This window comes from Providencia sp. Marseille-Q8014 (assembly GCF_965112055.1).
This window is the reverse complement of sequence record NZ_CBCOPT010000001.1, coordinates 2,018,501-2,076,171: the sequence shown is the minus strand read 5'-3', so window position 1 is coordinate 2,076,171 and position 57,671 is coordinate 2,018,501. Positions and strand designations below refer to the sequence as shown.

General features: G+C 40.1%; 53 protein-coding genes and 1 riboswitch. Of the genes, 24 read left to right on the top strand and 29 right to left on the bottom strand.

The window, feature by feature from the left end; genetic code table 11:
• Window positions 1-457: 457 nt before the first annotated feature.
• Window positions 458-1,174: a fatty acid metabolism transcriptional regulator FadR gene (gene fadR / locus ACWPW6_RS09100; RefSeq protein ID WP_154621783.1), complete on the bottom strand. Its 717-nt coding sequence runs from the start codon at window positions 1,172-1,174 to the stop codon at window positions 458-460.
• Window positions 1,175-1,396: 222 nt separating this feature from the next.
• On the opposite strand from fadR, the gene nhaB reads away from it, so the two are divergent.
• Together nhaB and dsbB are read left to right on the top strand one after the other, a co-directional pair.
• A complete protein-coding gene (nhaB, locus tag ACWPW6_RS09095; protein ID WP_154623641.1) occupies window positions 1,397-2,944 on the top strand; it encodes a sodium/proton antiporter NhaB in 1,548 nt (515 codons plus the stop codon).
• A gap of 232 nt (window positions 2,945-3,176) precedes the next feature.
• Complete coding sequence (gene dsbB, locus ACWPW6_RS09090; RefSeq protein WP_154623640.1) at window positions 3,177-3,698, top strand: disulfide bond formation protein DsbB; 522 nt, start codon at window positions 3,177-3,179, stop codon at window positions 3,696-3,698.
• Window positions 3,699-4,008: 310 nt separating this feature from the next.
• On the opposite strand, the gene ACWPW6_RS09085 is transcribed toward dsbB, so the two are convergent.
• The 4 genes from ACWPW6_RS09085 to ACWPW6_RS09070 all read right to left on the bottom strand — a co-directional run bounded on the left by ACWPW6_RS09085 (window position 4,009) and on the right by ACWPW6_RS09070 (window position 7,073).
• A complete protein-coding gene (locus tag ACWPW6_RS09085) occupies window positions 4,009-4,314 on the bottom strand; it encodes a DUF333 domain-containing protein (RefSeq protein WP_163861509.1) in 306 nt (101 codons plus the stop codon).
• A 36-nt stretch (window positions 4,315-4,350) separates the two neighbouring features.
• Window positions 4,351-4,683 (bottom strand): SMR family transporter, encoded by a 333-nt coding sequence (locus tag ACWPW6_RS09080; RefSeq protein WP_154623638.1) that lies wholly within the window; start codon window positions 4,681-4,683, stop codon window positions 4,351-4,353.
• Between the two features lie 139 nt (window positions 4,684-4,822).
• Window positions 4,823-6,025: a sugar transporter gene (locus ACWPW6_RS09075; protein ID WP_154623637.1), complete on the bottom strand. Its 1,203-nt coding sequence runs from the start codon at window positions 6,023-6,025 to the stop codon at window positions 4,823-4,825.
• Window positions 6,026-6,215: 190 nt separating this feature from the next.
• Complete coding sequence (locus tag ACWPW6_RS09070; RefSeq protein ID WP_154623636.1) at window positions 6,216-7,073, bottom strand: NAD(P)H-hydrate dehydratase; 858 nt, start codon at window positions 7,071-7,073, stop codon at window positions 6,216-6,218.
• A 156-nt stretch (window positions 7,074-7,229) separates the two neighbouring features.
• On the opposite strand from ACWPW6_RS09070, the gene ACWPW6_RS09065 reads away from it, so the two are divergent.
• Window positions 7,230-7,451 (top strand): DUF2594 family protein, encoded by a 222-nt coding sequence (locus ACWPW6_RS09065; RefSeq protein ID WP_154623635.1) that lies wholly within the window; start codon window positions 7,230-7,232, stop codon window positions 7,449-7,451.
• A 178-nt stretch (window positions 7,452-7,629) separates the two neighbouring features.
• On the opposite strand, the gene ACWPW6_RS09060 is transcribed toward ACWPW6_RS09065, so the two are convergent.
• The 5 genes from ACWPW6_RS09060 to ACWPW6_RS09040 form a co-directional block, all read right to left on the bottom strand.
• Window positions 7,630-7,911: a hypothetical protein gene (locus ACWPW6_RS09060; RefSeq protein WP_154623634.1), complete on the bottom strand. Its 282-nt coding sequence runs from the start codon at window positions 7,909-7,911 to the stop codon at window positions 7,630-7,632.
• 249 nt (window positions 7,912-8,160) lie between these two features.
• Window positions 8,161-9,042, bottom strand: a complete 882-nt coding sequence (htpX, locus tag ACWPW6_RS09055; protein ID WP_154623633.1) for a protease HtpX — start codon at window positions 9,040-9,042, stop codon at window positions 8,161-8,163.
• A gap of 178 nt (window positions 9,043-9,220) precedes the next feature.
• Window positions 9,221-11,263 carry a carboxy terminal-processing peptidase gene (gene prc / locus ACWPW6_RS09050; protein ID WP_250000434.1) on the bottom strand — a complete coding sequence of 681 codons (2,043 nt, stop codon included), beginning with the start codon at window positions 11,261-11,263 and terminating at the stop codon, window positions 9,221-9,223.
• A 19-nt stretch (window positions 11,264-11,282) separates the two neighbouring features.
• Complete coding sequence (gene proQ, locus ACWPW6_RS09045) at window positions 11,283-11,975, bottom strand: RNA chaperone ProQ (RefSeq protein WP_154623815.1); 693 nt, start codon at window positions 11,973-11,975, stop codon at window positions 11,283-11,285.
• Window positions 11,976-12,086: 111 nt separating this feature from the next.
• Window positions 12,087-12,569 (bottom strand): GAF domain-containing protein, encoded by a 483-nt coding sequence (locus ACWPW6_RS09040; RefSeq protein ID WP_154623814.1) that lies wholly within the window; start codon window positions 12,567-12,569, stop codon window positions 12,087-12,089.
• A 134-nt stretch (window positions 12,570-12,703) separates the two neighbouring features.
• Here ACWPW6_RS09040 and yebS point away from each other — a divergent pair, with 134 nt between their 5' ends.
• The 3 genes from yebS (at window position 12,704) to ACWPW6_RS09025 (ending at window position 16,619) form a co-directional block, all read left to right on the top strand.
• Entirely contained in the window at window positions 12,704-13,930 is a 1,227-nt protein-coding gene (yebS, locus tag ACWPW6_RS09035) for a membrane integrity lipid transport subunit YebS (protein ID WP_154623813.1), read from the top strand.
• Window positions 13,905-16,238, top strand: a complete 2,334-nt coding sequence (locus ACWPW6_RS09030) for a PqiB family protein (protein WP_196713141.1) — start codon at window positions 13,905-13,907, stop codon at window positions 16,236-16,238. Before yebS ends, ACWPW6_RS09030 begins: the two co-directional genes overlap by 26 nt.
• 147 nt (window positions 16,239-16,385) lie before the next feature.
• Window positions 16,386-16,619 carry a DUF1480 family protein gene (locus ACWPW6_RS09025; RefSeq protein ID WP_154623811.1) on the top strand — a complete coding sequence of 78 codons (234 nt, stop codon included), beginning with the start codon at window positions 16,386-16,388 and terminating at the stop codon, window positions 16,617-16,619.
• A 388-nt stretch (window positions 16,620-17,007) separates the two neighbouring features.
• Here the strand turns inward: ACWPW6_RS09025 and ACWPW6_RS09020 are convergent, their stop codons facing one another.
• The 4 genes from ACWPW6_RS09020 to ftnA form a co-directional block, all read right to left on the bottom strand.
• Complete coding sequence (locus tag ACWPW6_RS09020) at window positions 17,008-17,355, bottom strand: YebY family protein (protein WP_154622387.1); 348 nt, start codon at window positions 17,353-17,355, stop codon at window positions 17,008-17,010.
• Window positions 17,356-17,396: 41 nt separating this feature from the next.
• Window positions 17,397-18,293 carry a copper homeostasis membrane protein CopD gene (gene copD / locus ACWPW6_RS09015; protein ID WP_154622386.1) on the bottom strand — a complete coding sequence of 299 codons (897 nt, stop codon included), beginning with the start codon at window positions 18,291-18,293 and terminating at the stop codon, window positions 17,397-17,399.
• A gap of 2 nt (window positions 18,294-18,295) precedes the next feature.
• On the bottom strand, window positions 18,296-18,682 hold the full coding sequence (gene copC, locus ACWPW6_RS09010; RefSeq protein WP_154622385.1) for a copper homeostasis periplasmic binding protein CopC: 387 nt from the start codon (window positions 18,680-18,682) through the stop codon (window positions 18,296-18,298).
• 186 nt (window positions 18,683-18,868) lie between these two features.
• Window positions 18,869-19,372 carry a non-heme ferritin gene (gene ftnA, locus ACWPW6_RS09005; protein ID WP_154622384.1) on the bottom strand — a complete coding sequence of 168 codons (504 nt, stop codon included), beginning with the start codon at window positions 19,370-19,372 and terminating at the stop codon, window positions 18,869-18,871.
• Between the two features lie 378 nt (window positions 19,373-19,750).
• On the opposite strand from ftnA, the gene ACWPW6_RS09000 reads away from it, so the two are divergent.
• On the top strand, window positions 19,751-19,981 hold the full coding sequence (locus ACWPW6_RS09000; RefSeq protein WP_154622918.1) for a DNA polymerase III subunit theta: 231 nt from the start codon (window positions 19,751-19,753) through the stop codon (window positions 19,979-19,981).
• A gap of 75 nt (window positions 19,982-20,056) precedes the next feature.
• On the opposite strand, the gene yebF is transcribed toward ACWPW6_RS09000, so the two are convergent.
• Both yebF and ACWPW6_RS08990 read right to left on the bottom strand, forming a co-directional pair.
• Window positions 20,057-20,422 carry a protein YebF gene (yebF, locus tag ACWPW6_RS08995; protein ID WP_154622919.1) on the bottom strand — a complete coding sequence of 122 codons (366 nt, stop codon included), beginning with the start codon at window positions 20,420-20,422 and terminating at the stop codon, window positions 20,057-20,059.
• Window positions 20,423-20,611: 189 nt separating this feature from the next.
• On the bottom strand, window positions 20,612-20,785 hold the full coding sequence (locus tag ACWPW6_RS08990; RefSeq protein ID WP_154622920.1) for a YoaH family protein: 174 nt from the start codon (window positions 20,783-20,785) through the stop codon (window positions 20,612-20,614).
• Between the two features lie 153 nt (window positions 20,786-20,938).
• Here ACWPW6_RS08990 and pabB point away from each other — a divergent pair, with 153 nt between their 5' ends.
• The 8 genes from pabB to mntP all read left to right on the top strand — a co-directional run bounded on the left by pabB (window position 20,939) and on the right by mntP (window position 29,242).
• Entirely contained in the window at window positions 20,939-22,306 is a 1,368-nt protein-coding gene (gene pabB, locus ACWPW6_RS08985; RefSeq protein ID WP_196713142.1) for an aminodeoxychorismate synthase component 1, read from the top strand.
• Window positions 22,299-22,859 (top strand): CoA pyrophosphatase, encoded by a 561-nt coding sequence (locus tag ACWPW6_RS08980; protein ID WP_154622922.1) that lies wholly within the window; start codon window positions 22,299-22,301, stop codon window positions 22,857-22,859. The genes pabB and ACWPW6_RS08980 overlap by 8 nt, the downstream gene beginning before the upstream one ends.
• Window positions 22,860-23,032: 173 nt before the next feature.
• A complete protein-coding gene (locus ACWPW6_RS08975; protein WP_163861497.1) occupies window positions 23,033-24,397 on the top strand; it encodes an L-serine ammonia-lyase in 1,365 nt (454 codons plus the stop codon).
• Window positions 24,398-25,049: 652 nt separating this feature from the next.
• Window positions 25,050-26,015, top strand: a complete 966-nt coding sequence (manX, locus tag ACWPW6_RS08970) for a PTS mannose transporter subunit IIAB (RefSeq protein WP_208852747.1) — start codon at window positions 25,050-25,052, stop codon at window positions 26,013-26,015.
• Window positions 26,016-26,102: 87 nt separating this feature from the next.
• Entirely contained in the window at window positions 26,103-26,909 is an 807-nt protein-coding gene (locus tag ACWPW6_RS08965; RefSeq protein ID WP_154622923.1) for a PTS mannose/fructose/sorbose transporter subunit IIC, read from the top strand.
• A 12-nt stretch (window positions 26,910-26,921) separates the two neighbouring features.
• On the top strand, window positions 26,922-27,773 hold the full coding sequence (locus tag ACWPW6_RS08960; protein WP_154622924.1) for a PTS mannose transporter subunit IID: 852 nt from the start codon (window positions 26,922-26,924) through the stop codon (window positions 27,771-27,773).
• A 90-nt stretch (window positions 27,774-27,863) separates the two neighbouring features.
• Window positions 27,864-28,322: a DUF986 family protein gene (locus ACWPW6_RS08955; RefSeq protein WP_154635697.1), complete on the top strand. Its 459-nt coding sequence runs from the start codon at window positions 27,864-27,866 to the stop codon at window positions 28,320-28,322.
• Between the two features lie 151 nt (window positions 28,323-28,473).
• Window positions 28,474-28,651: riboswitch (yybP-ykoY riboswitch) on the top strand.
• Window positions 28,652-28,657: 6 nt separating this feature from the next.
• Complete coding sequence (mntP, locus tag ACWPW6_RS08950) at window positions 28,658-29,242, top strand: manganese efflux pump MntP (RefSeq protein ID WP_154623324.1); 585 nt, start codon at window positions 28,658-28,660, stop codon at window positions 29,240-29,242.
• A gap of 47 nt (window positions 29,243-29,289) precedes the next feature.
• Here the strand turns inward: mntP and rlmA are convergent, their stop codons facing one another.
• The 3 genes from rlmA to ACWPW6_RS08935 all read right to left on the bottom strand — a co-directional run bounded on the left by rlmA (window position 29,290) and on the right by ACWPW6_RS08935 (window position 32,389).
• Window positions 29,290-30,111, bottom strand: a complete 822-nt coding sequence (rlmA, locus tag ACWPW6_RS08945) for a 23S rRNA (guanine(745)-N(1))-methyltransferase (RefSeq protein WP_250000498.1) — start codon at window positions 30,109-30,111, stop codon at window positions 29,290-29,292.
• A gap of 109 nt (window positions 30,112-30,220) precedes the next feature.
• Complete coding sequence (locus ACWPW6_RS08940; RefSeq protein ID WP_154623323.1) at window positions 30,221-30,421, bottom strand: hypothetical protein; 201 nt, start codon at window positions 30,419-30,421, stop codon at window positions 30,221-30,223.
• 645 nt (window positions 30,422-31,066) lie between these two features.
• Window positions 31,067-32,389 carry a serine hydrolase domain-containing protein gene (locus tag ACWPW6_RS08935; RefSeq protein WP_250000432.1) on the bottom strand — a complete coding sequence of 441 codons (1,323 nt, stop codon included), beginning with the start codon at window positions 32,387-32,389 and terminating at the stop codon, window positions 31,067-31,069.
• Between the two features lie 1,459 nt (window positions 32,390-33,848).
• On the opposite strand from ACWPW6_RS08935, the gene ACWPW6_RS08930 reads away from it, so the two are divergent.
• The 3 genes from ACWPW6_RS08930 to ACWPW6_RS08920 all read left to right on the top strand — a co-directional run bounded on the left by ACWPW6_RS08930 (window position 33,849) and on the right by ACWPW6_RS08920 (window position 36,732).
• On the top strand, window positions 33,849-34,820 hold the full coding sequence (locus tag ACWPW6_RS08930) for an SDR family NAD(P)-dependent oxidoreductase (protein ID WP_154624334.1): 972 nt from the start codon (window positions 33,849-33,851) through the stop codon (window positions 34,818-34,820).
• 275 nt (window positions 34,821-35,095) lie between these two features.
• Window positions 35,096-35,422 (top strand): helix-turn-helix transcriptional regulator, encoded by a 327-nt coding sequence (locus ACWPW6_RS08925; protein WP_154624335.1) that lies wholly within the window; start codon window positions 35,096-35,098, stop codon window positions 35,420-35,422.
• Window positions 35,416-36,732 (top strand): type II toxin-antitoxin system HipA family toxin, encoded by a 1,317-nt coding sequence (locus tag ACWPW6_RS08920; protein ID WP_154624336.1) that lies wholly within the window; start codon window positions 35,416-35,418, stop codon window positions 36,730-36,732. Before ACWPW6_RS08925 ends, ACWPW6_RS08920 begins: the two co-directional genes overlap by 7 nt.
• A gap of 217 nt (window positions 36,733-36,949) precedes the next feature.
• On the opposite strand, the gene guaA is transcribed toward ACWPW6_RS08920, so the two are convergent.
• Window positions 36,950-38,527, bottom strand: coding sequence for a glutamine-hydrolyzing GMP synthase (guaA, locus tag ACWPW6_RS08915; RefSeq protein ID WP_154624338.1), 1,578 nt, complete (start codon window positions 38,525-38,527; stop codon window positions 36,950-36,952).
• An 86-nt stretch (window positions 38,528-38,613) separates the two neighbouring features.
• On the bottom strand, window positions 38,614-40,080 hold the full coding sequence (gene guaB / locus ACWPW6_RS08910; protein WP_154624339.1) for an IMP dehydrogenase: 1,467 nt from the start codon (window positions 40,078-40,080) through the stop codon (window positions 38,614-38,616).
• Window positions 40,081-40,251: 171 nt separating this feature from the next.
• On the opposite strand from guaB, the gene xseA reads away from it, so the two are divergent.
• On the top strand, window positions 40,252-41,631 hold the full coding sequence (xseA, locus tag ACWPW6_RS08905) for an exodeoxyribonuclease VII large subunit (protein WP_250000431.1): 1,380 nt from the start codon (window positions 40,252-40,254) through the stop codon (window positions 41,629-41,631).
• A 254-nt stretch (window positions 41,632-41,885) separates the two neighbouring features.
• Here xseA and ACWPW6_RS08900 read toward each other — a convergent pair whose 3' ends face one another.
• The 5 genes from ACWPW6_RS08900 to maeB form a co-directional block, all read right to left on the bottom strand.
• Entirely contained in the window at window positions 41,886-44,141 is a 2,256-nt protein-coding gene (locus tag ACWPW6_RS08900; RefSeq protein WP_250000429.1) for a TonB-dependent receptor domain-containing protein, read from the bottom strand.
• Between the two features lie 158 nt (window positions 44,142-44,299).
• Window positions 44,300-46,462, bottom strand: coding sequence for a S9 family peptidase (locus tag ACWPW6_RS08895; RefSeq protein WP_250000427.1), 2,163 nt, complete (start codon window positions 46,460-46,462; stop codon window positions 44,300-44,302).
• A 20-nt stretch (window positions 46,463-46,482) separates the two neighbouring features.
• Window positions 46,483-47,280 carry an energy transducer TonB gene (locus ACWPW6_RS08890; RefSeq protein ID WP_154623918.1) on the bottom strand — a complete coding sequence of 266 codons (798 nt, stop codon included), beginning with the start codon at window positions 47,278-47,280 and terminating at the stop codon, window positions 46,483-46,485.
• A gap of 126 nt (window positions 47,281-47,406) precedes the next feature.
• Entirely contained in the window at window positions 47,407-48,294 is an 888-nt protein-coding gene (locus ACWPW6_RS08885) for a ChaN family lipoprotein (RefSeq protein ID WP_231131764.1), read from the bottom strand.
• 123 nt (window positions 48,295-48,417) lie between these two features.
• Window positions 48,418-50,697, bottom strand: coding sequence for an NADP-dependent oxaloacetate-decarboxylating malate dehydrogenase (gene maeB, locus ACWPW6_RS08880; protein ID WP_154622254.1), 2,280 nt, complete (start codon window positions 50,695-50,697; stop codon window positions 48,418-48,420).
• A 417-nt stretch (window positions 50,698-51,114) separates the two neighbouring features.
• Here maeB and ACWPW6_RS08875 point away from each other — a divergent pair, with 417 nt between their 5' ends.
• The 4 genes from ACWPW6_RS08875 to ACWPW6_RS08860 all read left to right on the top strand — a co-directional run bounded on the left by ACWPW6_RS08875 (window position 51,115) and on the right by ACWPW6_RS08860 (window position 54,078).
• The gene (locus ACWPW6_RS08875) at window positions 51,115-51,735 is read left to right on the top strand and encodes a LuxR C-terminal-related transcriptional regulator (RefSeq protein WP_250000425.1); all 621 of its coding nucleotides are present in this window, start codon (window positions 51,115-51,117) and stop codon (window positions 51,733-51,735) included.
• Between the two features lie 167 nt (window positions 51,736-51,902).
• A complete protein-coding gene (locus tag ACWPW6_RS08870) occupies window positions 51,903-52,268 on the top strand; it encodes an ArsC family reductase (RefSeq protein WP_154624975.1) in 366 nt (121 codons plus the stop codon).
• Window positions 52,269-52,282: 14 nt separating this feature from the next.
• Complete coding sequence (dapE, locus tag ACWPW6_RS08865) at window positions 52,283-53,413, top strand: succinyl-diaminopimelate desuccinylase (RefSeq protein WP_250000423.1); 1,131 nt, start codon at window positions 52,283-52,285, stop codon at window positions 53,411-53,413.
• Complete coding sequence (locus ACWPW6_RS08860) at window positions 53,410-54,078, top strand: M15 family metallopeptidase (RefSeq protein ID WP_154624977.1); 669 nt, start codon at window positions 53,410-53,412, stop codon at window positions 54,076-54,078. Before dapE ends, ACWPW6_RS08860 begins: the two co-directional genes overlap by 4 nt.
• A 43-nt stretch (window positions 54,079-54,121) precedes the next feature.
• Here ACWPW6_RS08860 and ACWPW6_RS08855 read toward each other — a convergent pair whose 3' ends face one another.
• Window positions 54,122-54,511, bottom strand: a complete 390-nt coding sequence (locus ACWPW6_RS08855) for a DUF454 family protein (protein WP_163863576.1) — start codon at window positions 54,509-54,511, stop codon at window positions 54,122-54,124.
• A gap of 179 nt (window positions 54,512-54,690) precedes the next feature.
• Between ACWPW6_RS08855 and ACWPW6_RS08850 the strand changes: the two genes are divergently transcribed.
• Entirely contained in the window at window positions 54,691-54,882 is a 192-nt protein-coding gene (locus ACWPW6_RS08850) for a YpfN family protein (protein ID WP_154624979.1), read from the top strand.
• On the opposite strand, the gene ACWPW6_RS08845 is transcribed toward ACWPW6_RS08850, so the two are convergent.
• Complete coding sequence (locus tag ACWPW6_RS08845; protein WP_250000421.1) at window positions 54,863-56,875, bottom strand: tRNA(Met) cytidine acetyltransferase TmcA; 2,013 nt, start codon at window positions 56,873-56,875, stop codon at window positions 54,863-54,865. The two genes, ACWPW6_RS08850 and ACWPW6_RS08845, sit on opposite strands and share 20 nt — an antisense overlap.
• Window positions 56,876-56,882: 7 nt before the next feature.
• Window positions 56,883-57,335: a DUF441 domain-containing protein gene (locus ACWPW6_RS08840; RefSeq protein ID WP_154624981.1), complete on the bottom strand. Its 453-nt coding sequence runs from the start codon at window positions 57,333-57,335 to the stop codon at window positions 56,883-56,885.
• Window positions 57,336-57,671 lie beyond the last annotated feature (336 nt).

Genomic DNA, 57,671 nt, shown 5'->3' with positions numbered 1-57,671 from the left:
TTATTTCCCAATATGGTTGATTAACATTTTTAACAATTCAGATAATTAATTCAAATTTCATTACAAATACTTTACACTTTGGTTTTAAATTCTATTGGCAAAATTTTACAAAATTAAATATAACCAATAAAAACAATAAAATATGTATTATTTGCGGTCTGGACAGTTGCTCGATCGTGGTTTAATTTAGAGTTTTACACTGTCTTATTGGGATTTTATTTTGGAAGGACAACTTTTAATATATTTTAATTTACCACAGCATGACAGATTATTACTCTAATCATATTACTTAGTGTGAATAACACCTTTGTTATTGCGCAGTTTTTAGAATTGACGAAAATTTAGTGACTTAGGACACAAAATAAAAAAGCCAGTAGGTTAAATAAACCAAACTGGCCTTAGTGATGACAAACAGATGTTAGATTAAAGAAGGCAATTGAGGTGCGCTCCGTTAAAATTATCGGCTATTGGCGAGATCATTAGGCATATTGCCTTGCATACTGTGCCAAATCATCCCACTCTCTTTACCATAATTCCTAACACATTCCATGATACGTTCATACGCTTGCTCGCGGCATAAATTGGCTAGCTGCTGATAAAAATTAAGCGCAAGACGTCTCGCTTCTGGATTCGAGAAATAATAACGCCCAACGCGGGTATAAAGCCCTTTCAACCCATTGATAATTAAACCATAAATAGGGTTTCCAGACGCAAACGCCAATCCTCGGAAAATATTGTAGTCCAAGGCGCTAAAGGCATCTGAGTTGTCTTCGACTTTTTCACGTTCAGACAAGACTTCCAGAGACTTTTCAGGATTTTGACGAAATGCAGTGCGGATAAAAATAGCCGCAATATTCGTTCTTACCGCCAATAAATTATCGATAAGCTGCGGCACACGGTCATGATCGAGTCGAGCCAAGGTTTCTAAAATATTTAGACCCGATGTCTCCCAGTAATTGTTTACTTTTGTTGGCTTACCATGCTGAATAGTCAACCAACCATCACGAGCTAAACGCTGTAACACTTCTCGGAGCGTTGTACGAGTCACACCAATCAGCTCCGATAGTTCACGTTCTGCAGGCAAAATCGACCCTGGTGGAAAGCGATTATTCCAGATACTTTCAATAATATACTCTTCCGCAAAACCTGCAGGACTTTGAGCTTTTATGACCATATTTTTATTATTCCAAACATTTTCAGACGGATTATTGTAGAAATCATACCAGATTGTCGTAAATTGAGATAGTTAGACCACACATAAACAATGAAACCAATCATAAGACCCTCATATAATTAATATATTATCTATTACTGATTAGACTTAATTTATGTGAAAGATAAGAGTAGTATGTGAATTTACTGTACAATACACCCAGTAAGAGGAAAACTGCACATAATGGATTTTAGTTTAAAAAGAGCTTTTTTGAAAAATTTTCTAGGGAACTCACCTGATTGGTATAAGCTCGCAATAATAATATTTCTGGTTATCAATCCACTGGTATTTTATTTCGTTAACCCGTTCATCGCTGGGTGGCTACTCGTCATCGAGTTTATCTTCACCTTGGCAATGGCACTCAAATGTTATCCGCTACAGCCTGGGGGCCTTCTGGCTATCGAAGCGGTCCTTATTGGCATGACAACGCCTAAACAGATCTCTCATGAGATCAGTAACAATTTGGAAGTCATACTGCTGCTGATCTTTATGGTCGCTGGTATCTATTTTATGAAGCAGCTATTGCTGTTTGTCTTCACCAAACTGTTACTGAATGTGCGCTCTAAACGCACATTGTCCTTGGCCTTTTGCTTAGCTAGCGCATTCTTATCTGCTTTTTTAGATGCGCTGACGGTGATTGCGGTTGTCATTAGTGTTTCGGTTGGCTTTTACTCTATTTATCATCAATATGCATCTAGTCAGCATAGTCATACTGATATACAAAACGATAGCTTCATTGATACCGCAGAGAAAAAGCAAACCCTTGAACAATTTAGGGCTTTCTTACGCAGCCTAATGATGCATGCCGGTATCGGTACTGCTTTAGGTGGCGTGATGACGATGGTTGGGGAGCCACAAAACCTTATCATCGCTAAACATGCAGATTGGGATTTCGTGACCTTCTTCTTACGAATGGCACCGGTTACCCTACCAGTCTTTGCCTGTGGACTCATGGTTTGCTTTTTAGTCGAAAAATTTAAATTATTTGGCTATGGTGCTGAGTTACCGGAGCCGGTTCGCCAAGTGCTGACTAATAATGACAAAAAGAATAGTGCTAAACGCACCCAAAAAGAAAAAGCGCAGCTCATAGTCCAAGGTTTGATTGGTATTTGGCTGATCGTCGCCCTTGCTTTCCACCTCGCGGAGGTCGGGCTTATAGGCTTATCTGTCATCGTTTTGGCAACTGCATTTTGTGGTATTACAGAAGAGCACGCGTTAGGTAAAGCCTTTGAGGAAGCATTACCCTTTACTGCCTTACTGACAGTCTTTTTCTCTATTGTTGCTGTCATCATTGACCAACAACTGTTTACCCCCTTTATTCAGTTTGTTTTACAGTCATCTGAATCATCGCAACTATCACTGTTTTATCTGTTCAATGGTTTACTTTCTGCTGTTTCAGATAACGTGTTCGTCGGTACGGTATACATTACGGAAGCATTAAAAGCTGCCAATGAAGGCTTAATCTCCCATCATCAATACGAGTTATTGGCCGTCGCTATCAATACAGGTACTAACCTCCCTTCTGTTGCGACACCGAATGGGCAAGCAGCTTTTCTGTTTCTACTCACTTCGGCACTATCGCCACTGATCCGTCTTTCCTATGGGCGCATGGTATGGATGGCTTTACCTTACACCATTGTAATGACAGTCGTTGGTTTATTAGGCGTCGAGTTTTGGCTGATACCAATGACACATTGGCTAGAAAGCTTAGGCTGGATTAGCCTACCTTAGTTTCGTCATCACCGAAACGCATAAAGGCCACGCATATGACACATTATGGGTGGCCTTTATCATTCTTCTCATTGATATCCCGTCACCATTGCTCTGAAATACCTGCTAGAGTGGTTTGATTTGTAATATTAGGTAAATCCTTATCTAAAATCACATAAATAGTCTCTAACATCTTTTTTTGTTGTGTCGATAGGGGCAAAATGTGCGCATCATTAATTTAGGGAAGTAAAGTATGTTCAGATTCTTTAACTACTGCTCGCAAGGACGAGGCGCTTGGCTGTTAATGGCCTTTATTGCGTTTATGTTGGAATGCGCAGCGCTCTATTTTCAACACATTATGAAGCTACAACCCTGTGTTATGTGTATCTATGAGCGCGTTGCATTGTTTGGGATTATGATTGCGGGCTTAGTCGGGGCTATTGCGCCACGTAATGTGATTTTACGTTGGGTCGCTATCATTATTTGGATTTACGCGGCATGGCGTGGCTTAGAGCTTGCATGGGAACACACTATGCTACAACTCTATCCATCCCCGTTCGCATCATGTGACTTTTTTGTCAATTTCCCTGAATGGTTACCATTGAATGAATGGGCGCCAGCTATTTTCGAAGCAACTGGTGACTGTGCTGTTAAACAGTGGGATTTCTTAGGGCTAGATATGCCACAATGGCTAATTGGTGTTTATGGCGCTTACCTGCTAGTTGCTATTATCGTCACAATCAGCCAATTTTTCCCTTCACACAAAAAAGCATAATATCGAAACCGTCATCAATTAAGGATATTGATTATTTTACGGTTAAGGCTCCCGATAAACACTATCGGGAGTCATTTTATCTCCTGACAAGCTACGTTTTTGAATCGCTTCTTCACTTTTTTATCTGTATCGCCAACGTTTGAATAAACATCGGCCCCAGTTTAAAACCCAAAAGTATGATGGAAATCTGTTGAATACTGGGTTTGATATCAGGCGGGTTATGCAACATAAAAAGAAGCCAATATTTATTGAAACTGCAATACAAACCATAAACCCACCTGTTAATGATGGGTTCTACTGAATAATTCTATTAAATACAGCTACCCGTCAATATGACATCGGCAGCACAACGCTTCCCATTGGCAAATTGACACACTGCCGTCTGAGCACCATCCAGTTCTAAGTTAAGTGAAGGTAGTCCACCCGCTGAAACACAGGCCTCTTGGGCTTTAGGTCCTAAATTAACCACTTGTTGTGCATATTGGGATGCCGAGCGATCGACTTGCACTGTATTCATCGAATCTGAGCTAGAACACCCCGCTAAAATAAGTATTGTGCTACCTAGTAAACCTTTAACAAAAGTAGAATTAAGCAGGTTACTGATTTTTCTATTCATTCTATACTCCGCTTATGATGATTTCTGCTCCCTGAATCAGTGAACACTGCTTTTAGAAAACAGATTAATGACCAACACACCAACGATAATTAATAGCATACCAATAATTGCTGGTAAATCGAGCTTCTGCTGATAAATAAATATCGCCGCGATAGACACCAATACGATACCTAAACCCGACCAAATGGCATATGCGATCCCTAAAGGTATTAACTTAACAACCTGTGATAGCCCCCAAAAAGAAACGGCATAGCCAATCACCACAATCAAGGACGGCCAAAAACGACTAAAACCATCGGATGCTTTTAATGTCGTTGTTGCTATCACCTCTGCGATAATAGACATCAATAAAAAACCTAGCCCTTTCATCCGCTCATCCTTACTCTTTGAACTTATTAAAATAGTAGCGAATTTAGCATAGTTCGCGATCCCTGTAACGCACCCTCACATAAAAAAAGCCACAATAGAAATAATTCTATTATGGCTTTTTCACTTTTTCGTCGGAAATTTAGTGTAACGCAGTGGATGCTTGCAGCTGTTCGTTAAATGAGCCTTTATAACGCCTAAAAATAAAAATGCACCACACTAATGAAATCAATCCAAATATGGCCCCTACATAACCAATATTCGTCATTCCCATATGAACAATAATTTGATTGCCTAATAAGGCGCCACCACCGATGCCAATGTTAAAGATCCCAGAGTAAATTGCCATCGCTAAATCTGTTGCATCAGGCGCTAAATCAATCACTTTGACCTGCATACCTAGGCCTACACACATGATTGCAATTCCCCAGAATAGGCTTAATAGAACCAGCCAGCTAACGTGGCCACTCACTGGCATCAATAATAATAAGCTAATTGTTAATACCGCTATCGCAATTGGTAAAAAGGATAATGTATATTTATGACTGTAACGACTAAATATCACACTGCCGACAATGCCTGCTGCACCAAAAATAAGAAGCAATAACGTTGCAAAATTCTGACTTTGTTGTGCTATTTCACGAACAAATGGCTCAATATAGCTGTAAGCGGCAAAGTGTGCCGTCACAACGATAACGGTTAATGCAAATAACCCCACTAATGCAGGACGTTTAAAAATCACAGGTAAACTTTTTAATGAGCCTGAATGTTCGCTTGGTAACCTAGGTAAGAAGCGAATTAGCGCAATCATCGTCAACAATGCGATAGCACCGATACATAAGAAAGTGACTCGCCAACCTAATAATTGTCCAATCACACGGCCAATTGGCAGTCCTAAAACTGTCGCTAATGCCGTACCAGTTGCGAGTAAGCCTAATGCTTGCGCTTTTTTACCTGCTGGTGCGACACGGATTGCCAAAGACGCGGTAATTGACCAAAACACCGCATGTGATAGAGCGATACCAACCCGAGCAATGATTAATACATCGAAATTCCAAGCAAAACCGGAAAGAATATGGCTAAGCACAAACACAATAAACAGTAATGCTAATAACTTGCGACGTTCTATCTTACTGGTTAGTAGCATCAAGGGTAATGACATTATTGCGACTACCCAAGCATAAATAGTGATCATTAGCCCTGTATGCGCAACTGTCATATCAAAACTTGCAGCAATGTCACTCAATAATGCGACGGGAACAAATTCTGTAGTATTGAAAACAAATGCGGCGACTGCTAGTGCCACAACTCGGATCCAAGCTGTTTTTCTAGAAACCTGTGTCATTGTCTTGCTTACGCCTTTGTTGGTATCAGCAAATACTCATCCCCCAATCACAAAGTGATTGGTTAAAAACCAGAAGTCATGAGTTAGCTGAAATTTGATATTGCTTCGCTGACATAATAAGAAGCAATCGATTTTGTGTGAATTGTATCACATTTTTTCACCGCAGTTAAAGCCGCTCAATATCAAACCATCAATAAATAATGGCTCTATTTCTTATCGTTCTAGCCTCATCAATAATTTCGTGAGCGGTTAGGCCAATAGGACCGATACCTTTTTGTACCAATACATCTGCGGCTTTACCATGTAACCAAACGCCTGCCCGTACGGCTTGTTCTATTGGCAGCTTTTGTGCCAGTAAGCTACCAATAATTCCTGATAATACATCGCCGCTACCTGCTGTCGCTAAACCACTGTTCCCCGTTTCATTACACCATGTTTGATTATCCGGAGCTGCAATGATCGTATGGTGTCCTTTCAACACCACCCAACAACCGAATCGTTGACTGAGCTGTTGCGCAGAAAAATGCCTATCTAATTGGATTTGTGCGACCGTTGTTTGTAGTAGTTTAGACGCTTCTTTAGGGTGTGGTGTGATGACTGTTTCTGACGAGAGTTTTACAGCTTCAGGGCGTTGTGCCAATAGATTGAGACCGTCAGCATCGATTAAAACGCGCTGATTTTGCGCTATAAGACGTAAAGAACCGTCTAGCAACATTTTCGCCTCGTGAGCAGTCCCTAAGCCACACCCTATGACCCAAGCCGTTGGGGTTTCACCATCCATAACATGACTCGCTTGGCGTAACATTAACTCAGGAGCCTGTTCCACTAAGTGTAATGCCTGTGGCTGCTGATTCAACCCAATGATGACTTTACCACAACCGCTTTTAAGCGCAGCGACCCCTGCCAATACACAAGCTCCCGTCATACCAACACAGCCACCTATAATATTTAGCGTTCCAAAAGTGCCTTTATGACTTTGTTCTGGTCTTGGTTGTACGAATATTGGAAACTGTTCTGCTAGCCACTGTTTTTCTTCTATCGTTAACATAATTGGCACTCCTTAAATTTTCGTACAGCGCGATGACGTAAATTATCTCTTCTTAATTTGAATAATTCATATTAAGCCATTCATTGATGGCACATTGGATAAACTTTCTATGATAGAATATTAGCAAATTTATCTTTCTTAAAAGGACGCTTTTTGATGAAAACACATTTTCCTACTCAGCCTGATGTTAATGAACTCGCGGCAGAAGTGACTTGTATTAAAAATCTGCTGGCTCATATGTTAAAAGCAATTGGTCAAGCAGATGCAGGTAAAATTTTAATTAAAATGGAGCGTGAAATTGCATCAATGGAAGATGAAAAACAAGCTGAAATTTATCGAAATACATTAGATCAAATAAAAGCAGGGTATCGCCAATAGATTATTTTAACGATTAGTGCTATTTAAGGGCGTTAATTTTTCAATTACACTTAAAACTGCACAAATAACTAAATATCATTTATTGAAATCGCTTATCTTTGATCTCGAATTAAACCATTCTTTATTCATTTAGCTCCCCCTTCAGATCCCTATGAAGGGGGCTTTTTTTTGCTTAAAATTAGGCTTTTACTTTCCCATCATAAATATCTTGGCAATGCTGAATATAGCTCTCTAATGTCATGTCGGCAGTTTTATTATCCTGTGCCCTTTGTTCTTCAAAGGCCCATACTTTAAAATTTTGCCCTAAATTGGCACCAGACATACCAACTTCTTTATACATACGATGATAAAAACCATTTGGAGATTGATAGATTTCAAATTTAAATGGCACTAAACGAGCTGGGTTTTCAACTGTCGCAAATTCATTACCAAATACCAGCGTTTTCACAAGTATATCCATTTTCTATCCTTATAACTCATTCACTATTAAAGCCTATTGGCCTATTACCCGTATCCATCATAGACTATTCATCGATTTACAGCCTAAGAAAAACTACGCTATTTCACTTAGAGAATACACTATTTTGATTTATATTAAATTAATGCCTGTAACTAATTTTTTATTTTCAAATAAAAAGCCCGCGGTGATTAATTCAACGCGGGCTTCTGTCTAATTTAGAGCATCAATTATATCATTGCGACTCTTCGACTATTTTAAGTATTCACCTGAACGTAGTGCTTCAATACGTTTATCCAATGGAGGGTGCGACAAGAACAGTTCATTGAATGCTTTACCACGGCCATTAATACAGAATGCCATTAAACGCCCTTCTTCTTGTGGCTCATAGCTCGTTTTCAAACGCTGTAATGCTGCAATCATTTTTTCTTTACCAACGAGTTTTGCAGAGCCTGCATCCGCATGGAATTCACGATAGCGCGAGAACCACATGGTGATAATACTCGCTAAAATACCGAATACGATTTCTAATACCATCGAGACAGCAAAGTAAACCATTGGGTTACCATTACTGCTTTCACTTTCTTCATCGTTGCTCGACATAAAACCAGAAACAAACTGAGCAATAATACGTGAAATAAAGATAACAAACGTGTTTACAACACCTTGTAACAACGTCATTGTGACCATGTCACCATTAGCAATATGGCTGATCTCATGCGCAATAACAGCCTCTGCTTCATCACGGCTCATATTTTCTAACAACCCAGTGCTTACCGCTACCAGCGATGCGTCACGGCGAGCACCTGTTGCAAATGCATTAATATCAGGAGCATGATAAATAGCAACTTGTGGCATTTGAATACCGACTTGCTGTGCCTGACGGCTCACCGTATTCATCAACCATTGTTCAGTTTCATTACGTGGTGATTCAATAACTTCGCCACCAACGGACTTAAGCGCCATCCATTTTGACATTAATAACGAAATAAACGCACCACCGAAACCAAACAGGCCCGCCATGATCATCAGACCTTGAACACTGCTTCCTTTAACACCCGTCAAGGTTAAGATTATCCCAAACACAAACATAACTGCTAAGTTTGTGAGTAAGAATAAGGCTATTCGCATCATATTTTTTTGTTTCCTTGGTAAAAATAAATATCACGAAGAATTTACTGTATAAATAAGGTTTTTTCATACTTTTTCAAGTGGCTTAACAAGAAAAAACCAAAAATTAACATAACTTTACACACATCATAAAAAAGGCCAGCTTTTGCTGGCCCTGACTATAATCTATTGTATAACCAATTTATTTTTTATTGGTTAATAGACTGGTCTCAGGATGAGCAAGATCAATCGCAATTTTAACTGTTTCGTCTAAATATGGGTCTGGCCCTTCGTAATCTTTAGGTAAATCATCTATAGACTTCAACAATGGTTTACCCTCTTTTGCATAACGTTCATTTATACGTTTCAGTTTAGTGGCTTCAAGCTCATTATCTTCCTTCAAACGCTGGGCATAATTCAGCGAGATAAGATTTTTACTCTCTTTATTCGCTTTATAATGCGCAATGTCTTCATCGATATACTTGAACTCCGTATCTTTGCTAATACGCGCTAAGTGTTTCGTTTTGAGTTCAGACACATCCTCAGTAATATCCCCTACCTTGCTGTAATTAGCAGGCGGAATACTATCCCATGGTAGCGCATTGTCTTCAAAGCTCTCACCTGTTTCAGCAGGATCTTGCCCTGTTGGCATAACAATATCAGGTGTTACCCCTTTACGTTGCGTACTCCCACCATTCACACGGTAGAATTTCTGGATAGTATATTGGACAGAACCCAGTGCTGGCCATTCAGGTTTTAGCATTTGATCATAAACACGGCTTAAACTACGGTGTTGTTGTACTGTACCTTTACCAAAAGTCGGTTCACCGACAATCAAAGCACGTCCATAATCTTGCATTGCCGCCGCAAAAATTTCTGATGCTGAAGCACTAAAACGGTCGACGAGCACGACCAACGGCCCTTTGTAATAAATGACATCATCATCATCGATATCTTGACGAACCTGACCATTATTATCACGAACCTGAACAATAGGCCCTTTAGGAATAAATAAACCGGATAACGCTACGGCTTCGGTTAATGCGCCGCCACCATTACCACGCAAATCAATAATCAGTGCAGACACATTATCCTTGGCCATTTTTTGCAGTTGAGTCTTCACATCATTGGTCAAACCAACATAGAAGCCAGGAATATCTAAAACGGCAACTTTCTCTTTACCCACATTTTTAATTGTTAGCTTAACCGCTCTATCTTCCAAGCGGATTTGTTCGCGAACAATAGTCACGATATGCGGTTTAGCCCCTTTCGTGTCGGATAACACTTCTAAGCGAACTTTGCTGCCTTTCGGCCCTTTAATCAAAGCCACCACATCATCAAGACGCCAGCCAACAACATCCACCATGGGTTTACCCGTCTGACCGACACCAATAATCTTATCGCCGACTTTTAACTCTTTGCTTTTCGCGGCTGGGCCACCGGCAACTAAAGAATTAATCACTGTATTCTCATCGTCTTGCTGTAATACAGCCCCAATACCTTCAAGCGACAAACTCATTTCAGAGTTAAATTGCTCAGTATTACGAGGAGAAAGGTAACTGGTATGAGGATCGATTTCTCGAGCAAATGCATTCACGATCAACTGAAAAACATCCTCACTTTGCCCTTGTGTTAAACGTCTTAGCGCAAAATTATAGCGTTTAGTCAGTTTTTCTTTGATCTCTTTATCGTCTTTGCCCGATAGCTTCAGGTTCAGCCAGTCATACCTAACTTTTTGATCCCAAAGTTTATCTAATTCTTGTTTGTCTTTTGGCCAAGGCATCTTGCTACGGTCGACTTCAATTGAGTCTGTGGCATCAAAATTCATTGGCTGATCAAGACGCGCTAGCGCATATTCAAAACGTTCAAAACGTCTTTTTTGCGAAAGGTTGTACAGGTCATAGAACTTATCCAGTTTTCCATCTTCAAGCCATTCACCGACTTTCGCTTTGTCTTTTGCATACTCATCAATATCAGACTGAAGCAGAACATTATGACCGTAATCCAACATATTCAGATAACGATCATATATTTTACCGGAGAATGCTTCATCCAAATCAAACTGGCGATAATGTGAACGAGTAAATCGAGACGTTACCCTTTCACTGACGGTGCCATGCTGAGTGTCCTGTTTTAAAACAGGTAACTGAGCAGCAGTGACCGGAGTCACTGCTTGAGGATTAGCAATTGCACTACCAAAAGTGGCAACACTAACAACTAATGCAATTTTTAAAAGTTTGTTCATGCCCTGATTGACCTCCGTATCAGAACTTTAAATGTTCCGCGCGCACAATCATTGCCATTCCTGTTGGCAACTGAACTCTGACACCGTCTTTTGCAATTTCCAGCACAGACGCTTCCATCAGACTAGTACCAACTTTCACTTTCAAAGTCTGACCGACTTGAAGTGCGTTAATATCAGTCACTGATTTCAGTTTTTGTTCTGGAGATGCTGCACCGCTACGGCGCTGAGGTTTAGTCGAGGAGTTTTGTGGGCGTTCTTTATTTTCTGACTGACGATGGCGCGGTGCATTTTCTTTTGCAGTTACCGGCTTACGGGTGTTTTTATCACCTGATTTTTTGGCAGCGGGTCGTTTTTGCGCTTTTTGCTCTGCACGTTGCGCTTGAACTCGAGCTTTTGCCTCAGTCAATTGTTGACGTGCATGAGTAATATGCTCCGCCTCTAATTCACCACAATCATTACCATCTAAGTCAACGCGTTTAGCGCCTTCTTTAACACCGTAGAGATAACGCCAGCTAGAGGTATACATACGCAATGCTGAACGCAATTGCGTTTTACTAATACCATCTTCTTCAGTTAAACGACCTACGATATCCTGAAAAATTCCGACTTTTAACGGACGTGCTTCGCCTTCAGCGATAAAACAGCGTGGAAAACGCTCAGCTAAAAATGCGATAACTTCTTTACTACTATTCAACTTAGGTTGATTTTCCATGAAATTTCCTGATAACAACGATTTTGCCAACCAGCACGGGCATGAACAAGCCGACATTATAATAGCGTTGCAGACAATTGCCACGTTCCTATTAAGTTAACACACGAATATTTAGTGATAATTAGGCATTGAACACATTGCCAGATGTTGGCACAACTGACTTACAAGGTGTTTTAAACCATTTTCATCATCTTGGTCAAATTGGTTGAAATTCGGACTATCAATATCCAACACGCCTAAAACTTGACCATTAACTTCCAAAGGAAGCACAATTTCAGCGTTACTTGCTGCATCACAGGCAATATGACCTGGAAAAGAATGCACATCATCGACACGCTGTATTTTATTTTGGCTATATGCCGTACCACAAACACCTTTGCCAAACGGTATTCTGACACAAGCTATTTTTCCTTGAAAAGGACCTAGAACTAATTCTTGCCCATTTTTGAGGTAAAAACCAACCCAATTAATCCCCTCTAATCGCTCATACAACAGTGCACATGTATTCGCTAAACTAGCAATTAGATCATATTCTCCTGCTAAAAGAGCAGACAAATTATCTGAAAGTTCGTGATAATACTTGTTTTTATCCATAAAATTTTCTTGTAATAATAAAATGATGCAATAAATTTAACATTTCGTGCAACCTGTAGGTTAGCAAGTTGTCACTAAATCGTAAATTTTTTTACACTAGATTACACGCGCAGCTAAAACCAACGAGCAATATAATGAACCACATTAATCATAGTGATATAATTTCGCAACATTGCTGCTATTGCAATCTTAAATTATCTATTCCACCGCATAATGCGCGCCAAGTTGTCGTATGCCCACGGTGCCATAGTCAGTTAGATGATGGGCGCTCTTGGTCATTAAAGCGCTTGTTTATTCTTTCGATTACATTATTGATGTTAGCCCCTATTGCATTTTGGCAACCCCTTATTTCGATTCATTTGCTCGGTACGCAAATTTACGCCAATGTCATTGAAGGGATTAGCCTGATTAACCATCAAGGGGATCCCCTATCAGCGAGTATTATTGCTTTTTGTGCGATTGTGGCCCCCTTGTTTTTGCCAATAGCGCTTATCTATCTCTATATCGGAAAATACTTTTCCTTAAATTTACGCCCCGTTTTGCTGGTCTTGAGCCGTTTAAAAGAGTGGGTAATGCTAGATGTCTATCTCATTGGCGTCGGTATCGCGGCGATTAAACTGCAAGATTACGCAAGTGTATTTATCGGTAATGGGCTAATTGCTTTTATCACAATGACCCTTATTAGCCTATTGATATTAATTCATCTCAATATCGAACAACTTTGGCGGACATTTTATCCTAAACGTGAGCAAGCTGATGATCCTCATGCCTTAACTTGCCAAGCCTGTCATTTTACGGCACCTGCAAACCAACGCGGAGTGTGCCAACGCTGCCATCGCCCGTTACATCATCGAGAACCTTATAGTTTGCAAAAAACATGGGCCGCACTGATTGCTGCGATGATACTACTGTTTCCTGCTAACTTAATGCCGATTTCCGTTGTCTACATTAATGGGCAACGAATGGAGGACACCATATACTCTGGCGTTGTTTCACTCATTGATTCAGGAAATTGGCCCATTGCAGCCATTGTTTTCATCGCGAGCATATTGGTACCATTTATTAAAATACTGATCATGATTCTACTGCTATTTTCAATCCAATATAGAAGTGGTACTGACCCTGTGCTGAGAATGAAGTTACTGAAATTCGTATCATGGATTGGTCGTTGGTCAATGTTGGATTTATTTGTTATTGCACTCATGATGACACTCATCAATCGCGATCAATTGATGTCTTTTACTATGGGCCCTGCCGCATTGTTTTTCGGTGTTGCTGTTATTTTAACTATACTCGCTGTCGAGTGGCTTGATAGTCGTTTAATTTGGGACTCTTATGCAAAATCACAATCAACAAAATGAACCTGCTGAGCAAGAAGCCATTTTACGCAAACGAGCGCGTATCTCACCATTTTGGCTTTTACCGCTTGTGGCGGTCTTCATCGCAGGTTGGTTGCTCTTCCAACACTGGTTAGAGCAAGGTACAGAGGTGACCATTGAATTTTCTTCAGCGCCGGGAGTGGTTGCTGGGAGAACCCCCATTCGCTATCAGGGGGTTGAGGTTGGATTAGTTCAATCCGTCACGGTTAGCCAAGACATGAAAAAAATCATTGTTAAATCAAGTATAAATAAAGATATGAAACCTGCACTTACCGCAGGTACCAAATTTTGGCTGGTCACACCCAAAGCTTCTTTAGCTGGCGTTTCTGGGTTAGATGCCTTGGTTGGGGGGAACTATATTGGAATGCAGCCCGGTACCGGTGAAGAGCAACACAATTTTATCGCTCAAGACTCTCCCCCTCAGTTGCAAACGGAAGAAGGGCAATTGCTGATCTATTTAACGGCAAAAGATTTAGGCTCTTTGCATGAAAACTCCCCCATTTACTATCGAAAAGTACCTGTGGGCTATATCTCTGATTATTCTATTTTACCTGATGATAAAGGTGTTTCCATTGCGGCGGTCATTGAAAAACGTTATACCAAATTGGTAAAAGAAAATAGCCAATTTTGGAATGTCTCCGGTTTCCAAGGCGGCTTTGACCTGAACTCGGGCGTCAATGTCAAAATGGAAAGTCTTTCTGCTGTCATCAATGGTGCTATCGCGTTTGACTCTCCCTCTCACAGTGCGCCTGCACAAGAAGGACAGCAGTTTGTTTTACATCCGAACAAAGATGAACTTAAACAGGATGAGCAGCAACACAAACAAAGTTTAGTTGTCTCTTTATGGTCGCCTGAGACATATGGCGTCAATGAAGGGCAACCTATTGTTTATCGTGGCGTTAAAGTAGGTAAGGTGTTACAGCGTAACTTACTTGACGACAAAGTGATGTTTCAAGTTGCCATCTTAGATAAATATCGCCACCTCATCCTTGCTGATACTAAATTTGTTGCGAACAGCCGCCTTGATGTTCAATTAGGATTAACTGGAATTCAGTTTCAAGGGGCCACGCCTCAAGAGTGGTTAGACGGCGGCATTCACTTATTAGTTGGTAAAGGGAAAGAGACCTTGCCTGAAACTTTCCCATTATATCGTAGCGACGATAATGCAAAAGCGGGGATAACCGGCTCATCACCCACAACCACTATCACATTAAACGCAACGACCCTTCCCGACATTCAAGCAGGCTCTGTCGTGCTTTACCGTCAATTTACGGTCGGTGAAATTGTCTCAATCCAGCCGACTAATGAAGGCTTTGCGATTAATATTCATATCTCTAGCCAATATCGCCATTTATTAACCAAAAAGAGTGTCTTTTGGGCGGAAGGTGGCGCAAAAGTCAAATTAAACAGTAACGGATTAACCGTACAAGCGGCTCCATTGACACGGGCAATTCGAGGCGCAATTAGCTTTGATAATATTCAAAGTGCTGCTCTTGATAGCACAAGACAACACACTCTTTACCCAACAGAGACCGCAGCAAAAGCTATCGGTAGCGTAGTGACTTTAACCACTTTTGATGCATCTAAATTGTCAGAAGGAATGCCTATTCGCTACTTAGGGATTGATATTGGGCAAATAGACACATTGAAATTGTCAGCGAACAATCGCGAGGTGAATGCGCGCGCGATCCTCTACCCTGAATATGTTCAGGCCTTTACCAAAAGCGGTAGCCGCTTTGCTATTGTCACTCCCGAGCTTTCTCCTGCGGGTTTCAATAACCTTGATACCCTTCTACAACCTTATATCAGCGCTGAACCCGGTAGAGGAAATAGAAATCGTTACCAATTTGAACTACAAACTGCCAATATCACCGACTCCCGCTATTTGGATGGGTTAACTATTGTACTTGATGCAAGTGAAGTAGGCTCAATCCAAGTGGGAACGCCATTACTATTTAGAGGAATGGAAATAGGAACTGTTACTGGTTTATATTTGGGAGAGCTTTCCGATCGCGTCTATGTTGCGTCACGTATCGGAAAAGAATACCAATACCTGATCCGCGATAATACCCAATTTTGGATCTCATCTGGCTATAACATGTCATTTGGCCTTACTGGCGGCATGATTAAGAGTGGTACTTTCAAACAGTTCGTTCGTGGTGGCATTTCTTTAGCTACCCCACCGACAGTGCCTCTTGCCCCTAAAGCCAAGCCCGATCAGCATTTCATTCTAAAATTAGAACCACCAAAAGATTGGTTAGACTGGGGGACATCTATCCCTAAACAATAATCACTAGAAAGGTGCATATTTTAACAATATTGCACCTTTTCTTTAACGTCACCAAAAAAAATATTTTGGAAATAGGTTTCATTTATACTATGCTTAGTTTTGTTAAGTCGATAATCTATTGTCACAGACCCTATGAGAGGTAATCTAATGAGCATAGTTAATTTGAAAATATCTTCCTATGAAATCAACGATGCTGTTATGCATGATCATAAAAGTGATATTCTCAGTATCCCTTGTGATTCGGATACCGAATTTTGCATGCAGCTAGACGGTTGGGATGAAAATACCAGTATTCCAGCGCTTATTAATGAAAAACCCGTATTGTTATATCGTCATCGCTATGACAAAGATAACCATCATTGGGTGATGAGAGTGGCTTAATTGATGAAGTCGCTATCATATCAACAGCAAGTTACAGGCAAAAAAAGAGGCCTGGTAGATTCCGATTACCGGGCCTTGGGAAATGGCTCTGGCAGAGCCGTGCGCTAAAAATTGCCATTGAGACGTAACAAAGTACAATTTAATACTAGCTTGCTAAGCGCACTCTTACCACATAAATTATCAATTTTTTTACATATTATTAACACAATTTATTTCTTAATATTCGAATATCGAGCTATTTGATTGATAGGTAAATTCTATATCAAAAATAAGTGTAACCTTTCAAGTTTAGCTGGGGTTAAATGCATAAATGGTAAAAAAAATGCCATAAATGATAAGTAATATGCTTACGATTTACGGCACTTATTATTTTACTATAAATATAATATCAGGCTTTCTTGCACAGCTTCTCTGCTGCTAACTTAAGCGGTTGAATACGCTCTTCGGTGGTTTTCTGTGTATCAATGGGCTTTAATAGCACATCAATTGGTTGAGCTTTTATCTCTTTATTCTTCATCTGGCTATCCGCGACATCATTAAGTGGGTATTGCATTAGTGTCGCTGGATTGATCACAATAAGTGCCCCATTGCCTCGGCACTCTAGCATCACCTCTTCACGGGTAAATGGCCAATCATCACCAAATTGCTTTTTACTCACGGTCTCGATAGGGGCAGCTGCCACACTAAAAGTGGTACTTACCAACAACATAGAATAAAGCGCTAATTTCAGTTTCATGAAAATTACCTTGTTAGAACATCAAATTCACTATCGTATTATTATACCGGCTGATAAGTTGCAAAAATAGCGACAGCCAAAATGGCCACACTTCCTAACAACAATTCAATCCAGCTATTAACAATCAAATATTGTAATCGCCCTTTTCTTTTGATCGTCGGCACCAGTATATAACGATTAATCAAGGCGAGTAGGACCATTAACGCGACTAAACCAATTTTTAACCAAAGCCAAGATTGATATTCTGAGCCAGAATAGCTTAACGGCCAATTTGGCAATAATGTTATCGAACTCATGATCCCTGTCATTAATACCAATACTACAGCAACATGTCCTGCACGTGAGAAACGAATCAAACTAACAAATATTTGCTTATCTAAGCCTGTAGCTAATTCATTTTTATCACGTAAAAATTGAATGCAAATCAGGAATGGCCACAAACCACCAAACCAATAGGCTGAGCTGATAAGATGAATGAATTGATTCAAACGATGTAGGCCCCCTATTAAACCATCATGCATCGCTGCATGACCAATAAGAGCATGTAATCCGAGTAGAATAATCGAAAGTATTAACAGCAGGTATAAACGAAGATTTTGTGAACGAATAAAAACAACGACAAGCGTCATTAAGGAAAAGAGTAATTCCCAACGCCACACTTGACCGAATGTTGTACTAAAAACGCTCTTCCAAATATCAATATCAAGTGTATCTTCCCAGCCATCTCCCATTAACCCAGCTTGAGCAGACATCCACGCAAAAGCAGTAAGTGCCGTGATGACTGCACTAAAGATAATCGCACGATTAAGGAGTTGACGAAGAACCTGACGAAAAGCGCCAACACTGAGAACAGCCGCGAATATTGACATACCACACATCAACATCGCAGCGACAAAATGGGAAAAGCGTATGACTGTATAAAATGCCTCTAGAGACATGATTATTTCACAGTAAAGCTATATTCACCCTTTGTTTTATGTCCATCGACAGAAACAACACTCCAATTAACATCATACTTACCGGTCGCAAGGTTGCTTTCGATAGGTACGATAACCTTGGTATCATTACTTGGGTCTAATGCCGGTTTACCTGTTTTCACTACACTATTATCAGGCCCCGTCACTTTTACCTTAGTAAAGTTGATCTCAATACCTTCAGAGAAGTTTAGGGTAATTGACTCTGGAGCTTGTTCTACTGAAGCACCCTCTGCTGGAAGTTGATCTTTTAAATGCGCATGCGCAAATGCCTGTTGAAATGACATGCCTAAAAACAATACAGCAACCGCACTTAATTTGCGCCACGATGATTTGAGTTGATAGATTGGCATAGTAACCCCTTAATTTGCAGGTGAATTTAGATTTATTGCCAACCATTATACGGAAGAAATACGCTTTATCGCCAAAAAAATCGATTTAGCTGTTTAAGGTGTGATTATTGACACAAAATGAAAAGAAAAAGGCTCATGAATGTTGAAATTAATCACTACGATTCATAAGCCTATTGATGTTTTATATTAAACGTGTGCAGCGGCAGACATATTTTTTAGATCTTTATCCAATAAGAATAGCGCTTTGCCACTTTCACCCACCATATCCAGTTTATCCAGAATGGATTTGAATAATTTCTCTTCTTCATGCTGCTCTGCAACATACCACTGTAAGAAATTAAACGTAGAATAATCTTGCGTAGTCATCGCTAAATGCGCCAACTTATTAATTTCTGCTGTAATCTGCTGTTCGTGCTGATAAGTTTGTGTAAATACATCAGCAATAGATTTGAAATCAACCGGTGGAGCTGCAATTTGACCTAACTTCGGTAATGCACCTGTATCACTTAAGTAGTCAAATAAACGCTGCATATGTTCCATTTCTTCTTGAGAATGCGCTTTTAAAAACGCCGCAGCACCTTCAAAGCCTTTATCGCTACACCATGCACTCATTTGTAAATATAAATTAGCAGAATAAAACTCAAGATTTAACTGCTCATTCAATTTATTGATCATATCATTTGTTAACATATTCTTTCCTTAGCTGTTAAGATTAATTCCATTATTATGCATATAATAAAAATAATTAAAACCCTAAAACAATAATAAAACATAAAAATATAATCTACTGATAATTAATAACTTTACGTAAGATTAACAATAATCAATCTCATTATCTTTATTCATGTCATTTCATTATTTTTCATGAGGAACAAGAATTATTCTTATTTAAAAATACATTATATCATTATGGTTATTGATTAATTTATTACGTGTTTTATATGCAAAATTCTCTTTTTTATAAAAAGTATTAAATTATTTATATCTCTTCAAACATCATGAATCTAGTGATTTTTATCCATAAATTGCTACACTATCCTCTCTACAATGAAGTGATTGAGAGTGGATATGAGCTATAATCTTGCATTATTACCTAAAGACGAAATGGATAAAATCAACGTAGATCTTCAAGCTTCCGGAGTTGCCTTTAAAGAGCGTTATAATATCGCCGTCATTGCAGAAGCCGTTGAACAAGAACAACCTGAACATCTTCGAAACTATTTTAGGGAAAGGTTGATCCACTATCGTCAACTCTCACAACATTTTTCTCGTCTTCCATACGAGCCTAAAAATCGTTAGACGTTATCAAGCGTCATAAAAAAGGGAAGCTAAATGCCTCCCTTTCCTATCAATACTTAAATAATATATTGAGGATTATTTTGTAGAGTTATAAGTGATCGTGGATTTTTCACAATCAACTACCACGTTATAATGTAAATCCTGTTTAGATCCTCTTACCGTTAACGGCACTTGATAACCTGTCGCCGTTTTAGTCACTTCTTGATTATTCACCCAAGCAACTGCTTTTTTACCCACCAATGCCTTTTCATCTCCCCAACGAGGTAGACGATTGTTCATAAAATCATTTTTAACTTGTGCAGCGATTTGAGGCTCTGCTAATTTTTCACAGCTAATAAAGGGGGCTGCTTTGCCTTCTTCTTGATTAGCGCTGAATGCAATTGAACTGAACAACAATGCACAGCTACCTAAAGCAAAACCGATTTTTTTTCCAGCCTTCATGCTTCCTCCGATCCCTATAAAATGTTAGGTAACAAATTAGTTCAGTGACCATAGTTAATTTTTTACGACATTTATCTCATCTAACTAAAATAGTCGAAATATTTATAAACTGCCAGAAATGGTATGACTTAACTAATATGTATCAGATTTTAGCATAAATGTTAATAGTTTGTTTTACTCATATTTATTTTATTCTTCAAACCGAGCATGAATCTGCTCTTTATCTTTATGCTTCTCACGAATTTCTTGTGCGACCAGTGCGATCGCTTCCCCACTGCTCATTCCATCTGCCATTAATTGATGAATGCGTTCAACAGCTTCCTGTTGTTCTTGATGATTGAGTGCAGGCATGCCTGAAAACATCTTTACCTCTCTTCTTACTGGTTAATCATTAAGTGATTTAGGTGAAAATAAAAAATTTTAGCCTAATTTTAACAGCTGTTAGCTGTTTAAGATAAGATATATGCTAATCTGGACAGTAATTCTTTTTGTGGATTTTTAGATTAGTATAGACAAATGGTTATCAATAAAATACAACTTCCTTATCATCCTGATGCAGCTATTGATTACTTTGCTCCACTAGCTCATCAACCTTGGTCCATGCTCCTGCATTCAGGCAATGCGGATCATCCACATAATCGATACGATATTATCGTTGCTGATCCTATTGCGACGCTCATCACCGAGGGGGATAAAACGACCAAAACCCACTTACAAACTGTCGAAGTTTCGAGTGACGACCCGTTTAAATTACTCCAACAATCCATTGAACAATTCACACCTAAACACGCTCGTGACGACTCGCTCCCTTTTACGGGGGGGGCTTTAGGTATTTGGAGCTACGATCTCGGTCGACGTATTGAAAAAATGCCACAAATAGCCCATGTTGACCTGCACTTTCCCGATATGGCCGTCGGTATATATGAATGGGCTTTGATTGTCGATAATCAAGAAAAAACGGTCACATTATTGAGTTACTCCGATGTACATGAACGTCTTAATTGGCTAAAAAAGCAAAAAGCACCACGCAAAACGCAATTTACGCTCACTAGCGCATGGCATTCAAACATGTCACAAGAGCAATATCAGCAAAAAATACAACAAATACATGAATACCTGCGCAATGGTGATTGTTATCAAATCAACCTAGCACAGCGTTTTGATGCCACCTATAAAGGCAATGAATGGGATGCTTTTTTATCACTCACTCAATCAAACCGAGCGCCTTTTTCTTCCTTTATACGCCTACCTGATAATGCAGTGATAAGCATTTCACCTGAACGTTTTATTCTTTTGCAGGATGGGGAAATTCAAACTCGACCAATTAAAGGTACACTTCCACGATTAGAAGATAAACAAGAGGATCTCATTCAAGCTGAAAAGTTAGCTAATTCGCCTAAAGATCGCGCTGAGAATCTGATGATTGTCGATTTACTTAGAAATGATATTGGTCGCGTTGCTGTGCCGGGCTCCGTGAAAGTGCCGGAATTATTCGTTGTTGAAGCTTTTCCAGCCGTTCATCACCTCGTTAGCACCATCACTGCAACTCTTGCTGCACCTTATACTGCAACAGATTTGCTTCGTGCCAGTTTTCCTGGTGGTTCAATAACTGGCGCACCTAAAATTCGTGCCATGCAAATTATAGAAGAGCTTGAACCTCATCGTCGGCATGGATATTGTGGTGCAATTGGCTATATTAGCTTTTGTGGTAAAATGGATACTAATATAACGATTCGTACTTTGTTAACTGATAAGAAACGTATTTACTGCTGGGCCGGTGGCGGAATCGTTGCTGACAGCCAAGCAGATAAAGAATATCAGGAAACGTTTGATAAATTACGGCTTATATTACCCTTGTTAGGAGAATTGCAGCATAATGACTAAACTGAATGACTTTATTAGCCGTTTTCAGTTTACACTTCCTGTTACTCGCCAAACACAACGTACGGCGAGTAAATCTGCTGCTGTACTTCTTCCGATCATTAATAAAAAAACACCAACCTTGCTGTTAACACAGCGCTCACCTTTCTTGCGCTCTCACGCAGGTCAAGTCGCTTTTCCGGGTGGCGCTAGCGATCCTGAAGATGGTTCTCTGATCACCACTGCTTTACGGGAAGCGTATGAAGAGGTAGCCATTCCTCCAGAAAAAGTACAAATACTCGGGCAGCTTACCCCTCAACAAAGCCTTGGTGGCTATGAGGTCACCCCCGTTGTCGGATTATTGCCTCCAGGTATTGACTATCACCCTAACCCTAGTGAAGTTGCTTCTGTCTTTGAAGTGCCTCTATTTGATGCATTATCATTGAGCCAACATAAGTATGTTGATGTAAAACGGGCAGGAAGCAGTAACCGCATCTTTTTCTATTGGCATAATAACCATTTAGTATGGGGACTGACTGCCGCCATTATTCATCAGTTAGCTCTTCAACTAAAATAGCGCCTTCATCACGAAATCGCTGACATTTTGTGCTATTTTTAATCAATAGGCCTTTTGTTGCTACCTTATTTTAAAAAATAATTTAAACTTACTGGTTAACACTACTAAATAACAGTAAAGTAGCGCCCTTTAAAATAAATCACTAAATATCTACTTTTTTTAAGGAGTCCTGCGTGATAAGCGTATTCGACATGTTTAAAGTGGGCATAGGTCCTTCAAGCTCTCATACCGTCGGCCCAATGAAGGCGGGAAAAGAATTTGTCGATGATTTGGTAAATAAACAATTATTACCAAGCGTCACACGCATTGCGGTTGACGTTTATGGCTCTCTTTCGCTCACTGGAAAAGGTCACCATACCGATATTGCAATCATTATGGGCCTTGCTGGCAACTTACCTGCAACCGTTGATATTGAATCTATTCCAAGCTTTATCGATAACGTTGAAAAAACGGAAAAATTACTGCTAGCCAATGGTACTCACACCGTCGATTTTCCTCGTGAAGGTGGTATGAATTTCCGTTCAGATAACCTCCCTTTACACGAAAACGGCATGACCATCCATGCGTTTTCAGGTGAAGATGAAATTTACACCAAAACTTACTATTCCATCGGCGGTGGTTTTATTGTTGATGAAGAACACTTTGGTCAATCCACTCTCGATAGCAAACCTGTATCCTATCCATTTAAATCAGCAGAAGAACTGTTACTTCATTGCAAAAAGACAGGCTTATCCATTTCTAGCTTGATGATGAAGAATGAACTAGACCTTCATACTAAAGAAGAAATTGAGGCATATTTTGCCGATGTCTGGAAAACCATGCAGGCTTGTATAGAAAGAGGACTCAATACTGAAGGTGTTCTTCCTGGGCCACTACGCGTGCCTCGTCGTGCTCCAGCACTGAATCGCCTCGTAACTTCATCAAGCAAACTGTCTAATGACCCAATGAACGTTGTGGATCTCATTAACATGTATGCTTTAGCTGTTAATGAGGAAAATGCGGCTGGCGGGCGTGTCGTAACTGCACCAACGAACGGTGCATGTGGTATCGTCCCCGCTGTACTTGCTTATTATAATCACTGTATTGAACCCGTCACTCCTGAGCTTTATACCCGTTATTTCCTTGCATCTGGTGCTATTGGTATTCTTTATAAAATGAATGCTTCCATTTCAGGTGCAGAAGTTGGCTGTCAAGGTGAAGTCGGTGTCGCATGTTCGATGGCCGCTGCTGGCCTCGCCGAGCTGTTTGGTGGTAGCCCTGAACAGGTTTGTGTCGCGGCTGAAATTGGTATGGAACATAACCTAGGTTTAACCTGTGACCCTGTTGCTGGCCAAGTGCAAGTACCTTGTATCGAACGTAATGCGATTGCTTCCGTCAAAGCTGTCAACGCAACGCGTATGGCATTGCGTCGAACAAGTGAACCACGAGTCTCTCTCGATAAAGTTATCGAGACAATGTATGAAACAGGAAAAGACATGAATGCAAAATACCGTGAAACCTCTCGCGGTGGTTTAGCCATTAAAGTCCAATGTGATTAAACACTCACACTACCATTAAACGGTTATTTGATACCGCGTATAGCACTTTATTTTGTATACGCGGTATTTATTTAGCAACGGTTACTTTGAGCATTATTTAACCTCACAGATATCTTTTTCTGCTCTATATTTCTCCTACTTTGCTCATCACATGGAGCCATTTTATTCTGTGATAAATATTTAATGAAAAGTGATTTTATATTCTTTATCTTTTAACGGCTCCCTTTCAGAACTTCCTACTGCTGAATCGTGTCATTTTTTGACACTTTTTTAATCTCACGCGTAAAAACCTTACATTTCCTATTCTTTTTTTGTTACCGATAACAGTTTAATTATCCATTTAAAAATCATTTTTAGATAATTAATTCAACAAAACAAATATATACAGATAAAACTTGCATTTTATTTGAAATAACCTGCATGTTTTTAATTTTCTGACGCAAAACAAGTTTTTACGCTTATACAAAATGTTATGCTACCTTTTCTAATGATCGTAATTAGCATGATAATTGTTTACTCGTTGTACTAAGTGGAGTGAATTTAATCAGCTAATATTATTAATACCGTTCTTTAATTAGGAGGTTTCATCACCCTGATTCAATTTTGACCTGATAAACAAATTCCGTTCTATATCTGTTAAGAGGGAAATCAAGTGAGTATAGCTATTATGATTGGTACCCACGGTGTGGCGGCAGAGCAGCTTCTCCGTACCACCGAAATGTTAATTGGCGAGCAGGAAAATGTCTCGTTTATTGACTTTGTACCAGGGGAAAACGCGGACACCCTATTTGAAAAGTACACAGCAAAACTAGCTGATTTAGAGACCTCCAATGGAGTGATTTTTCTAGTCGATACATGGGGCGGTAGCCCATTTAACGCGGCGAGTCGTATCGTAAACGAACATAAAAACTATGAAATAGTCACTGGTGTTAACGTGCCTATGTTAGTAGAAACTTTTATGTGTCGCGATGATAACCCTTCCTTTGAGGAGTTAATCTCCGTTGCTTTAGAAACTGGCCGTGGTGGGATCCGCGCGCTGAAATTTAAAGAACCAGAAGCCGCTGTAACACCAGCGCCTGCTCAACAACCTGCGCCTGCACAAGTTGTCACCGCAGCGCCTGGCGAACATATGGTGATCGCACTCGCCCGTATTGATGACCGTTTAATTCATGGTCAAGTCGCAACTCGCTGGACAAAAGAAACACGTGTAAAACGTATTATCGTTGTCAGTGATGAGGTCGCAAAAGACCAAGTTCGTTCAACATTACTCAAACAAGTTGCCCCTCCGGGCGTTACAGCCCATGTTGTTGATGTTGCAAAATGTATTCGTGTTTATAACAACCCGAAATACGCGGGTGAACGTGTCATGTTGCTGTTCACTAACCCAACAGATGTAAAACGACTCGTTGAAGCAGGTGTAGATATAAAGTCAGTCAATATCGGTGGTATGGCGTTCCATGAAGGTAAAACTCAAGTGACAAATGCCGTGTCTATCAATCAAACAGATATTGACGCTTTCAATTATCTCAATGAGAAAAACATCGAATTGGAAGTCCGTAAAGTTTCTTCTGACAGTAAAGTTCAGATGATGGATTTGATTAAAAAATTAAAAAATTAGTCCTAGTTAAGCCGTTAATAATTTTAAATTTTAACCATTACTCGAAAACAGATTTACCAAACATGTTTGGTTACAGGAGATTAAACAATGGAACTTACCGTTGTTCAAATAGTACTGGTTTTCATCGTTGCTTGTATCGCTGGTATGGGCTCTATACTCGATGAATTTCAGTTCCATCGCCCACTCGTTGCCTGTACGCTTATCGGTATCGTTTTGGGAGACATGAAAACCGGCATCATCATCGGTGGTACACTCGAAATGATCGCATTAGGCTGGATGAACATCGGTGCTGCTGTTGCACCTGATGCCGCGCTTGCGTCAATTATTTCAACCATCTTGGTTATCGCTGGTGGGCAAAGTATCGGCGCCGGTATCGCTATCGCAATTCCACTGGCCGCAGCTGGGCAAGTATTAACCATCATCGTTCGTACAGTCACTGTTGCTTTCCAACACGCAGCTGACCGTGCAGCGAACAATGGTAATCTGACAGCAATTAGCTGGATCCATGTTTCGGCACTACTACTTCAAGCGATGCGTATCGCAATTCCAGCACTGATCGTTGCAGTTTCTGTGGGAACATCTGAAGTTAAACAAATGTTGGATGCGATCCCTGAGGTTGTCACCGATGGTCTAAACATTGCTGGTGGTATGATCGTGGTTGTCGGTTATGCCATGGTCATCAACATGATGCGTGCTGGCTACCTAATGCCATTCTTCTACTTGGGCTTTGTAACTGCTGCATTTACTGATTTCAACCTAGTTGCACTGGGTGTTATCGGTGCAGTTATGGCTATTCTCTATATCCAACTCAGCCCGAAATATAATAAGTCTCAAGTTGTTGTGACTCAAAATAATGCCAATGGCAACAACAACCTTGATAATGAATTAGACTAGGAGGATCGCAACATGGTAGATACAACAAGTCCAACAGCTAAAAAGCTGACACAAAGCGACATCCGAGGTGTCTTTATACGTTCTAACTTATTACAAGGTTCTTGGAACTTCGAACGTATGCAAGCCTTAGGTTTCTGTTATTCAATGGTGCCTGTCATTCGTCGCCTCTATCCAGAAAATAACGACGAACGTAAACAAGCGATTAAACGTCACCTTGAGTTCTTTAATACCCACCCTTACGTTGCAGCTCCAGTTCTAGGCGTGACCATGGCGATGGAAGAACAACGTGCAAATGGTGCTGATATTGACGACGGTGCGATTAACGGTATCAAAGTTGGTTTGATGGGGCCTTTAGCGGGTGTTGGTGACCCGATTTTCTGGGGTACCGTTCGTCCAGTGTTTGCTGCTCTGGGTGCAGGTATCGCGATGACAGGTAGCCTGTTGGGTCCAATTCTGTTCTTCGTGCTATTCAACCTCGTTCGCCTACTCACGCTCTATTATGGCGTATCCTATGGCTATAAAAAAGGGGTTGATATTGTTCAAGATATCGGTGGCGGCTTCTTACAAAAACTGACTGAGGGTGCATCGATATTAGGTCTATTTGTCATGGGGGCACTCGTGAATAAATGGACAAATGTGAATATCCCTGTCGTGGTATCGAGTATTGAGAATCCTGAAACAAAAATCATGGAAATCAAAACGATTCAAGATATTTTGAATGACTTGATGCCCGGTTTAGTGCCATTATTACTCACCTTTGCCTGTATGTGGCTACTTCGCCGCAAAGTTAATCCATTGTGGATTATCATTGGCTTCTTCGGATTAGGTATTTTGGGTGCTTGGTTGAAGTTCTTAGCACCATAATTTACTGTCATTAATTGAAATGGGAGGTTGCAGCCTCCCATTTTTACTTTTAAGCTCTCTAGAATGTTAACTTAGCCAAAGGCACTCAACATGACCTTAAATGATTTCATACTGGCCATTATTATTTTACTGATGCTACTGTATGCGATTTACGATGAATTTATTCAACATATACGTAAAGGGAAAACTCTACTAAAAATTAATCTAAAGCGGAAACATAGAGCTGATGCTATTATATTCATCGTATTAATCTGTATTGTTATTTATACTAATATTTCACGACATGGCAGTATATTAACCACATACTTGCTAATGGCTACCATTTTAATGTCAGTCTATTTGGCTTTTATTCGAACACCAAAATTATTTTTTAAACAAAATGGTTTTTATTTTGCGAATACATTTATATTGTATGACAGAATAAAAACAATGAATTTATCAGAAGACGGTATTTTGATTGTTGGTTTAGAGCATCGAAAAATTTACATCAAAGTATCACAACTTGATGATTTACAAAGAATATATGAATTTCTTATTAATCATAAATAATAGTTATATATATTCACATTAAGATTGAGGTTAATTAAAAATTAAGTTAACCTCAACCCTCCCATTCCTGCAAATGAAAATTATTCTCAATACTATTTAATAGGCACACAAAATTAAGTGTTGCCTTTAAATTAATTTATGATATCTTTCATTCCAAGTCATTGGGGAGTAGCCTATTCTGGAAATATATCCAGAATGTCCGTGTCAACATACTCGTTTGTTGTTTAAACGTGGTACGGACGCCATCTTGGTTGGCAAGACCATAGACACATGAATAAGCCTTTTGGTTGGGGGTAATTCATGTGTATATGGATGCACCAACCGAGGTTAATATTATGAGTTTTTACGCTACCCTAATTTTAGCACTTGCACTTTCAATGGATGCATTTGCTGTCGCTATCTGCAAAGGTGCAGTCCTGCATAAACCCCGCTTTAAAGAGATCCTCCGCACTGGTTTTATCTTTGGCTTTATTGAAGCCCTAACCCCCATCATTGGTTGGGCAATCGGTATTTTAGCCAGCCAATATGTTATTCGCTGGGATCATTGGATCGCATTTGCCCTGCTGTTCTTATTAGGATCGCGCATGATTTGGCAAGGTATTAAAGCGAAAAATGAAGAAGATTGCTGTACTCAGCCATCCCGTAATAGCTCAATGAGTTTAGTACTCTCCGCCATTGCCACCAGCCTTGACGCAATGGCTATCGGCCTTGGGCTCGCATTCTTACAAGTGGATATTGTTCATACCGCAATGACGATTGGCTTAATGACCATGATAATGGCCACTATAGGTATGATGATTGGTCGCTATGTCGGGCCATTACTCGGGAAAAAAGCAGAAATTATTGGCGGTCTTGTTTTAATGGCTATCGGTTTCAATATCTTGTTTGAACATCTCGAACTATTTATGTATAGCGCTTAATTTTATCTCCCCCACATACACTTTGTGGGGGAAATATTGAATATCCGTTAATCGATCAATTGATAAACTCGAACCATAAAATCCGCAGTATAATTTTTTATCCCAGAACGTTTTAATTCCTGTTTGACTTCTTCAGAAGCACGCCAAGCAAATGGGGTCATTTGCAATAATGCAAATGCTTCCTCTCCCGCCAATGGCATAGCATAGTTTAAATGACTTTCATCCAATAATTTAAATTGAGGTAGCTGTTCCTCTTTCAGCGGATGTAACTTTACTTCAGAATAAATCAATTGTTTTAATTCTTGTAAATGCTCAGGCGCCGGAGTCACGGTAATAAGAATACCGCTTGGCCGTAAAACTCGAGCCAGCTCATCGGCTTTACAGGGTGCATAGATACGAACAATGGCATCAATGCTTTGCGACGCAAAAGGTAAACGATGACTAGAGGCAACACAAAAATGAACTGAAGGATAACGTTTTGCAGCATAGCGAATAGCCACTTTTGACACATCCAATCCAAACACAGATTGAGTTTTACTCTGCTTAGCTAAGCTTTGCATAAAATAATTCGTGTAATACCCTTCGCCACAACCAATATCTAATACCGTACTCTTTTTCTCAGAAATAGAGTGATTGAGCTTATCTGCAACCAATTGACGCATTGCATCATAATGACCAGCATTCAAAAACTCTCGACGTGCTTGCATCATTTCTGCACTATCGCCCGGATCTTTAGAACGTTTGTGTTGAACTGGCAACAAATTAACGTAACCTTCTTTGGCACAATCAAACTGATGATTATTTTCACATCGCCAACTGTTATTTTGCAGCGTTAATAAGTTAAAACATAAAGGACATTGATAGTTCATAACAGGTATAGTTTGATAAATAAAAAACAGTATACCATAGAGATGCAGCGCCACGGGTAGCTTATTTCCCATGGCACTGATACTGAAAAGGTTCTAACAAGAAAGAAGATTAACCCTTATCAGATGTGGTTGGCGTTTTCTTTTCTACGGTATTGTGTGATTTGGTTTTACCTGCTGCATGTACTTTATTGCTTTTTTGCTCTTTAACAGTTGGAGTGGCTTGCCCGCTTTTTACTGTATTATTTGCTGCTAATGCCGAACCAGAAATAGCAAGTGACAATAGCGTTGCTACTGCTAAAAATCTTTTCATTATAAGCACCTTCAAATTAATATATACAAGGATGTTCTTGCTCCGCTACTAAATCATGTTTTATGAATAATTCACAATAGGACAAACTTAAAGATTTATAAATTTTTTATAGGTTATCTTTGATAATTTATTTATTCAGTTGGTTGATGCACCGTTGATTTTCAATACGGAAAAATCAACAAATAGTAAATAAAACGTCAATTTACCGTTACCCATTAAATTCATGTCTTTCTATTCCACCGTCATTGCATCAATAACCACCTATCATTGAACTCATTTAATTAATTTATATTTTCAAACATCAAACCCAATAAACATAAGAGTTTCCACGCTTTTTTACTTCAAAAAAACCTTATTAAAAAAGATAACATTATGTTTTTATTGTATTTACCCATGATAATCATTAATATTTTATTCTAAGAAGGATAGTTTAAAGATAAAATAGGCTGAAAATTTATTTAATTCACGACTGCTTATTTTTATTCCTATGAATAACTCAATAGAAAAATAAAATGGCAGAGAATATTAAGCTTTAGAGAAAATAGTAATATAAAAACTTTCCTTTATTAAATGATAAAATATAACGACCGCTCGCTGTCTCGCTGTAACGAACGGCCGTTATAGTCTCGATATTAAGTTAAATGTTTAATTTAATATTTTATTTAACTGGTTATTGATTGCATTAAACATTAGAGATGCTTCGAGTGGTTGTCCATCATCAGCAGGATGCGCTACAGGCCATGTTGACCATTGAACTATCACTAACTGCTCTTTGGGATTAACAACAATAATTTGTCCGAAAATACCTAAAGCCCATAATGTATTATTGCTATCTAAACCCATTTTGGGTTCTACATTCTGCATGTTTTGTGGCACACTATTATTCCACCACTCAAAGCCATAAATACCTTCAGGGTAACTTGCATTAACAGAATTTTTCGCTTGTACCCATGATTTCGATTCATTTAACCAATTTTCTGGTAATGTCTGTTTACCATCTGCTAATACACCATTTTCTGCAAAAAATAACCCAAACTTACCCCAGTCCTCTAATGTGGCATTAAAACCATGCGCGCCACTATTATGTTTACCAAGCTGATAGCTTTGCCATACCCCATCGTGAGTCATCCCAAAAGGCTGCCAAATTTTACTTTCAAGATAATCTGCAATGGATACCCCTGTGGCTTTTTCAAGTGTATCACCTAATAACCATGCTCCCCCTGAGTTGTATTGCCACACATCCCCTGCTTTTGCATAACGTTGCCGTTTCGGGTCTAGCACTAATTGTTGAACGCATGCATAAATTTCTGGGTTTGCTTCACACTCTGTCATTTTGGCAAAATCTGAATTTGCTTTTTCATAATTCTCCCCCCATTCAACCCCTGAGGTGTGTTGCAGTAATTGCCTTATAGTCACGCCTTCCCAAACCGTTCCTTTGACACTTGGATTATATTTTTCGATAGCATCATCTAATGACGTGATCCGGCCTTCCTGTAGCGCAATCCCTACTAGGGTAGAAACCACGGATTTACCAACAGAGCGCGACGTCCATAATGTTTGGGGAGTGTTACCTCGTCCATAATATTCAAAGACAACGTTCCCTTTTTTGATAACCATTAACGCAGTAACATCATTACGCTTTATGTAATTTTCAAGGTTATATGTCATCCCTTTCAATTGGTAAGTCACATCGTCTAAACGTTGGATTTTTCTTTCCAAGGGCTTAGGATTAACGGCATGAAAAACATCCCCAGGATACGCGCGATAGTCATTACGAAAACCGAGTAACCTTTCATTTTGATCCCATTTCAGCATATCTTTGACATTTGGATAAGTCCTATCAATAGGCTGAGGACATTTAGCTAATGCAGGTACACCACATTCATTATTCGTTGGATTTGCATAGCCATAGAACGATGTGATGAGTAAAACTGAAATTAAACATACGTTTTTTTTATTTTTTCTCATAAGGCGCCCTTTTTATGATAATGACCATTTGTTATTTTATTGCCATAAGTATCTTAACGTCGGTTTAGATTACTGCTATCGCCCAAAAAGATGAGAGTATTGGTGATTAATGGTTTTTAATTTTTAAATAAACTACTCTAGGTTTCGAGTAATAAGATTTATACTTGTCGTTAAGATATTTTATTTACCCTTAAGAGTAATATTTATAAAAATTAGACTGGCGAAACTAGAAGAAGCAAAACGCCTCTGGTTTATCAGAAATCAAGTAATCCGAGCAAGTTGTAAATAGAGCCTTGATCAAAACACAATCACTGCTTGGACCCCAGATACCCTGCCTGTAAGCTACCGAACTAGGATAAACGATAACCCTTTTTTTTGTTGTAAATGAAGCTGATCTTCCAATCGCTACTGGTTTTTTAAACCTTAAGCAGCATAGTGTCGATGCTGCTTTTACTTTACCTGACTAAATAGGTTTAGATGGGTTTAGGCGCTGCGGGGTTAATTATAGAGGCAATAAAACAATAAGCTAAACAGCGCCATATTAAGATATTAACTTTAGAATCAACGCCTAATGCCGAACGTTTTTATTAAAACACGAATGTATCTCCCAGGAAACCTGTCTATATTATTCTGCACTGGCTAAAAACCACCTTCCTTGTATAAAGATGATGTTATCTCTATAACCAGTGGTCATTTGATTTTTATAACATACTTCACTGATTCAAATCAGTGTAAAAGAGTCAATATCCTTTCAACTTTGCACTACATATAAAACGACATTTAATCAATATAGAATAGGTTTTATAGATATAGATAATGTTCCATGGATATCGCTAACGCCGTTATCCATGATTTTACCCTGTTACTATTAAATCTCTGATTGTTCCTCATCAATAACTAACGAAAGAATCGCCTTCCTTTGCTTCAGTGAAAATAAGATGAACAATCTCCGCCAAATAAACTTACGATATTTTCAATTATCCACAAAAAAAATAAAAATTATTTAACATCATTAGGTTATGTTTTTATTGTTGGCTTTTAACTCTATCAACCCCGTGAATGCGCATCTATTTTTCATTATTCTAAATCCATATTTAGTTATTTTAACGCATTGACAGTCTTTATTATTTTTGCCAGCATCAAAAGATAAACTAAAAATAACGTCCGTGATTATACTACCTAATAGATCGTAAACTTGGGGTAGACCGCTTATTTATAGATAAGCATGCTTCTAAGTTAACATTGACCAATGTGGTCAAAATATAAAATAGGTTTCAACTTACTCAATTGATAATGATTCAACGTTTGTAACATTGCTCAATACATAAAAACATTTTGTCATGGTAAAATGCAATGTAGTTAAAAAATCAATTAAAAAGCATCATGTAATATTTTATTTTCGTACTTAATTTGCAATAACTGTTTTTGATTTTTTATACTTTTATATTAGGAGTGTGACATGAAACAAAATTCTTTCGGTGCAACCTCCACAGCGGATGATGTTTTAAATAATATCGATTTAACCAATAAACGAATTCTTGTAACAGGAACATCATCGGGACTTGGTGTGGAAATTGCTCGAGCACTGACTGCTCGCGGTGCTCATGTCATAGGTACTGTTCGTCATATTGCTAGCAACGAAAAACAGGCTCACGCTATTCGTGGTGCTAACCCACAAGGTCGTTTCGAACTGATTGAATTAGATCTTTCATCATTAGACTCTGTGCGTGCATGTGCAAGCGGACTTCTAGAGAAAGCAAAATCAATTGATGTCATTATTACCAACGCAGGGGTGATGGCAACCCCCTTCGGACATACGCGTGATGGTTTTGAAAGCCAATTTGGTATTAATCACTTAGGGCATTTTGTGTTAGTTAATCACCTAGTGCCTTTATTGCATTCGGGCTCTCGTCTTATTAGTGTTTCCTCTGCGGGACATCGATTATTTGATTTTGACATCGACGATCTTAATTTTACCACTACCGAATATCAGCCACAGCTTGCCTATAGCCGCTCTAAAACAGCCAATATCTTATTTGCTGTTGAATTTGACCGTCGTTATCGTCATCTTGGTATTCGCGCTTGTGCTATTCATCCAGGCAACATTGCCACCAACCTAAGCCGTAATATGTCAGTTGAAGATCAAGTCGAAATTGGCACTATGATTAATACGCTTAATCAACAAGCCGGTTTATCTGAGTTAACGACAAAAACAATTCCTCAAGGGGCAGCTACCACTGTATGGGCTGCTGTTATTGCAGATATTGACCAAATTGGTGGGCAATACTGTGAAGACTGCCAAGTCGCACCAATTAATGACGGCCCTGGCTTTTACGGTCTTCGTTCTTATGCCATTGACCCTCAATTAGCGACAACATTATGGCTTAAAAGCGAACAGTTAGTTGGTGAAAAATTCCCTGTCGGAAGCTAATTTTTCTCTACTAGAATTTTATGTTGCGACATAAAATTAAGCAGAACACAAGCCCCTTAACTATAGGGGCTTTTAGCCATCTATACCTTTAATGAAATTCACGACCAAACAACAAGACATATAAAGTTCCATTATGGTTACCTTATTGCATAAAAATGACAGCAAAGGGCACATTTGGTTACATTATAGATACCTTTACTTAATATCAATCAGGTACCATAATAGTAACATTATTTGTTGTTTTTGCATTTAAAGTCACCCAATGGGATCTTTATATGAACAAGAAAATTAGTGCTATTGCACTTGCGGAACAGCTTGGCGAACGACTAAAACAAGCAAGATTGAACCAAAACTTAACACAATCCGAAGTTGCGGAATTTGCTGGCGTCGCACGTAAAACGGTCATTAATGCAGAAAAAGGCAAAGCGCAACTAGACATTTTTATTGCCATCATGCAGGCATTAAATTTAACGGATCAACTTGATTTATTTTTACCACGACAACCTATATCGCCTTTGCAATTAGCTAAATTACAAGGTAAAAAACGCCAACGAGCCTCAGGACAACGACAAGAAAATAAAGAGGAGCACCTCGAATGGTAATGGAAGTCATTAATGTTAATTATCATGATCAAACCATCGGCGCCCTCAGTTTTGATACAGATAGCGGCATTGGTGCTTTTGAATATGACCCTAGCTTTATTAAAAAAGGGATCGAGCTATCCCCTTTAAAAATGCCTTTGTCTTCAACAATATTTCGTTTTCCCGAATTAGATTTCAATACCTTTAGAGGGCTTCCCGGTTTAATTGCAGATTCCCTGCCCGACGATTTCGGCAATGCTGTACTTAATGCTTGGGTCGCAAATAAAGGGTTATCCCCTCAAGAAATCACCCCTCTACAAAGATTACAATACACAGGGAAACGAGGTATGGGCGCCCTTGAATATTCTCCAGCCACTCAAATGCGTAATCTTAATTCATCACAACAAGTTGAAATTGAATCACTTGTTGCAATAGCGCAAGAAATCTTGGATACCCGAGGGAATTTTTCAGTTGAACTGAATCGGGATGGTCAAGAATCACGCGAGGCCATGTTATCACTATTGTCTGTCGGTATGAGCGCCGGCGGTGCTCGCCCAAAAGCGGTCTTAGCCTTTAATGATGACTTCACACAGGTGAGATCGGGACAAACAACAGTACCCAATGGATTTACACATTACCTTATGAAGTTTGATGGGGTCAGTGAACACAATAAAAACCAAGAAACTTTTGGTGACCCATTAGGTTATGGGGCGATGGAATTTGTTTACCACATAATGGCAACAGAATGTGGTATTGAGATGATGCCATGTAAATTATTACATGAAGGTGCTCGACGACATTTTATGACCCAACGTTTTGATCGCGTTGGTAACAACAAAATTCATATTCAAACACTCAATGGATTAGCGCATGTCGATTATAAAAAGCCGGGGTCATATTCTTATGCTGAGTTATTTGCCATTGCTCGCCAATTAAAATTATCTGCACAAGATGCCCTGCAATTATTCAAACGTATGACGTTTAACATTATTGCGCGAAACCACGATGATCACTCAAAGAATTTTGCCTTTATGCTGAAAGAAAATAAATGGAGATTGGCGCCTGCTTACGACTTGGCCTATAGCTACAAACCGGGCAGTAAATGGGTAAACAGTCATTGGATGAGCCTAAATGGCAAACGTGATAATTTTATTCGAGAAGATTTTTATAGTTTAGAGAAAGTAAGCCCATTATTTAGTAAAAAGAAAATAAATGCAGTGATTGATGAAACCATTGAATGTGTTTCGTCGTGGCCGAACTTAGCCAAAGAGTGGGATGTGCCTAAGTCATTAAGCGACGAAATTAGTAAAAATTTAAGGTTGAATATTTAACGCTAGTTTAAGGCTAAATATTTAATGCTGTGATGAATTAATCATTTTCTGCCACCACAATTGAAGAATCTTGTTATCGTCTTACGTATTCAAACCAGCCTAAAAACGAACATGCAACACCATCTACACATTCTTTACCCAAACAAAAAGGCACCAGTAACTAACTGATGCCTTTGAATTTATCGACAACTAAAAACTGTTATCAACAATAGCTAGTTTATTCCCACTCAATTGTTGCTGGTGGCTTGCCGCTGATATCGTACACGACCCTAGAAATACCATCGACCTCGTTGATGATGCGGTTTGAGACACGACCTAAGAAGTCATAAGGTAGATGTGCCCAATGTGCTGTCATAAAGTCGATAGTTTCAACAGCACGCAGAGAAACAACCCAATCATACTTACGGCCATCCCCCATCACACCAACTGAACGTACAGGTAAGAATACAGTGAAAGCTTGGCTAACTTTGTGGTAAAGCTCTGCTTTATGCAACTCTTCAATAAAGATCGCATCGGCACGACGTAGCAGGTCGCAATACTCTTTTTTCACTTCGCCTAATACACGTACACCAAGGCCTGGGCCTGGGAATGGATGACGGTATAGCATGTCATAAGGTAGTCCAAGCTCAAGGCCGATTTTACGCACCTCATCCTTAAACAGTTCCTTCAGAGGCTCAACAAGGCCCAGTTTCATGTCTTCTGGTAATCCACCGACGTTATGGTGAGATTTAATAACATGCGCTTTACCTGTCGCTGATGCCGCAGACTCGATAATATCTGGGTAAATCGTCCCTTGCGCCAACCATTTTACTTGCGTCTGTTTAGCGGCTTCTTCATCGAAAACATCAATAAAGACATGCCCAATCGCTTTACGTTTTGCTTCAGGATCATGAATACCCGCCAGCGCACCAAGGAAACGATCTTCAGCTTTAACATGGATAATATTCAGGTCGAATTTACCTGCAAACATTTCCATGACTTGATCAGCTTCGTTTAAACGCAATAAGCCATTATCAACGAATACACAAGTCAAACGTTTACCAATCGCACGGTTTAACAGTAATGCGGTTACAGAAGAATCGACGCCACCTGATAAGGCTAAAATCACATGGTCATCACCGATCTGCTCTTTCAGGCGTGCGACTGTATCATCGATAATTGCGGCTGGTGTCCACAGTGCTTCACAATGACAAATATCTTGTACAAAACGTTTCAAGATATTCAGGCCTTGGTATGTATGAGTCACTTCTGGGTGGAATTGAACACCGTAGAATTTTTTCTCTTCATTGGCCATGATGGCAAATGGGCAGCTTGGAGTACTTGCGATAGTTTTAAAATCTGCTGGGATAGCCGTCACTTTATCGCCATGGCTCATCCACACTTCCAGTACTGGCGTACCATTTTCACTGAGTGAGTCTTGAATATCACGGAATAAATCACATTGTTCCTTGATTTCAACTTGTGCGTAGCCAAATTCACGTTCACCAGAAACTTCTACTGCACCACCGAGTTGCATTGACATAGTTTGCATGCCATAGCAGATACCAAGGACAGGCACACCGGCATTAAACACGTAATCAGGCGCACGTGGGCTATCATTTGCTGTCGTACTTTCTGGGCCACCAGAGAGGATGATACCATTTGGATTGAATTCACGGATTTGCTCTTCTGATACGTCCCACGCCCAGAGTTCACAATAAACGCCAATTTCACGAATACGGCGAGCAATCAATTGTGAGTACTGTGAGCCGAAATCAAGGATAAGAATGCGATGCTTATGGATATTTGTTGTCATTTGAGGAGAATTCCAAAAATTCAAGTCAAAAATAGAAAATTGGTAGCTCCGCCATTATTCACGGAGCTACCCTGAATCATTATCGATTATTGCCCCAGACGGTAGTTCGGGGACTCTTTAGTAATGGTCACATCATGTACGTGGCTTTCTTGAATACCCGCACCACTGATACGGACAAACTCGGCTTTAGTACGCAGGGCGTCAATAGTACCACATCCTGTTAGACCCATACAGGAGCGTAGTCCACCCATTTGTTGATGGATAATGTCTTTTAGGCGACCTTTGTATGCCACACGTCCTTCAATCCCTTCTGGAACCAGCTTGTCAGCTGCATTATCAGATTGAAAATAACGGTCTGAAGAACCTTTAGACATCGCGCCCAGTGACCCCATACCACGGTAAGCTTTATAGCTACGACCTTGGAACAAGATGGTTTCACCCGGAGATTCTTCAGTTCCAGCAAACATTGAGCCAACCATCACACAAGCAGCACCTGCTGCAATCGCTTTAGAAATATCTCCCGAGAAGCGAATCCCCCCATCCGCAATGACAGGGATCCCTGTGCCTTCGAGTGCTTCTACCGCATCTGCAATAGCGGTAATTTGTGGTACACCCACACCCGTTACAATACGTGTTGTACAGATAGACCCCGGACCTATACCAACTTTAACGGCGCTAACTCCTGCTTCAGCCAGCGCTTTTGCGCCTTCAGCAGTAGCAACGTTACCACCGATGATTGGCAGGTCAGGATATTTTTTGCGGGTTTCACGAATACGTTGTAAAACACCTTCAGAGTGACCGTGTGAAGAGTCAATTAACAGCACGTCAACCCCCGCAGCAACTAGCGCGTCAACACGCTCTTCGTTACCACCACCAGCGCCAACAGCCGCGCCAACACGTAGGCGACCTTGTTCATCTTTACACGCATTTGGTTTACGTTCTGCTTTTTGGAAGTCTTTAACGGTGATCATTCCTAACAGATGAAAGTTATCATCAATGACGAGGGCTTTTTCGACGCGTTTTTCATGCATTTTTTGTAGCACGATCTCACGAGCTTCCCCCTCTTTGACCGTCACTAAGCGCTCTTTAGGCGTCATCACCGCAGTTACTGGCTGATCCAAATCAGTAACGAAACGCACGTCACGACCGGTAATAATCCCCACTAGGGATTTATCAGCAGCAACGACAGGGTAACCAGCAAAACCATTACGTTCAGCCATTTCTTGAACTTCACGGATTGTTGTATCAGGTGTTACGGTGACAGGGTCAGTCACGACACCACTTTCATGTTTTTTCACGCGACGAACTTCTTCCGCTTGGCGTTCAATAGACATGTTTTTGTGAATGAAGCCAAGACCACCTTCCTGAGCTAAAGCAATCGCAAGGTCAGATTCAGTCACTGTATCCATCGCTGCGGAGAGCATCGGAATGTTCAGGCGGATAGTTGCAGTTAATTGAGTTGATAGATCGGCCGTGTTTGGTAATACGGTTGAGTGTGCAGGAACGAGCAATACGTCGTCGAAAGTTAGTGCTTCTTTTTTAATGCGTAACATAGGCAATATCTCACCAGGCAGCGTTGTGGAAAGGTATAAAATATTGCCGCGGCATTATACACACCGAAACCGTTTGCCTCCAGTCCTTTTTTGAAAAAAAACTTGATAACTGTTCTGACTAGGTTAGTATCAATCAATTAAGTCATTGTTTTAGAATTTGATCTAGCTCACATGTCAACTCAAGAAAATAGTGGAATTTATTCTGTCAGCAAACTCAATCAGGCGGTTCGTGAACTTTTAGACCGTCAGATGGGGAGAATTTGGCTGACCGCCGAAATATCGAATTTTTCGCAGCCTAGCTCTGGTCACTGGTATCTGACGTTGAAAGATGACAAGGCGCAAGTTCGTGCGGCTATGTTTCGCGGGCAAAATGCGCGTGTAACTTTTCGGCCTCAAAATGGCCAACAAGTCTTAGTTCGTGCAACGGTAACACTCTATGAGCCTCGGGGTGACTATCAAATCATCATTGACAGTATGCAGCCAGCGGGTGAAGGCCTTTTACAGCAGCGTTTTGAATTGCTCAAACAGGCATTAGGGGCGGAAGGCTTGTTTGATGCCATACATAAACAACCACTGCCCTCTCCTGCTAAACGTATTGGCGTCATTACATCGGCAACAGGAGCAGCCTTACACGATATTCTGCATATTTTACGTCGCCGAGATCCTTCACTGCCAGTCGTTATCTATCCGACTGCGGTTCAAGGTGAGCAAGCCCCTGCACAAATTGCACGAGCGATTGCATTAGCAAATATTCGTCATGAATGCGACGTATTGATTGTTGGACGTGGTGGTGGCTCATTAGAGGACCTGTGGGCTTTTAACGAAGAAATTGTGGCAAGAGCGATTTTTGCTAGTCGACTGCCTATTGTCAGTGCAGTTGGCCACGAAACCGATGTCACGATTGCCGACTTTGTTGCCGATGTTCGAGCGCCTACACCTTCAGCTGCGGCTGAGTTAGTCAGCCGCAATCAACTTGAACTAATACGTCAATTGCAATCCGCTCAACAGCACCTTGAAATGGCGATGGATTATTATCTTGCAGGCCAGCAACAACGCTTTAGCCGCTTACAGCATCGCTTGCAGCAGCAACATCCACAACTTCGTTTAGCTAGACAACAGCACCAATTGAGTCTTCTAAATCAGAAGATCAATCAAGCGATGACTCGACGCTTACAAGTTGCTCAGTTGCGCTATGATCAGTTACAGCGTCGACTGTCACAACAAGATTTGCGCCCTTTATTGCAAAAACGACACAGCTCATTACAGCAAACGCAATATCATCTGCAAAATATGATGACCGAGTTACTTAATCGCTATAAACAGAGCTTTGCGGTAGCTTGCTCAAAAATGGAAACTGTTAGCCCACTGGCCACTTTAGCTCGAGGCTTTAGTATCAGTGAAACGGCCGATGGCACTGTGTTGAAAAAGACTTCACAGGTGAAATTGGGGCAGAAATTGAAAACACGCCTCAATGATGGTTGGGTAGAAAGTGAAGTCACTGAGGTGACTAAAATGAAAGCGAAACGTACACCTCGCTCAATCAGCAAATAAATGAATCGGTTATTCTCAAAATTTTCACCTATTCATTTCTCAAGGTTAATTTTGAAAAGATGTCATCAAATTTAGCAAGGACAAGATCAGACAGTTTTAAAATGGCGAGCCAATGCAGGAGTCCTATTGGCCCGTATCAACAGAAAATAATAGACTGATTTTTGAGGATTAATAGCCTTTAACCCGCGAGATAGGCCTCATACCGCTATCAAGGGTCTTAAGGGGTATCTAATCTAGATACCCCAATAATTAAGTTAGAAACGAACTTCTCCCCCAAGCATATAGGAACGCCCTCTTGCAGTGGCATTATTCTTCCCGCGTTCTTCCATAATAGCGGTAGAGTTTGAACGATTTAAGGCATCCGAATACGTCTCATTCGTCACATTATTCACCGAGAACATCAATTTGACATTTTTATTGATTTTATAATCAGCATAAAGATCAATAATGGTAGGTTGCTTTTCATATTTATCTTTAAATGCATCACCATTATTGTCGACCAGCGATTCCACACCGATCCGCTTAGCAGGTCCTGTTACTGTAATAGTCGAACCTAATTTCAATGTTTCATCGAATAGCCTAACGCCACTATCCAGCGTCAAATAATAATCAGGTAACTCAGTCAGATCACCTGCACTGAAGTCAGCAACACTGGCAATTGAGACAGGCTGAGCACTGGTTTCTTTGGTGTAAGACAATGTTGAATAGAAGACCCCTGCATCGTAATTAGCTTGCAGTTCATAACCACGTAAATTAACGTTTCTTGGATCATTCATATAGATATAACTTTTCTGCATAAAATCAGGAAACTCTTTATCCCAGACATCGTCGTTCATTAAACACCATGCAAATTCAGCTTCTGTTCTTGGTCGACATAGCAAATAAGGTTTACTCGTGATGTAATCTTTCACTTTTGTATTGAACCAGAGTGCTTTCATATTGAACTGGTCACCTTGTACAATTAAATCAGGTTTGACGCTATTAAAGCCTATTTGCCATGTTTGTGCTTTTTCCCCTTTTAAAAACGGGTTCATCGAATTACCGCCATTTTGAGAAAAAAAGACTTCCTGTGAATTAGGCGCGCGCATCGAATGAGAATAACTCACAAAAGGCTGAAACTCTGGGATAATTTCAGCTGAGAGTAGCACGCCTGGATTGAATCCCCCTTCACGTAAATCGATTGAAGCATCTCCTTGAGGAAAACATTTCACATCATCGTCACAAGCAGGTTTAAATCCTTTTAATTGATAGTGCATGTAATTTAAATTCAATGATGCGCTGTAAATATCATATTTGACGTTAAATTGCGTATAAAGGCTGGATAGATCTAATGTCCCACTTGGTGAGAATGCATTATAAATCAAGGTATCCTTATTAACCGCACTAGAGACATTTCGCTCATATTTGTTTTTCATCAACTTAGAGCCAATTTGCCATTCATAATCCATATCACCATACGAAAAACGGCTAGTATTGGATAAATTAATACCTTCGGAAATATTTTTAGATTCTCCTTGTCGTAAAGCCCACCCTAATGAATCACCGCTAAATTTTTGATTACTATTACCATAGTTAATCATTAATTCAGTATCAATTAGCTCATTAAGTGGCGTATATTTATATTTAATATAATAATCTTCACTATCTATTTTACGACGCGTTAATTTATTTTGATAGAAACGACCACTGAGCTCTATTTCATGGCTATCATTAGGTTTATATTTTAACTTAGCTAATTGTGATTGTGGCTTTTGTTTAAAGGTGTTATCCGTTGCAAAATCATCACTATTATAACCCGCACCATTTTTATAGGAACTAGGGATATTATGTCCACTGACCGCCATCAATCCCCCAAAATACCCATTATCTGAATTCGTTAATGTTTTTCCTGCAACGGCAACCATTCCGTTATAACCTAAGCCATTATCTCCCCAACGCGCCTTACTTCTTACGCCATATAACTGCTTATCGAATATCACATCATCAATGCCAATTGTTCTAAAATTGGCACTCCCTGCAAGAGCATTAACACTGTTCCCCCCATTTAATTGACCTTTTTCAACCTCAACTTCAACGATAAAATTCGGATCAATTAACGCACCAAAATCATTATTAGGTTGCTGACCGTGAGTATAATTACTCGGTGAAATACCATAATAAGTTTGGGTAACACCATCAACCATCATATTAACGCGACCAAAACCACTTAAGCCGCGAATATTCACGTTTACAGTACCTTGACTTGCATCCATTTGAGTATAAGTCCCTGGCATTGTTCGAATAATTTTATCTAATCCTTCTAGTTTATTCTCCGTACCAACAGCGCTATATGCTCCTGGTCGTTCTAAAGCCTTAACCAATGGTGTTTGTGTTTGTGCACCTGAAACCTTTAACTTACTAAAGTTTATGATGTCTTTATTATTTTGTCGCTGTGTGTCTTCTGCTAAAGCAATTCCATAAAGCCCTGTATATAATAACCCGGCTCCTAGTAGTTTTAATTTGTTATTCATTAAACCATTCCTGTAAACGCAATAATTAAACATGCGCTCACTTGCTTCAAAAGAAAATTTCGTATTGAAATTTTTGGCACAACAATCAGGTTATAGTAAAGAGGCTATAACCTAACTGTTGCTTTTAATTACCCATTTAATAATGGGTTATTAGTATATTAATTTTTTAATTGCGGGAAATATTGTTTTTTATCTTCTAGCATTAAAATAAAACTATAATCAAGAGCAATATCATTCAATGCGTTATAACGACCTGATTTACCTCCATGGCCTGCATTCATATTGGTCTCTAATAATAATAGTGAATCACCTAATTTATATTCGCGTAATTTAGCGACCCATTTCGCTGGTTCCCAGTATTGCACTTGAGAATCATGTAAACCCGTTGTCACTAGCATATGGGGATATTTTTGCTTTTTGATATTATCATACGGGCTATAGGCTTTGATTCGCCAATACGCCTCTTCATTTTCAGGGTTACCCCATTCATCATATTCCCCAGTTGTTAATGGAATTGAGGGGTCTAGCATCGTAGTCACCACATCAACAAAAGGCACTGAAGCGACAACACCTTCATATAATTCAGGCGCAATATTGACAACCGTTCCCATCAATAACCCACCTGCACTGCCTCCCATGGCATAAATATGCCCTGGTTGACCATAGCCCTGACTAATCAATGATTTTGTTACATCAACAAAATCAGTAAATGAGTTCATTTTATTAATGGTTTTTCCTTGTAAATACCATTTTTTCCCTAACTCACCCCCCCCGCGAACATGAGCAATCGCATAGACAAAACCTCGGTCTAATAAAGATAAACGAGAGGAGCTGAATGAAGGGTCAATACTGTAACCATAAGCCCCATAGCCATAAACTAATAATGGATTTTGTGCTTCTTTAAACAGATCTTTGCGATACACTAATGACACAGGTACCTTCACACCATCTTGGGCAGTTACCCATAGGCGTTGGCTTTGATATTTCGATTTATCAAAGTCTTTGACTTCTTGTTGTTTCAATAGCTGCTTTTGTTGCGTCTGCATATCTATTTCATAAACAGAAGATGGTGTCGTCATTGACGAATAACCATAACGCAATTTGTGGGTATCAGGCTCTGGATTGTTGCCAATCCATGCCATATAGGCAGGGTCATCAAAGCTCACAAAATTTTCTGCTTTGGTTTGCCAATTGATTTGACGAATATTCACTAAACCATTTTGTCGTTCTTCCAGTACCAACCATTGGTTGAATAACTCAAAGCCTTCTAGGTCAATGTCATCGCGAGGGGCAACCACAGTATTCCAATCGTCACCAATGTGCTTTGCTGAGTACAGGCCAAATAATGGATTCTGATGATTAGAGCGTATGTAAAACTGATCACGGAAATGATCTGGGTAATACTCAACCCCTGTTTTACGTGTTTGAAAGACTTCAACTTGTTTACGTGGCTGATTTGCATCGAGTAAACGATACTCAGCAGTCTCGGTACTTGTGATACCAATAAAAATATAATTTTTTGATGTCGATTTAGACAAGCTGACATAAAAAGTATCATCTTTTTCTTCATATACCATCACATCTTGCTGCTGTTGTGTTCCAACTTGATGGTAAAAAACTTGGTACGGTAAGAGGGTTTGCGGATCTTTATTGACATAAAATAATGTGTTGTTGTCATTTGCCCAAACAATATTACCCGATGTATTCGTCAGTTCAGCATTCTGCCACTCTTGGCTATCTAAAGAACGAAAAGAGATACTATAGTTGTTACGACCTTCTCTATCTTCTGCAATCGCGATGTGTTTGTTATCCGGCGAAACCGTCAGGGTGCCTAAACGATAATACTCACTCCCTTCTGCGCGCTGGTTGCCATCGACAAGTACCTGCCAAGGTTCATGGCTATTAACAGGACGACGTTCATAGATAGGATAATTATTGCCCGCTTCAAAGCGGCTACGATAGGTATACCCATTATAATTATAAGGAACCGACTCATCATCCGCTTTCATACGCGAAAGTAATTCCTCATAAATTTGTTTTTTAAGCCCTTCACCCTGCGCTAATTGCTGCTGACTATACGCATTTTCTTTTTCAAGATAATCAATGACATCTGGTGACTTTCTTTTATCATCTCTTAACCAATAATAATCATCAACACGTACATCACCGTGTGTTGTCATCGTATAAGGTTGTTTTTTCGCCTTTGGTGCTGACATGAATTCCTCCGCAAGGCTATGACTGGTTTGTAGTCCAATAAGTGCTATTAGACAAAATTTAGCGATTCGAGTTGATGCTGGCAATAAATTTGTTCGTATAATCATTTTGTTACTCTAATTGACCATTAATTTTCAAGTGCAAAGTCTATCGGCATTTTTACTGTCACTTTGCCGTTCTTTAGCATTTCAGTCGGTGGTGTGGGGAGAGGCTGTGCGCGAGAAAGAACTCTTTCCGCTTCCCTATCGAGAGAGCGAGTTCCTGAACTTTTCGTCAACGAACTATGAATGATATAGCCTTGTGCATCCACTTCGAACGTCACGACAGGAATGCCTGTTCGGTTACGTCGGCGGGCATCTTCAGGATAGCGTTTAAACGTATTTAATTTACCTAACACTAGCGCTTGCCACTGTTTTTCAGCATCAAGCGTCGCTTGTGATTGACTATTGAAGTCAGCTGCTATTTTGTCCGTCTTTTTTAGCGCCGCTGCATCACTGGTTACAGGGGCATTACTTGCTTTTGAATTATCACTTTCGACGTTTTCAACGGGCTTTTTCTTAGGTTCTTTTTTTTCTTTTTTAGGAACTGTTGGTGCTTTTCTCTTTTCCGCTTTTGTGACTTGCAGTTCTGCATTCTCATTCACCGGAATAGGAGGAAGGTCAAGTTCATCAGGCGTAGCCTCTTGTGCTTTACTTGCCACCGAAACCTCCTGAACTTGACCGATATTCACCTCCGTTAACTGTTTAGCTTCCGCTTCTATGGAAAGCTCCATCACAACGGATGGAGGTGGCGTTAGCTCATCCCATGCTTGGTCATCATTGCTGTGGATAAAAAACCAAATCACTAAAAGATGTAATGCAATCGCAATAATCACCGCCCCACTCATTTTGGTGGTTTGGTAGTACCCTAATGTCATCGTGCCCATTTTAATCTTATTTATTTTTGCTATGCCTAAAACCTAAATGATAATTAATTACATATGCAAATGAAAACTATTTCAAGTTAAAATGGTAAAAGCATCACAAATACATTACTAATAGTTATCAAATGGTTACTTTGCATCCACTTTATTTTGGTTTGGTGTATACCAAACATAATCGGCATGAATGTTATCAATGGCATTGTCTTTTTCAGAAATGATTAACACCTTAAATTCAGCGTCTGGTGCGAGATCTTGTACATGCAATGGAACACCGATCGCGCGTGTAGCATGATACCCACCTGCAAATAACATTGCTGGCGTTGGTGCTTGTAATAATGATTTTGCCATCCTGCGGTCACGCATTTGTTGAATAACCGTCATCTTTTGCACTTGCTCTGGCGTTAATGCACCATCATGAGATGTTTCAATCGTTTTACTAATCAACTCTTGGACAACGGGTTGAGTTGAGTAGACACCATTAAGAACGGGAGGTTTTTCATAAGCTTCTGTGATTTCCTCAGTATTTAAGTTAGCCGAAAGCACAGGGTAAGGCGCTTTAAGTAAATATTTCGTTAACTCACCGTACTGCTCCCATGGCCAACCTTTTTGCCATTTTAGTTTTGATTGAAGCTTTTCATCCCGAATGTAGGGATTCCCCTGCATTTGTGCCTTAACGGCATCCACACTCTTTTGTTGATCCGGCTTAATCATTTCAAGCAAAACAGATCCTTGTGGACGTGTTTTATGCATTTCCTGTGCGAGCCACTGCTCGATTTGATGGTGATACAGATTGTCATGCTTTTCGCCAACAATAACGCGCGATGATTGCGATAGTTGTTCAATAAGTTGCTGAGGTGTGATGGATTGCCCCGTTTGTAGATCAATGATTTGCCCTTGCCCTGTCAATCGGCTATCAAGCTCTAAAGGTTTTTGTTCGACTTGCTGCGCACAACCTGCAACAAGCAGTAATGCCATCGCGATAAGGGAGGATTTTACCTTCAATCTTACTGATATCATTATCTTTTCCATCTATTAATAATTGTGTATAGAACCACTCAAAATACAGATAATGATAATTATTTTCAATTAAAAAAGACCTCTGAATTTAAAAACTCAGAGGTCTTTCAAGATTAAATCAAATTACAGGGGGTGAGTCTGTGCTTCAACAGCAGCTAATGCCACCATATTCACAATACGACGCACGGAAGCTATCGCAGTCAATATATGGACAGGTTTGGAAACCCCCATCAATACAGGCCCGACAGTCACACCGTCTGAACTCGTCACACGCAATAAGTTATAACTAATACGTGCCGCTTCCATATTTGGCATAATCAGTAAGTTTGCAGAGCCTTTTAATGGACTATCCGGCATAACATCTTTACGAATTGATTCAATTAATGCCGCATCAGCGTGCATTTCACCATCAATTTCCAGATGTGGTGCTCGAGCTTTAACAAGTGCTAACGTATCACGCATTTTTTGTGCTGACGCACAGTCAGATGAACCGAAACTTGAGCGAGATAGGAGTGCCACTTTAGGTTCAATACCAAAACGACGCACAGTGTCTGCTGCCATTAATGTGATTTCTGCAAGCTCTTCAGGTGTTGGATCTTCATTGACGTAAGTATCTGCAACGAATGTATTTCCGGTTGGTAGTAACAGCGCATTCATCGCACCCGCGGCATGAACCCCTTCACGGAAACCAAACAGATTTTTCACAACACTGTAGTGCTCACTATAGCTGCCAATGGTGCCACAAATCATGCCGTCAGCTTCACCACGCAGCACCATGATGCCTCCGATTAAGGTCGGATTACCAATTACGGCGCGGCGAGCCATCTCCTGTGAAACACCTCGGCGTTTCATGATTTGATAGTATTCTTGCCAGTACTCTTTGAAACGTGGGTCATTTTCATTATTGACCACTTCAAAGTCTTTACCAAGCTCAATGTGCAGACCCAATTTTTGAATACGCATTTCAATGACGCTTGGGCGACCAATTAGGATTGGGAATGCTAAACCAAGAGAAACCAATTCTTGCGTCGCATGTAATACACGCTCCTCTTCCCCTTCCGCCAACACAATACGTTTTTTCTGTGTTTTTGCTTGTGAGAAAATTGGCTTCATAAACAAGTTTGTTTTGTAGACAAACTGATTGAGTTTTTCAATATAAGCATCAAAATCTGCAATAGGACGTGTTGCTACCCCTGAATCCATTGCCGCTTTTGCAACTGCTGGTGCAATTTTCACAATCAATCGTGGGTCAAACGGTTTTGGAATAATATATTCAGGGCCAAAGAATAGGTCTTGGTTTCCATAAGCAGAAGCCACTTCTTCACTTTGTTCCGCTAATGCCAAATCGGCAATTGCATAAACACAAGCGAGTTTCATCTCTTCATTAATCGTTGTTGCACCAACATCGAGTGCGCCACGGAAAATGAATGGGAAACACAGCACGTTATTCACTTGGTTTGGATAGTCTGAACGACCAGTACAGATAATAGCGTCTGGGCGTACTTCTTTGGCTAATGGCGGTAAAATTTCTGGCTCAGGGTTAGCAAGCGCTAAAATAAGAGGGTCTTTCGCCATGGTTTTTACCATGTCTTGAGTTAATACCCCAGGGCCAGAACAGCCAAGGAAAATATCCGCATTTGGGATCACATCAGCCAACGTTCTTGTGCCATTGTCTTCAATTGCATACGCGGCTTTTGTGACATCCATTTTCTCATCACGGCCTTTGTAAATGACTCCTTTCGAGTCACATACCGTGATATTTTCATGTTTTAAACCTAATGTCACCAATAGGTTCATACAAGCAATGGATGCGGCACCTGCCCCAGAAACAACTAAGCGTACATCACCGATATCCTTTTTAACGATACGTAATCCGTTAATCACCGCCGCTGTACAGATGATCGCGGTACCATGTTGATCATCATGGAATACAGGAATGTTCATTCTTTCACGTAGTTTCTGTTCGATATAGAAACATTCCGGCGCTTTGATATCTTCTAAGTTGATACCACCAAAAGTAGGCTCTAGAGAGGCAATGATATCAACAAGTTTATCCGGATCTGTTTCATCAACTTCGATGTCAAAGACATCAACGCCAGAAAACTTCTTAAATAGCACCCCTTTCCCTTCCATCACGGGTTTACCCGCCAAGGCTCCAATATTACCTAATCCCAAAACGGCGGTACCGTTCGAGATCACACCGACAAGATTCCCTTTTGCAGTATAGCGATACGCTTTAAGTGGTTCAGAAGCGATTTCAAGGCATGGGACTGCAACGCCTGGTGAATATGCAAGAGCCAAATCGCGCTGAGTTACCAATGGTTTGGTCGGTGTTACAGTTATTTTTCCTGGATGAGGAAACTCATGAAAATCAAGAGCACTTTGTTTTAATTTATCATCCATCATCAAGTCCTTTCAAAGTAGGTAGGGTAAAAGCAGTGACAGTATAAACATATCAGGCAAGCAAATCATGATCTTGGCGACAATTTCCAGAAAATTCTTTTGCTTACAGTATTGCATGAGACGATTCAGTACAATTTACTGCGCCCTTTCCCTGCTAATCCAAATAATAATTCTATATAGATATAATTATCCTTGATAATTTTAATCATGTAAAAATCACGTTATTATTTTTTATGTTCCGTCTGTTTTTAAATATCTGTACTTCTATTTTAACTACATCCATTAATATAAAAAATCGTATATTAATAAAACACAAAAATGATAAAAAAATAAAGTGACCCTATATTATAAACATTAATTTTATATTCATTATTTACTAACTTCATACTGTCAGTATAGGCATAAAAGGAATCCACTATGTCTTCCCAAACCGTTATGATCATTGATGAACATCCGATTTATCGCTATGGTTTACGACAATTAATCAACGCAGATGAAGATTTTCATGTCACAGCAGAAAGCTGTAATTGCTCTGAAGCACTACATATTGCGGAGGAAATACAACCTAATATCATTCTTATTGACACCAACATCTATGGTATTAAAACATTCGAAACGATCAGGTCATTACGCAAATACTGCCTGAAATCCTACCTGCTCGTTCTATCATTTTCTTCATCTAAAACAGATGTCTATAGCGCAATAGATTCTGGAGCACAAGGTTACTTACTCAAAAATAGTGACCTTGATATGCTCATGAACAGCATGCGTAAAGCGGCTGCGGGTCATCATGTGTTTAGTGAAAAAGTGTATCAGTGCCTGAGCAACCGTCATCGGCTGCATGATCCTATGTCATCGTTAACGCGCCGAGAGCGTGAAATACTACATGAAATAGCCGCGGGACTAAAAAATAGAGAAATATCGAAATTACTTTTTATCTCGGAAGAAACGGTGAAAGTGCATATCCGTAATTTACTAAAAAAATTAAATGTACGTTCTCGTTTAGAAGCCAGCTTAATATATATGCGCTCTAAATAATAAACTTTCAAATTGTTTATCGCTTCACTAAAAAATAGATAAAACTGGATTGTCACTTTTTTATTTAATCAATAGATTAACTTTTCTTTCTGGTGATAAGGGGTAGATCATAATGTCATTTTCACGCATCATGTACAACTAACTGTTAGTTATCAAAGGAAAACCTCATGTCCAACACTTCCTCTTACATCATGTATGGCATCAAAAATTGTGACACGATCAAAAAAGCTCGCCGCTACTTGGAAGACAATGATATTAGTTACCAATTTCATGATTATCGCGTTGATGGAATTGATGATGCCTTACTCTCCTCTTTCATCGCAGAACTGGGTTGGGAAGTCTTAGTCAACAAAAGAGGGACAACTTGGCGTAAACTTAGCGACGAGGAAAAAAATGCCGTTGTCGATGCTGAAAGTGCTAAGCAAGTCTTGTTGGCAGAACCCGCAATGATCAAACGACCCATTCTTGTATCAGCAGATAAGCGTTATCTTGTCGGCTTTTCTGCTGCTGAATACCAACAGTTTACCCAATAAGCTGGAGAGCTACGATGGATTGTCCTGTTATACAACTTGCTCAAGCACTCATTTCTCGCCCATCAATTAGTCCTGATGATCAAGGCTGCCAAGCTTTATTAATCGAACGATTAAAAAAGAAAGGCTTCGTGGTGGAAGATATGCCCTTCGGTGATACCCAAAATTTCTGGGCACATCATGGTACAGATGGTGAAACCTTAGCTTTTGCGGGGCATACTGATGTGGTGCCTGCTGGCGATCCTGCTAAATGGCAAACACCGCCTTTTACACCGACGATTATTAATCAGCATCTATATGGACGCGGTGCTGCTGATATGAAAGGCTCCGTAGCCGCAATGATTGTGGCTGCTGAACGCTTTGTCGAAAAACATCCTAACCACCGTGGTCGGTTGGCTTTTTTGATCACTTCCGATGAAGAAGCTAAAGCAACCAATGGTACGGTCAAAGTTGTTGAAACACTAATGCAGCGCAATGAGCGTTTAGATTATTGCTTGGTGGGTGAGCCTTCTAGTCAATCGCAACTTGGTGATACCGTTAAAAATGGTCGACGTGGCTCATTGACCGCTCATTTAACCATTTTAGGCACGCAAGGACATGTCGCTTACCCCCATCTTGCCGATAATCCAGTCCATCGTGCGACCCGTTTTTTAGATGAACTCGTTTCGACACAGTGGGATCAAGGAAATGAATTTTTCCCTGAAACCAGCATGCAAATAGCTAACGTACAAGCAGGAACAGGCGCAACCAACGTTATTCCTGGTGAGTTTTTTGTCCAATTTAATTTCCGATTCGGTTCGGAATTAACGGATAAAATGATCAAAGAACGTGTTGAAGAGATGCTTGCTCGCCACCAGCTAAAATATGAGTTGGTTTGGTCATTATCAGGTCAACCTTTTTTGACACGCTCAGGTCATTTAGTTGATGCGACGACCCAAGCTATCCGTGAATTAACCGGTCGAACGACTGAGTTATCGACTAGCGGGGGAACATCTGATGGCCGTTTCATTGCGCAAATGGGGGCTCAAGTCATTGAGTTAGGTCCATTAAATGCAACTATTCATAAGGTTGACGAGTGTGTCAAGGTCAGTGATTTGCAACAACTCGCTTTAATCTATGAGCGAATTATGGAGCTATTGCTATTATGATTTCGATTGAAATGCTAACAGGTCGTTCAACGGAGCATCTCGTCACATTAGGTGGTCCTCATCGCCTTCAGTTTAATGCGACCAAAGCATTTTTAGCCATGCAACAAGCCGCGGCAAGAGCAGGCTTTAAACTCCAGTCTGCGAGTGCATTTCGTGATTTTTCTCGCCAGCAACTGATTTGGAATGAGAAATTCTCAGGGAAACGCCCTGTACTTGATAAACAGAGCCAGCCATTAGACATTACGTTGTTAACGGAAGGCGAGTTATGTGAGGCAATTTTACATTGGTCCGCCCTGCCCGGAGCAAGTCGGCATCACTGGGGAACTGAAATCGATGTTTATGACCCTTTACGCCTTCCCGCGGGGCAGTCACTGCAACTTGAACCTTGGGAATACGAATCAGGCGGTTATTTTGCTGAACTGAATCAATGGTTGAGTGACAATATGGCCACCTACGATTTCTACCGCCCTTTTACCGCCAAAGATGCCGGTGTTGCTTATGAGCCTTGGCATATTAGTTATTGGCCGTTGTCACATGAGGCTGAACAACTGTTAACACCTGAAGTCATCAAAACTGTTTTGCAACAAGAAGATATTTTGGGTCACGATTGGTTATTAGCCAATTTAGAGTACGTTTTTAATCGCTATATTAAAATAGCGGAATAAACCCAAAAAGCACCAAGCAATTTGGTGCTTTTTTATAACGCAATCATGGCAATTCATTTTTACTCGGGATTGGTTTATCAATCACAGGTAAGCGATACATAAAAAAGAGTAACCAACATAACAAAATAAATAGTCCGAGTTTTAACCACCAAAAGTTAACAACCCAAATCGATATCATAAATGTCACCAATATCACTACCATTGCTTTAGGTTTAGCACCTTTTGGTAGGCCTTTATAGGTTTGCCAATGCCGAATATATCCACCAAACCAAGAGCGATAGAGTAACCAGTGATGAAAACGCGGTGATGAGCGAGAAAAACACCATGCGGCTAAGAGTAAAAATGGCGTTGTTGGCAATACCGGCAATACAACGCCTAAAAAGGCGAGTATTACCGCGAGCCAACCTAATAAAATTAAAAATCCTTTTGTTATGTTCAAAATGGCTCTCCCAACCGCACCGAAAACATGGTTAAATAAACTGAATGATCGATAAGGAAAATACCCTATCGAATTTCAAACTTTAATGTGATGCTAAATGTGTGCCAGTAAAAGTGTTCACTTTTCTTCCACCTTTTTAGTAACCTCATATTGGCAAGTATAGAAGGCTACATATGCATTGGTTAGCAGATTATTGGTGGGTAGTCCTACTGATTTTAGTCGGCATCATCTGGAACGCTATCAAAGAGATGATGCGGTTTGATCATAAAAAATTTCTTGATAATAAACCAGAGATACCGCCACATAAAGATAACAACCATCTTTGGGATGATGAGGACGATTGGCCTAAAAACAAGAAAGATTAGTTTTTTGCGCTACCATTTCCACAAGCTCAGGGTAGTCACGTTGAAGGCATTGCTTCAATTCTGCCCGAGCTTGCTTTAACCAAGCCTTTTGTCCTGCTAGCTGTAGTTGCTGGCATATCTCTTCGAGCGATAATTGTAATTGAAAATAGAAACGCAATAACAACAACCCACCTTCGTGTTGAGTCAGTAACCTCTGTATCGCCGCACTGCTAGCTTCAAGTGTTCTGTGATAAAAAGCAAAACCCACGAGTTCTAACCAGTCTTCGTCACTCAAATGTTGTTGTTCACAGAATGGCAAATTGAAATGACTAAGGTCTTTTCGCCAAAACAGATCTTTTGATAAACACCGTTCAGCTTGTTCACATAACAGTGAGGCCTGTGCTGATAACGGCAGTATCGCCATTGCGGTATAACATCCACTGCTCGCTTCAAGGTGACTGCCTACACGCACTAATCGATAACCCGCTTGCTGCCAAAAACTTAATAATTCAGGGGTCAGCCCAAAACTCACAGATAAAAAATCCCTTCCTTGCTCAAGGGCTAGGTGTTTTTGTGCGGCAAGTAGTTGTAAACCTATTTTTTGCCGGCGATAGGCAGGAGCAACAGCAATTCGCATAGTACGCTGGGAACGCATTTGTGCTGCTTCAGGAAAATAACTGTGCGCCGCAAGAGATTGCACCAGCAAATTACCGCGAGGACGACGCAAACCAGCCCATACCTGCCAACTTAATGCATGGTCTAAACTCCCTTCTTCCACCATCCATAATGCCCCGACCAATTGAGTCGATGATTTTGCTGTCATAAATTGCTGCTGGCTGGCATCAAGTAAGCGACGTAGGTCAAGGGGGGATGTTCGATAATGAGCGCTAGTTAAGAGTCCATAAAAGTTTTTTAGCTGTTCTGGGTTGTCCGCTAGCTGTTGTTGAGTCGTCTGTTCGATTAAGCATACCGAGTGAGTTTCTGTGCTAATGTCAGTTTCCTCAAGCAGTAATGCTTGGTTAAGCCAATTTTCTAAAGGGTCATTTTCTGCCCAACGGATAGGTGCCGCTAAATGAAGTGATGTAAAATTATCCAAATGGCTACAGAATTTATTGATAAAGCCTCGACCTGTGCCTTCATAACCCTCCACTGTGGTCGTTAATAAGACTCGAGGAAAATAGCTGACTAATTGTCGCAAAATATAGTTAGGGATCGCCGCAGCTTCATCAATAATTAACCAGTCTGCATCAATTTCGCCATCCTTCAGGCAATAACGTAGCAACTCATCAGGCGAGAAAAAGCTCACTGCGCCACCAGCGTACTTTTCAAGGGTTTGTATAGCAACCTTTGCGGGTGCACAACACCAACATTTTCCTTGCCATTTTTGTATCAGCATCCCCGCGAGAGTGGATTTACCACGCCCTCTAGGGGCAATCACTCCCCATACCCCAGATGTTGCTGCTAATAATTGGTTTAATGCTATTTGTTGTGCCGCTGTTGCTTCACCTGAAGGTGCTTGCCAATGTGCTTGTTCTGGTAGTCGCGAAAAATAGGGTTGCCGATACTGTTGCCACAGCAAGACATCGGGGCGTGATTTTATAACTCGTTGTAGATGATGAACAAAATTAGGCGTTGCTATCGCGCCATTTTGTTCATTCCAGCGTAAACTGTCACTATCTAGCGTATCGGCCCAAATATGCTGCGCTGGTGTACATAAAATCAATAAACTGCCCGCTTTTAATGTTCCTGCCAGCATGGCTAATGCTTCACTGTGTAATCCTTCTCGGGCATCGAAAACAGCATGTAAAAACTCTCGACCTAATAATAAATGGGCACTTTTGACGGATAAAGCATTTGGCATGGTTGATGAAAGTGTCAGCCAGTCACCACTTATGGTGGATTGGATCTCTTGCAACCGTTCAACCACCCACTGGCTTTCACCCGATAATACCAGTAAGCGTCGATAGCCATAGTCACTTAATTGAGCACATATTTCAGGAAGTGAGTCATTCATATCTTTGCTAAGATTTCCCAATCAACAATGATAATATTCCCGCGGCAATAAGAGGACCGACAGGCACACCACGAAATAGCGCCACACCAATCACCGTACCCACTAATAAACCTGCCACTGTTGAGGGTTGATGTGACATTAATGTCACGCCTCGGCTACCTAGCCAAGAAACTAAAATCCCTATCACGATAGCCAGCAGTGATTTCCAGTTTAAAAAAGAACCTAATACATCTTGTGCAGAGATTTTACCGCTTGCAATAGGGGCCATAACGCCAATTGTTAAGATTAAAACCCCGATCGTTAAACCATATTTTTCTACCCAAGGGAAAAAATTATTTAAAGGCGTTATACGTACGACTAAAAGAAATAACATCGCTAGTGTCACTGTCATATTATGACTAATGATCCCAAGACCCGCTAAAACTAATAAAATTATCAAAGTAGGATCAACCTGACTCATATCATATTCCCTGTAAAAAAACGCTATTTTTTGCTTATAAGGATCGCTAAAAATAAAAAGTAACGCCTATGTTATTGGCTCCCCGAATAAGAATCAAACCTAAGCGTATATTATTATTGCCCAATATATGCCTGAAATAACGTTTTAACAGGCTCACCACCTATCGCTATTATTTTATTTTTGAAATTTAAGGACGTCAGTTCAGAGAGTAATCGCGTTTTTTATGATGGGGCTCATCGGCAATAAACACTGTGGCTTGTTTAGAAGCATCAATGTGCCCTTTCTCAATTTTATACGGATGTACATGCTAAAAAACACACTCGCAATCTTTTGGCA

Bases quoted from the DNA above. Each gene is read 5' to 3' on its own strand.
- ACWPW6_RS08870 (WP_154624975.1), top strand. From the start codon at position 51,903: ATGTCCAACACTTCCTCTTACATCATGTATGGCATCAAAAATTGTGAC.
- yebF (WP_154622919.1), bottom strand. From the start codon at position 20,422: ATGAAGGCTGGAAAAAAAATCGGTTTTGCTTTAGGTAGCTGTGCATTG.
- dapE (WP_250000423.1), top strand. From the start codon at position 52,283: ATGGATTGTCCTGTTATACAACTTGCTCAAGCACTCATTTCTCGCCCA.
- htpX (WP_154623633.1), bottom strand. From the start codon at position 9,042: ATGATGCGAATAGCCTTATTCTTACTCACAAACTTAGCAGTTATGTTT.
- ACWPW6_RS09075 (WP_154623637.1), bottom strand. From the start codon at position 6,025: ATGACACAGGTTTCTAGAAAAACAGCTTGGATCCGAGTTGTGGCACTA.
- ACWPW6_RS09085 (WP_163861509.1), bottom strand. From the start codon at position 4,314: ATGAATAGAAAAATCAGTAACCTGCTTAATTCTACTTTTGTTAAAGGT.
- copD (WP_154622386.1), bottom strand. From the start codon at position 18,293: ATGTCTCTAGAGGCATTTTATACAGTCATACGCTTTTCCCATTTTGTC.
- ACWPW6_RS08930 (WP_154624334.1), top strand. From the start codon at position 33,849: ATGAAACAAAATTCTTTCGGTGCAACCTCCACAGCGGATGATGTTTTA.
- ACWPW6_RS08940 (WP_154623323.1), bottom strand. From the start codon at position 30,421: ATGAAAAGATTTTTAGCAGTAGCAACGCTATTGTCACTTGCTATTTCT.
- guaA (WP_154624338.1), bottom strand. From the start codon at position 38,527: ATGACAACAAATATCCATAAGCATCGCATTCTTATCCTTGATTTCGGC.
- ACWPW6_RS08860 (WP_154624977.1), top strand. From the start codon at position 53,410: ATGATTTCGATTGAAATGCTAACAGGTCGTTCAACGGAGCATCTCGTC.
- dsbB (WP_154623640.1), top strand. From the start codon at position 3,177: ATGTTCAGATTCTTTAACTACTGCTCGCAAGGACGAGGCGCTTGGCTG.
- ACWPW6_RS08840 (WP_154624981.1), bottom strand. From the start codon at position 57,335: ATGAGTCAGGTTGATCCTACTTTGATAATTTTATTAGTTTTAGCGGGT.
- ACWPW6_RS08960 (WP_154622924.1), top strand. From the start codon at position 26,922: ATGGTAGATACAACAAGTCCAACAGCTAAAAAGCTGACACAAAGCGAC.
- ACWPW6_RS08895 (WP_250000427.1), bottom strand. From the start codon at position 46,462: ATGATTATACGAACAAATTTATTGCCAGCATCAACTCGAATCGCTAAA.
- ACWPW6_RS08965 (WP_154622923.1), top strand. From the start codon at position 26,103: ATGGAACTTACCGTTGTTCAAATAGTACTGGTTTTCATCGTTGCTTGT.
- ACWPW6_RS08990 (WP_154622920.1), bottom strand. From the start codon at position 20,785: ATGTTTTCAGGCATGCCTGCACTCAATCATCAAGAACAACAGGAAGCT.
- xseA (WP_250000431.1), top strand. From the start codon at position 40,252: ATGTCAACTCAAGAAAATAGTGGAATTTATTCTGTCAGCAAACTCAAT.
- ACWPW6_RS09040 (WP_154623814.1), bottom strand. From the start codon at position 12,569: ATGGATAAAAACAAGTATTATCACGAACTTTCAGATAATTTGTCTGCT.
- ACWPW6_RS09025 (WP_154623811.1), top strand. From the start codon at position 16,386: ATGAGCATAGTTAATTTGAAAATATCTTCCTATGAAATCAACGATGCT.
- ACWPW6_RS09060 (WP_154623634.1), bottom strand. From the start codon at position 7,911: ATGGATATACTTGTGAAAACGCTGGTATTTGGTAATGAATTTGCGACA.
- yebS (WP_154623813.1), top strand. From the start codon at position 12,704: ATGAACCACATTAATCATAGTGATATAATTTCGCAACATTGCTGCTAT.
- fadR (WP_154621783.1), bottom strand. From the start codon at position 1,174: ATGGTCATAAAAGCTCAAAGTCCTGCAGGTTTTGCGGAAGAGTATATT.
- pabB (WP_196713142.1), top strand. From the start codon at position 20,939: ATGGTTATCAATAAAATACAACTTCCTTATCATCCTGATGCAGCTATT.
- ACWPW6_RS08920 (WP_154624336.1), top strand. From the start codon at position 35,416: ATGGTAATGGAAGTCATTAATGTTAATTATCATGATCAAACCATCGGC.
- guaB (WP_154624339.1), bottom strand. From the start codon at position 40,080: ATGTTACGCATTAAAAAAGAAGCACTAACTTTCGACGACGTATTGCTC.
- ACWPW6_RS08900 (WP_250000429.1), bottom strand. From the start codon at position 44,141: ATGAATAACAAATTAAAACTACTAGGAGCCGGGTTATTATATACAGGG.
- nhaB (WP_154623641.1), top strand. From the start codon at position 1,397: ATGGATTTTAGTTTAAAAAGAGCTTTTTTGAAAAATTTTCTAGGGAAC.
- ACWPW6_RS09080 (WP_154623638.1), bottom strand. From the start codon at position 4,683: ATGAAAGGGCTAGGTTTTTTATTGATGTCTATTATCGCAGAGGTGATA.
- ACWPW6_RS08980 (WP_154622922.1), top strand. From the start codon at position 22,299: ATGACTAAACTGAATGACTTTATTAGCCGTTTTCAGTTTACACTTCCT.
- ACWPW6_RS08925 (WP_154624335.1), top strand. From the start codon at position 35,096: ATGAACAAGAAAATTAGTGCTATTGCACTTGCGGAACAGCTTGGCGAA.
- copC (WP_154622385.1), bottom strand. From the start codon at position 18,682: ATGCCAATCTATCAACTCAAATCATCGTGGCGCAAATTAAGTGCGGTT.
- ACWPW6_RS08955 (WP_154635697.1), top strand. From the start codon at position 27,864: ATGACCTTAAATGATTTCATACTGGCCATTATTATTTTACTGATGCTA.
- ACWPW6_RS08850 (WP_154624979.1), top strand. From the start codon at position 54,691: ATGCATTGGTTAGCAGATTATTGGTGGGTAGTCCTACTGATTTTAGTC.
- ACWPW6_RS09000 (WP_154622918.1), top strand. From the start codon at position 19,751: ATGAGCTATAATCTTGCATTATTACCTAAAGACGAAATGGATAAAATC.
- ACWPW6_RS09070 (WP_154623636.1), bottom strand. From the start codon at position 7,073: ATGTTAACGATAGAAGAAAAACAGTGGCTAGCAGAACAGTTTCCAATA.
- mntP (WP_154623324.1), top strand. From the start codon at position 28,658: ATGAGTTTTTACGCTACCCTAATTTTAGCACTTGCACTTTCAATGGAT.
- rlmA (WP_250000498.1), bottom strand. From the start codon at position 30,111: ATGAACTATCAATGTCCTTTATGTTTTAACTTATTAACGCTGCAAAAT.
- ACWPW6_RS08875 (WP_250000425.1), top strand. From the start codon at position 51,115: ATGTCTTCCCAAACCGTTATGATCATTGATGAACATCCGATTTATCGC.
- prc (WP_250000434.1), bottom strand. From the start codon at position 11,263: ATGAACAAACTTTTAAAAATTGCATTAGTTGTTAGTGTTGCCACTTTT.
- proQ (WP_154623815.1), bottom strand. From the start codon at position 11,975: ATGGAAAATCAACCTAAGTTGAATAGTAGTAAAGAAGTTATCGCATTT.
- ACWPW6_RS08935 (WP_250000432.1), bottom strand. From the start codon at position 32,389: ATGAGAAAAAATAAAAAAAACGTATGTTTAATTTCAGTTTTACTCATC.
- ACWPW6_RS08845 (WP_250000421.1), bottom strand. From the start codon at position 56,875: ATGAATGACTCACTTCCTGAAATATGTGCTCAATTAAGTGACTATGGC.
- ftnA (WP_154622384.1), bottom strand. From the start codon at position 19,372: ATGTTAACAAATGATATGATCAATAAATTGAATGAGCAGTTAAATCTT.
- ACWPW6_RS08885 (WP_231131764.1), bottom strand. From the start codon at position 48,294: ATGATATCAGTAAGATTGAAGGTAAAATCCTCCCTTATCGCGATGGCA.
- ACWPW6_RS09030 (WP_196713141.1), top strand. From the start codon at position 13,905: ATGCAAAATCACAATCAACAAAATGAACCTGCTGAGCAAGAAGCCATT.
- ACWPW6_RS08890 (WP_154623918.1), bottom strand. From the start codon at position 47,280: ATGGGCACGATGACATTAGGGTACTACCAAACCACCAAAATGAGTGGG.
- ACWPW6_RS09065 (WP_154623635.1), top strand. From the start codon at position 7,230: ATGAAAACACATTTTCCTACTCAGCCTGATGTTAATGAACTCGCGGCA.
- maeB (WP_154622254.1), bottom strand. From the start codon at position 50,697: ATGGATGATAAATTAAAACAAAGTGCTCTTGATTTTCATGAGTTTCCT.
- ACWPW6_RS09020 (WP_154622387.1), bottom strand. From the start codon at position 17,355: ATGAAACTGAAATTAGCGCTTTATTCTATGTTGTTGGTAAGTACCACT.